At 40.6% G+C, this 57,671-nt stretch carries 32 protein-coding genes (2 of these 32 cut by a window edge); 11 read left to right on the top strand and 21 right to left on the bottom strand.

The genetic code is table 11. From position 1 onward, the window contains the following. The 7 genes from LH29_RS14870 to LH29_RS14840 all read right to left on the bottom strand — a co-directional run. Nucleotides 1-824, bottom strand: partial view of a sulfatase gene (locus tag LH29_RS14870; protein WP_198152469.1) — the 5' portion only. The gene continues 700 nt to the left of window position 1, outside the view; only the first 824 of its 1,524 coding nucleotides appear in the window; it begins with the start codon at nucleotides 822-824; its stop codon lies off the left edge, out of view. A 5-nt stretch (nucleotides 825-829) separates the two neighbouring features. Beyond that, complete coding sequence (locus tag LH29_RS14865) at nucleotides 830-2,440, bottom strand: sulfatase family protein (RefSeq protein ID WP_045031245.1); 1,611 nt, start codon at nucleotides 2,438-2,440, stop codon at nucleotides 830-832. A gap of 110 nt (nucleotides 2,441-2,550) precedes the next feature. Further along, on the bottom strand, nucleotides 2,551-4,065 hold the full coding sequence (locus tag LH29_RS14860) for a RagB/SusD family nutrient uptake outer membrane protein (protein WP_045031244.1): 1,515 nt from the start codon (nucleotides 4,063-4,065) through the stop codon (nucleotides 2,551-2,553). Nucleotides 4,066-4,082: 17 nt separating this feature from the next. After that, nucleotides 4,083-7,478: a TonB-dependent receptor gene (locus tag LH29_RS14855; RefSeq protein ID WP_052670992.1), complete on the bottom strand. Its 3,396-nt coding sequence runs from the start codon at nucleotides 7,476-7,478 to the stop codon at nucleotides 4,083-4,085. A gap of 215 nt (nucleotides 7,479-7,693) precedes the next feature. Beyond that, nucleotides 7,694-8,749, bottom strand: a complete 1,056-nt coding sequence (locus tag LH29_RS14850) for a FecR family protein (protein ID WP_045031242.1) — start codon at nucleotides 8,747-8,749, stop codon at nucleotides 7,694-7,696. Nucleotides 8,750-8,874: 125 nt separating this feature from the next. Beyond that, nucleotides 8,875-9,459: an RNA polymerase sigma factor gene (locus tag LH29_RS14845; RefSeq protein ID WP_045031240.1), complete on the bottom strand. Its 585-nt coding sequence runs from the start codon at nucleotides 9,457-9,459 to the stop codon at nucleotides 8,875-8,877. A 416-nt stretch (nucleotides 9,460-9,875) separates the two neighbouring features. Next, nucleotides 9,876-10,583 (bottom strand): FadR/GntR family transcriptional regulator, encoded by a 708-nt coding sequence (locus LH29_RS14840; RefSeq protein ID WP_045031237.1) that lies wholly within the window; start codon nucleotides 10,581-10,583, stop codon nucleotides 9,876-9,878. A 122-nt stretch (nucleotides 10,584-10,705) separates the two neighbouring features. Here LH29_RS14840 and LH29_RS14835 point away from each other — a divergent pair, with 122 nt between their 5' ends. From LH29_RS14835 to LH29_RS14795, 9 genes are all read left to right on the top strand, one after another. Continuing rightward, nucleotides 10,706-13,942, top strand: coding sequence for a SusC/RagA family TonB-linked outer membrane protein (locus LH29_RS14835; protein ID WP_198152468.1), 3,237 nt, complete (start codon nucleotides 10,706-10,708; stop codon nucleotides 13,940-13,942). A 12-nt stretch (nucleotides 13,943-13,954) separates the two neighbouring features. Continuing rightward, on the top strand, nucleotides 13,955-15,439 hold the full coding sequence (locus LH29_RS14830; protein ID WP_045031235.1) for a RagB/SusD family nutrient uptake outer membrane protein: 1,485 nt from the start codon (nucleotides 13,955-13,957) through the stop codon (nucleotides 15,437-15,439). A gap of 103 nt (nucleotides 15,440-15,542) precedes the next feature. Continuing rightward, nucleotides 15,543-17,183: a sialidase family protein gene (locus LH29_RS14825; RefSeq protein WP_045031233.1), complete on the top strand. Its 1,641-nt coding sequence runs from the start codon at nucleotides 15,543-15,545 to the stop codon at nucleotides 17,181-17,183. A gap of 10 nt (nucleotides 17,184-17,193) precedes the next feature. Then, on the top strand, nucleotides 17,194-19,173 hold the full coding sequence (locus LH29_RS14820) for a family 20 glycosylhydrolase (protein ID WP_082063739.1): 1,980 nt from the start codon (nucleotides 17,194-17,196) through the stop codon (nucleotides 19,171-19,173). A gap of 3 nt (nucleotides 19,174-19,176) precedes the next feature. Next, entirely contained in the window at nucleotides 19,177-20,094 is a 918-nt protein-coding gene (locus LH29_RS14815; RefSeq protein WP_045031231.1) for a dihydrodipicolinate synthase family protein, read from the top strand. 79 nt (nucleotides 20,095-20,173) lie between these two features. After that, complete coding sequence (locus LH29_RS14810) at nucleotides 20,174-21,274, top strand: Kelch repeat-containing protein (protein ID WP_052670990.1); 1,101 nt, start codon at nucleotides 20,174-20,176, stop codon at nucleotides 21,272-21,274. Nucleotides 21,275-21,296: 22 nt separating this feature from the next. Beyond that, the gene (locus LH29_RS14805) at nucleotides 21,297-22,469 is read left to right on the top strand and encodes an AGE family epimerase/isomerase (RefSeq protein WP_045031229.1); all 1,173 of its coding nucleotides are present in this window, start codon (nucleotides 21,297-21,299) and stop codon (nucleotides 22,467-22,469) included. A 24-nt stretch (nucleotides 22,470-22,493) separates the two neighbouring features. After that, nucleotides 22,494-23,753, top strand: coding sequence for an MFS transporter (locus tag LH29_RS14800; protein ID WP_045031227.1), 1,260 nt, complete (start codon nucleotides 22,494-22,496; stop codon nucleotides 23,751-23,753). Between the two features lie 63 nt (nucleotides 23,754-23,816). Then, the gene (locus tag LH29_RS14795) at nucleotides 23,817-24,482 is read left to right on the top strand and encodes a GDSL-type esterase/lipase family protein (RefSeq protein ID WP_045031226.1); all 666 of its coding nucleotides are present in this window, start codon (nucleotides 23,817-23,819) and stop codon (nucleotides 24,480-24,482) included. A 61-nt stretch (nucleotides 24,483-24,543) separates the two neighbouring features. Here the strand turns inward: LH29_RS14795 and LH29_RS14790 are convergent, their stop codons facing one another. The 14 genes from LH29_RS14790 to LH29_RS14725 all read right to left on the bottom strand — a co-directional run bounded on the left by LH29_RS14790 (nucleotide 24,544) and on the right by LH29_RS14725 (nucleotide 52,607). Continuing rightward, a complete protein-coding gene (locus LH29_RS14790; RefSeq protein ID WP_045031908.1) occupies nucleotides 24,544-28,566 on the bottom strand; it encodes a hybrid sensor histidine kinase/response regulator transcription factor in 4,023 nt (1,340 codons plus the stop codon). A gap of 389 nt (nucleotides 28,567-28,955) precedes the next feature. After that, nucleotides 28,956-30,605, bottom strand: coding sequence for a glycoside hydrolase family protein (locus LH29_RS14785; protein ID WP_198152467.1), 1,650 nt, complete (start codon nucleotides 30,603-30,605; stop codon nucleotides 28,956-28,958). 63 nt (nucleotides 30,606-30,668) lie between these two features. Then, nucleotides 30,669-31,811, bottom strand: a complete 1,143-nt coding sequence (locus tag LH29_RS14780; protein ID WP_045031225.1) for an acyltransferase family protein — start codon at nucleotides 31,809-31,811, stop codon at nucleotides 30,669-30,671. Nucleotides 31,812-31,813: 2 nt separating this feature from the next. Beyond that, nucleotides 31,814-34,123, bottom strand: coding sequence for an alpha-N-acetylglucosaminidase (locus LH29_RS14775; protein ID WP_198152466.1), 2,310 nt, complete (start codon nucleotides 34,121-34,123; stop codon nucleotides 31,814-31,816). Between the two features lie 166 nt (nucleotides 34,124-34,289). Continuing rightward, nucleotides 34,290-35,924: a RagB/SusD family nutrient uptake outer membrane protein gene (locus LH29_RS14770; protein WP_045031223.1), complete on the bottom strand. Its 1,635-nt coding sequence runs from the start codon at nucleotides 35,922-35,924 to the stop codon at nucleotides 34,290-34,292. A 26-nt stretch (nucleotides 35,925-35,950) separates the two neighbouring features. Beyond that, nucleotides 35,951-39,016 (bottom strand): SusC/RagA family TonB-linked outer membrane protein, encoded by a 3,066-nt coding sequence (locus tag LH29_RS14765; RefSeq protein ID WP_045031221.1) that lies wholly within the window; start codon nucleotides 39,014-39,016, stop codon nucleotides 35,951-35,953. Between the two features lie 678 nt (nucleotides 39,017-39,694). Beyond that, on the bottom strand, nucleotides 39,695-41,173 hold the full coding sequence (locus tag LH29_RS14760) for a glycoside hydrolase family 30 protein (RefSeq protein ID WP_045031901.1): 1,479 nt from the start codon (nucleotides 41,171-41,173) through the stop codon (nucleotides 39,695-39,697). A 125-nt stretch (nucleotides 41,174-41,298) separates the two neighbouring features. After that, nucleotides 41,299-42,633, bottom strand: coding sequence for a DUF5121 domain-containing protein (locus tag LH29_RS14755; protein WP_045031899.1), 1,335 nt, complete (start codon nucleotides 42,631-42,633; stop codon nucleotides 41,299-41,301). A gap of 11 nt (nucleotides 42,634-42,644) precedes the next feature. Further along, nucleotides 42,645-44,144 carry a glycoside hydrolase family 30 protein gene (locus LH29_RS14750; RefSeq protein ID WP_045031220.1) on the bottom strand — a complete coding sequence of 500 codons (1,500 nt, stop codon included), beginning with the start codon at nucleotides 44,142-44,144 and terminating at the stop codon, nucleotides 42,645-42,647. Between the two features lie 4 nt (nucleotides 44,145-44,148). Then, nucleotides 44,149-45,540, bottom strand: coding sequence for a hypothetical protein (locus tag LH29_RS14745; RefSeq protein ID WP_045031219.1), 1,392 nt, complete (start codon nucleotides 45,538-45,540; stop codon nucleotides 44,149-44,151). Between the two features lie 32 nt (nucleotides 45,541-45,572). Further along, complete coding sequence (locus tag LH29_RS14740; protein WP_157493714.1) at nucleotides 45,573-47,111, bottom strand: RagB/SusD family nutrient uptake outer membrane protein; 1,539 nt, start codon at nucleotides 47,109-47,111, stop codon at nucleotides 45,573-45,575. Nucleotides 47,112-47,212: 101 nt separating this feature from the next. Beyond that, nucleotides 47,213-50,188: a SusC/RagA family TonB-linked outer membrane protein gene (locus LH29_RS14735; protein ID WP_045031215.1), complete on the bottom strand. Its 2,976-nt coding sequence runs from the start codon at nucleotides 50,186-50,188 to the stop codon at nucleotides 47,213-47,215. 399 nt (nucleotides 50,189-50,587) lie between these two features. Then, nucleotides 50,588-52,228 carry a DUF6377 domain-containing protein gene (locus LH29_RS14730; protein ID WP_045031209.1) on the bottom strand — a complete coding sequence of 547 codons (1,641 nt, stop codon included), beginning with the start codon at nucleotides 52,226-52,228 and terminating at the stop codon, nucleotides 50,588-50,590. A gap of 112 nt (nucleotides 52,229-52,340) precedes the next feature. Then, nucleotides 52,341-52,607 carry a DUF493 family protein gene (locus LH29_RS14725; RefSeq protein WP_232302850.1) on the bottom strand — a complete coding sequence of 89 codons (267 nt, stop codon included), beginning with the start codon at nucleotides 52,605-52,607 and terminating at the stop codon, nucleotides 52,341-52,343. Nucleotides 52,608-52,810: 203 nt separating this feature from the next. Here LH29_RS14725 and LH29_RS14720 point away from each other — a divergent pair, with 203 nt between their 5' ends. Both LH29_RS14720 and LH29_RS14715 read left to right on the top strand, forming a co-directional pair. Then, nucleotides 52,811-55,681, top strand: coding sequence for a ligand-binding sensor domain-containing protein (locus tag LH29_RS14720; RefSeq protein ID WP_232302849.1), 2,871 nt, complete (start codon nucleotides 52,811-52,813; stop codon nucleotides 55,679-55,681). Nucleotides 55,682-56,078: 397 nt separating this feature from the next. After that, a protein-coding gene (locus LH29_RS14715) for a SusC/RagA family TonB-linked outer membrane protein (protein ID WP_232302848.1) crosses the window boundary here: on the top strand, nucleotides 56,079-57,671 show its 5' portion. The gene runs 1,638 nt beyond the window's last position; the window shows 1,593 of its 3,231 coding nt (coding positions 1-1,593); its start codon is at nucleotides 56,079-56,081; its stop codon lies beyond the right edge, outside the window.

Here is a 57,671-nt window from a genome sequence, read left to right as displayed (position 1 = left end):
GGAAGGACACTCTCTTCGTCGGGATAATTTGCAAAACAGCTTTCAGTAGAAATCAAAGGGACATGCGGTCTCACAAATCCTACAGCCAGGAAAAATGGTGCATCAGGTTTTATCTTTACCTTGTTTGTAGCTCCTTCTGCAACCGCTTTTGCACGACTTTCAAGGATCGCAATTGCCTGATTCGCGGCAATATAATCGGTTTGATAGTATTGCAGGGAATCCGGTAATATCAAACGTGCAAAATTTGATCCGTAATGTAGGTTTTTGGGTGAAAGTAATTCCAACTCTCCGGGACTGAGCGTTTCGGGCCCCATAACATTAAAGGCGTAGTCCCAGGATTCGGGCTCGTCTCCTCCGGGTTCACCACGTTCAATTCCGCCAGGCACACCCATATGAAATATCTTTGAAACACGTGCAGTAAAATAGCCTTGTTCCCTGAAGAAACCAGCCATTGAAGGATGATCTTTTAGTGCCGGATTGATTTCTTTATAACTCCCGGGAGTGTCATCATTACCCAAAACACCATTGGTAGCCGGATACAAACCACTCATAATTGAAGCCCGCGAAGGTCCGCAAAGAGGATACTGGCAATAGGCACGAGTGAACATCACTCCTTCTTTTGCCAGCCTGTCGAGATTTGGCGTGTGCTCATCAATCCCCAAATACGGACCAATCCTTGTGTTTAAATCATCTGAAAAAATCAGTAGGATATTGGGCTGAGCATTTATAAACATTGGAGCCAAAATCAATAGTAGTAAAAAGAAATACCTCGAAAACGAGGTATTCCCTTTTTGATATAACTGGTTTAGATTAAATAAGGTCATTGTCTTTAATTATTGTTGCGGTTTCTTCGTTGTTCCTGATGGTCGAGATATGCTTTTAGGTATTCTTGGTTCAACTCATCGCTGTCGCCATAATAAACGCGCAATTCTTCGAGCCTTTTATGAAGATCTTGCTGAACCTCGGCATACTCCGGGTTATTGTAAATATTGTGCATTTCATTCGGATCCGTTTTCAAATCGTACATTTCCCATTCATCAATATCGTAATAAAAGTGCATGAGTTTGTAACGATCTGTGGCCACTCCGTAATGCCGTTTTACCATATGTACCGATGGATATTCGTAGTAAGTGTAGTAAACAGCATCTCGCCACTCACCTGTTTGACCACTTACCAGCTTGCGGAAAGATTCTCCCTGCATCTCATCAGGAGCCTCAACGCCGGCATAGTCAAGAATGGTTGGTGCAAAATCGAGATTTTGTACCAGTTTTTCAATCTTCGTTCCTGCTTCAATTTCTTTGGGGTAACGCACCAAAAGTGGTGTGCGGAAAGATTCTTCGTACATAAAACGTTTATCAAACCAGCCATGCTCACCAAGGTAAAATCCCTGGTCAGAGGTATAAATTACGATGGTGTTTTCTGCCAGTCCGGATTCTTCAAGATAGTCGAGTACTTCTCCCACTCCGTCGTCCACCGATTTGATGGTACGTAAATAATCTTTGATGTAGCGGTTATATTTCCAAAGGGCAATTTCTTTTTTAGTCATATTTGGATACTCCGCTTTAAAAGCCTCATTCTTTGGAGTATAAGCCGCTAGCCAATCCTCTAACTGCTTTTCGTTGAATCGTGCCAGTTCACGATGAAAACGGGTACTGTCTCCATTCGGATCAACAATCATTTTAAAATCGTGTCCCCAGCCAGCATGTCCGTCAATTTGCATTTCCTGCTCTTTGGCAGCTGTCCCCATGCCACTGTAATCATCGAAATAATTTGATGGAGGATCGAATGTTACGTCATCATATAAATTAAGGTATTCCGGAGCTGATTTCCAGTTGCGATGAGGTGCTTTCTGGTGGTAAAGTACACAGAAAGGTTTATTGGGATCACGTTTATTTTTTAACCAGTCGAGTGTGGTTTCCGTAATAATATCGGTACAGTAACCTTCTTTTCGTACCCTTTCGCCGTCAATCAAAAAATCAGGATTGTAGTAATTGCCCTGCCCGGGAAGTACCATTGAAAAATCAAATCCCTGCGGAATTCCGTCCAAATGGATTTTCCCTATCATGGCTGTTTGGTAGCCGTTTGCCTGAAGCAATTTTGGGAAATTAGGCTGATCCCAGTTAAAAGGCTGAACATTGTCCACTTTTCCATTTATAAAACTGTGTTTGCCTGTAAGCAATACCGCACGGCTCGGAGCACAGATTGAGTTGGTAACACATGCCCTGGTAAAAATGGCCCCTTCCTTGGCTAGTCGGTCAATGTTTGGTGTTTCATTTAATCCATACCCATAAGCACTAATAGCCTGATAAGCATGGTCATCGCTCATGATGTAGATAATATTGGGAGGCTGCGAAGATTCCTCACTCTTAGAGGGTGCACATGAGAGAACTGCCGTTCCCAACACTAAAAAGGCAATAAACAATTGAAATTCTCTGATCATAACATATATTTTAAAGTATTCGGTAATATAAGCCGATATTTCAAGCTATAAAGGGATAGCTTTCAGATAAACCGAAAGCTACCCTCTAATTTTAAACTAACTAAACTATACTATTCCCATCCGGGATTTTGCACCAATAAAGGATTCGCATCCAATTCTGTCTGTGGAATTGGCATTAAATTCATAGCATCCTTGAAATTATCTTTTATTTGTAATTTCTGTGCTGCTTCAAACGAATTCGTGAATTGACTTTCATTTTCAGCATGTTCAAACATTCTTTCTTTTAGAATATCCCAACGAACCAGGTCAAACCAACGTTTGCCTTCATGCACGAGTTCCATCCAGCGTTCTCTCCTGATCCATTCAGTAAGGTTCTCTTTCGTTTTATCTCCGGTTAAAATTCCCTCCAGATCGTCTTGATATGCCCTGCTGCGTACGCGTTGAAGATGGGTATATGCCGCATCAGGATCGCCACTTTCATTTAAAGCTTCGGCATAAAGTAAAAGTGCATCTACGTATCGCAGAACAAACATGTTTACTGCTGAATTTGGCGCATTAAACTCATTCTCATCCCATGCTTTTGTAAAAATTGGCAAGTCTACATAGTAAATTGTTGGATCAATAGGACTGGTAAACTCTTTACTGAAGAAAACAAATTTTCGTTGATCTTTATCACTATACTGAGCATATAGTTCTTCAATAGGTATATCAGCCTCGTTCATTTGGTTTCGCCCGGGTATTTGCTGTGTTTTATACGTAGCCTGAAGTGCATATTTAGGACCTGATAGCTGCATATCACCATTTCCATTTGATGGAGGCGAATCAAACTGTACTGAAAAAACACACTCTTTACCATTTTCTGTGGCAACCCTGTAATTGTCTTTTACATCGTCCCACAAACCGTAACCATAACTTCCCTCGTTATTCACGACTGCGCCGAGCTCGGTTACGGCTGCGTTCCAGTTCTTCATGGTTACGTAAACATATCCTAGCAGTACTGAGGCAGCACCCGAAGTTGCTCTGCCAACATCTGACCCACTATAGCTTTTAGGTAAAGCTTTTGCATCGTTAAGGTCGGAAATAATTTGTGCATAAACATCAGCAAGCGGCATACGGGCAGTAACCGTTTCGTCAACCGATGTGGATAATGGTAAAGGAACATCGCCAAATGCGCGTACAAGATTGAAATAGTACAATGCCCTTAAAAATTTAGCCTCATTGATTAACCTGGTTTTCAAGGTTTCATCCATTTCAATGTTCGGAACTTGTTCCAATGCATTATTTGCCCTGAAAATTCCGGCGTAACTATCTCTCCAAAAGTTTCGAACAAATGTATTGTTTGGCGTGTATCTCATGTATTCAAGATTTTGTAAATATTGGTTAGGCATGCCACGGCCATTTTTTTCATCATCAACCGGGAGGTCGAAAACCAAAAACATTAGTCTTTCATACAAACTGTATAAGCCATTATAAATTGAGGTAACTGAAGCAACTGCACCCGACTCGTCGGTGTATACATTGCTAACTACATACCTGTCAACAGGATTCTCTTCGAGAAAATCGCTACATGAATTGAAAAGAGTTGCAGGTATAAGTATTAATAGGATGCATATAATTTTTTTCATTTTTCAAGTTTTAAATGTTAAAAATCAATTTGTACTCCAAACATTACTGTTTTGGATTGCGGATAAGTACTGTAATCTTCACCCATAGTAAGATTCGAAGCACCATGCAAACTAACTTCAGGATCGAAGCCTGAGTAGTTAGTGAACGTAATAAAGTTGTTCAGCGAGGAGTACAAGTATAGTCGGTCAGCAAATTTCACCATACTTTTTGGGAAAGTATATCCAAGCACAATGTTCTTTATTTTCAGATATGAGCCATCTTCGATGTAATAGTCATTGAAAACGATCTGGCGGTTGGTACTGGCCAGCGGAAGTTCATTGCTTGGATTTTCAGGAGTCCATCGGTTCACCATTTCTGCATAAACATTTTGCCCTCCGGTAGGCAGGGTTAATTGTGTTTTATCAAAATTCAGGATATCGTTTCCAACCGACCATTGCATAAATATGCTGAGCTTGAAATTTTTATATGAAAAATTATTATTCATACCTCCAATAAAATCGGGTAAAGCATTTCCAATAACCTGTCTGTCGGCATTATCTACCACGCCATCTGGTGCTCCGGTGTATTTTCCGTCGTCAGGATTATCATCTTCACTTGAAACGTCTTTATACTTTCTTCTACCCGGTCCTACCTGACTAATTGTTTGGTTTAATGTTTCTCCTTCCTGAATGATACCATCAAATTGCCATCCGTAGAAAGCACCGATGGATTCTCCTACAAATATTCGTCTCGACCAAGGATCGATTTTTAAGTGTCCCTGGTTTACTCCAACATCTTTATACAGAACACCTGCGAGGCTAAGAACCTTGTTCCGGTTAAGAGAGAAATTGAAGTCTGTATCCCATTTTAGCTCTCCTTTCAGGATATCTCCTCTAATTTCAAGTTCGAAACCCTGGTTTTGCATACTTCCAATATTGTTCAGGTAAGTTGTAAAACCGGTGGTATATGGAACCTGCTCGCTGTACAGCATTTCTGTAGTTTTCTTGTAGTAATAATCGAGCGTTAATCCCAATCGGTTATCAAAGAATGCGATGTCTATTCCGGCATCGAACTGGGCTGTTTTTTCCCACTGAAGATCGGCGTTTGCAATTTTGTTCGGGCTAACACCTGTAGCCAACGATCCATCTCCGAACGTATAGGTTTGGGTTCCGGTTGTTGGCAAAGAATTGTATAACCCAATTTCCTGATTACCTGTATAACCAAAACTTGCACGTAATTTCAGGTATGAAAACAGGTTAAGATCTTTAATAAATTGTTCTTCGCTGGCCCGCCAGGCTACAGATCCGGAAGGGAAAAAAGCATATTTGTTATTTTCTCCAAATCTGGAAGAACCATCTGTACGCCCAGCAATAGAAGCAAGGTATTTGCCTTTGTACGAATAGTTTACACGGGCAAGGTAAGATATCAGGCCCCACCTTGTTTTTCCGGATTGTGGACTATTGTATGTTTCTGCACCCTGAAGGCTGTTTTCTTGTAAAATATCATTGGTAAATCCCTGAGAAGAACCGGAAACGTATTCAAAAATATTTTCCTGGAAAGTAGCACCAACTACTGCACTAACAGAATGGTCTCCAAATTCATTTATATAACTTAGAGTATTTTCGTTTAACCAGTTTTGGTTTAAGTTATATCTGATATTACCTCTTCCGTTTGATCCCTGACCTTCGTTTGTATTACTCGGTAGATAGGTGTCGTTTTTAACATTTGAGATGTCTGCTCCTCCTTTAATCTTTGCCGTTAAGTTTGGCGTAAGTTTAAATTCCAAAAATATATCTCCTAGTATCCCGTTTCGTTGTGTTTGACGAACAACTTCATTCATTGTCGCGACCGGGTTGTTGATAATAATACCATCGTTTACCAAAGTGTATTCACTGGCACTTGAACTCGGAAGGAAAGAGTACCCCTGCCCCGAATATATTGGCAGTATTGGACTAAATTGAGTGGCACCGTTTACAACACCTAATCCATCAACGTTTTGTTGATTGGAAAAAATCCTGAATGCAGAAATATGAGTACCTGCTTTAAGCCAGCTATTCATTTGGCGGGTAAGATTAATTCTGGATGAAAAGCGTTCAAAATCTGTGCTTTTTATAATTCCGTCTTGTTTGGTATAACCACCAGTAATTGCATAACTCGTTTTTCTGTCACCACCAGTAAACGATATATTGTATTCTTGCGTAGGGGCCACCTCGAAAACTTCGTCTTGCCAATTTGTTCCTAATTCCGGATTGTTTTTTATTTCTTCCAAATCGGCTGAAGAATAAATCGGAGCACTACCCTCATTGGTATAGGCCTCATTTTTTAATACGGCATATTGGTATGCATCCATTACATCCATCTTTTTAGTAACACTCTGAAATCCGTAATTGGCAGAGAATGAAATTTTGTCATTTCCAATAGTACCTGATTTTGTTGTGATAAGAATTACACCATTTGCAGCTCTTGCTCCGTAAATTGATGTTGCGGATGCATCTTTTAATATTTCAATGCTTTCAATATCGTTTGGATTGATATTCGCGATACCACTAATATTTGACGAACCGGCTGCCGTACCTGCATTTCCACTTCCTGCTCCAGCATAAATTGGGAAACCATCAACAACATACAGCGGTTCGTTAGCACCTTGCAACGATGTTGTACCACGAACCCTAACGGCAGGTGCCGATCCGGGAACTCCAGATGACTGAGTTACCTGGACTCCCGCTGCCCGTCCGGCCAGAGCCTGATCTATCGATTGCATTTTCACGTTTTCAAGATCTTCCGTTTTTACCGACGTTACAGATCCGGTTAAATCACTCTTTTTTATGGTTCCATAACCAATCGCTACCACTTCGTCGATTCCTATGGCATCTTCTTCCATGGTTACATTGATCTGGGATTGATTATCTACGGTAATTTCCTGCATTTTCATTCCTACAAACGAGAATTTCAATACCGCATCATCCGGGACTTCAGGAATTAAATACACACCATCAATATCAGTAATCGTTCCCAAAGTGGTTCCTTTAATAATTACTGTTACCCCCGGTAGTGGGCTTCCGGATCTATCTATTACTTTTCCGCTTACAGATCCTTGTTGGGGAGCTATAAAGGTCTCTTCGGATAAAAGCTCCGGTGTTGCCAAAACAATTATCCGGTCTTTGATAGTGTACTCCACATCAGTACCATAAAAAATAGAGTTTAATACATCATCTATCTTTTTATCATCAACGTTCACAGATACTACTCTGTCTGCATCAATAACTTTGCTGCTGTACATAAAGTAGAATTCGCTCTGATCTTCGATTGCTCCAAGAACTTCTTTAACTGTTGAATTTTCAATTGACAGGCTTAGCTTTTTAGTTTGGGAATAGGTTCTGCCGGCAAAGGCAGTAACCACTGAAATTAGGATGAGTAAGTTAGTTAGTTTCATTATCATCATAAGTTTCTTAAATCCAGGAGATATTCCATTCCTGAACGTACACGTGATATTTTTCATAAATTTGCGTTGATTAGTTTGTAACTACCCTATACCGTCATATAGGGTTAAAATTTAATCTCGACAGGGAAGTGTTGGCGCATTTCCCTGTTTTTTTAATTTAGGTTTTCCATAGGCAAAATGTTCTTTTAGTTAGATTTAATTAGTTATTATTTCTTATCTAATATTATCCTTTGTTTTGAATAAGTTCCATCCGGATTTTTCTCTCTTTTCAGAATGGAATATTTAATAGGGCTGGCAAGTGTCATTAAGTCCAGAATCTGATAAAGAGGCTCATCAATTAAGGTTACCGTATAATTGTAATCCATAATCGATTCTTTCACGACTATCTCCACGTTAAACATTCGGCTCAATTTATCAGCTACTTCTATTATAGGTGTTTCCTCAAATATTATTACTCCATCAATCCAGGCAATAAACTTATCTACTTCACCTGTTGAGGTTTTTATTGTGCCATCACTTATATTAAAGTTGGTATGTTGTCCGGGAATCATGACACCTAATTCCTCATTGGTTTTAGCATTTTCAATTCGCACTTTGCCTTTTACTAATGTTGTCTCAATAATATTTTGGTTGGTATACGCTGATACATTAAAGGATGTTCCCAGAACAGCCACGTTTAAAAACTCCGTTTTTACAATGAAAGGCATATCTTTTTTATGCGTTACTTCGAAAAAGGCTTCACCGGTTAAAGTAACCTCTCTGCTATCACCATTAAAAATCTGTGGGTATTTAATCTTACTTCCCGAATTTAAATGTATTACGGTACTATCAGAAAGCTGAACAACTGTCCTTGATCCCAGGGGTGCTATCACTTCCAAAGAATCAGTTAAATTCTGAAAACTATTTTGTGCTATTTTGTTTCGCACAGAAATGGTGTAAGAAAAAAGTAATAGAACCGGAATCAACAGAATCACTGCAACCCTGGAAATCAATCTAATAACCTTTGAATAATTCCACTTTTCGTTGTGTGTTTGCAAATATCTTGTGTTATCCGTTTCAATCTCATTTAGAATATTATCAAATATTGAATCTATTCTTTGATCATCAATCTCAACATTATCACATGCAGATTTCCAACACTCGATAACCTCATCTTTTGCATCTTCACTCCATTGCTTATTTTTCACCCAACGGATTACTTCTTCCAATTCAGCAGGAGAACATTGATTATTTAAATATTTAACTATTAGCTCTTTATTCATCTTTTTCAATTGCTAAAACTCTTTCTTTTATTCAACAAGTAGATATTTACTGAACAACCATTTTATGCTTGTTTACTATGTAATACGTTTAAACTTGTGGAAGGGAGTATGCTTTGGCAAAAGAATTATAAAAAAAGGTGCATAAACAGGAGGGCTGCAAACATGTTGTTTTGCATATTCGTTTTCAAATATGACAATGTGTTTGCCATATGTTTTTTTACTGTAGTAGCCGATATATTTAATTTTTCACCAATCTCCTGGTACGTCAATCCTGATTCACGACTTAACCGATAGATCTCTTTTTGTCGCGGGGTCAAACCTTCAATTAAACAGCCAATCTGCTCTGTCAAATCGTTAAACTGAATTTCATCAATCAATTCCGGTTTCTTTTGCTCCTTTTGTACAGCAAAAAGATGTTCGAGGTACTTTTTTTCATTTATACGCTTTCGGAATAAACTGATTGTTGAATTATAAGCGATAGTAAACAAGAAGGATTCAAATGATGAATAGGCATCAATTGTTCTCCTTTTTTCCCATATTTTAACAAAGACTTCCTGAACGATTTCTTCAGTATCCGACTCTTGTTTTATAAAACGGAAAACAAAACTGTACAAGCGTTTACTATAACGTTCATAAAGATTATAGAATGCAACTTTATCGTCCTGTTTAAGTCGCAACAACAGTTCAGTATTGGTTTTATTAGTTTTCATTCATTTAGGCACACGCAAAATATGAATTTAATGTTATATAAAAAAGTGAATTTCAAAGCCTTCTCTTAACTCCTCCAAAAGACATGTTTCGTTGGGATCAATTCTGTTGTGAAGGATGTTATTAGTAGGTCAATTATCAGGAAAGAAGAGCCTTGTTATAATGAATTTGTAATCTGAAATCATTAAAACTTCAACTTGTTAAAATTGGGAAGTTTCCTGACTGCACATGGAGTGGTAAAGATCTTGTAAATAGTGATTTTATATTTGACTGTATCTTTGAATTCTCAAACAACAGCAGAGTATTTTGCATTTTCAGTTCAATTATTCCCGATGCAACTCTTTAACCATCAAACGTTATATGGAGAATAAATCTAAATTTTCGATGACTCCAAACGAATCATTTTCTATAATACTACCTATTCAAACAATCTGTTAAAGTGATTATCCAAATGCTTTCGCATACCCTCCCTGAATTTTTTAGGATTCCCGTTTTTTAGTATTTCAACCAACTCCTTATGCGAAACATGTTTTTTCTTTTTTATCGGCCGATTTATTAAACCACTATCATATACAAAATTAAATACCGGCAATAAAATTGTCTGAAAACTCTTCAAAGTATAATTGTTGGTTATTTCATAGAGCTTTCCGTGAAACATGATCTCATGATCGATATCAAATAATACATCGCCTGTTGACTCAGGCTCGGAGTTTGTTATTTGTTCCAGTTCCAATATATCAGCTTCGGTGATATTTTTGAAAATCGAATCTGCCATTCCAATCTCAAGAATCAGTCTAATCTCAAAAATATTTTTTAGTGTTTCATCATCCAAAACTTTCGGAATCATCGATTTTTGAAGAATCTGTGCAAGATTGGGGCTTGTTAAAATTGTCCCCTTATGCTTAATCGAATCCACTAGTCCCATGGCTTTCAACCGGGTTAACGACTCCCGAATTACTGTACGGCTAACCCCCATTGCACTGGCTAATTCAAGTTCCTTCGGAATCTTATCTCCGGTCTTCAATCCTTTAGTAATAAAGATCTCCAGCAATTGCATTTCAACCTTGTCGACTAAACTACTGGTATCGATTAATGGTATTTGATTTATCAAATTTTGATCTGTCATGATGCGATAAAGATATCAATTTTAAAAACATACAAATTTTAAAAATCATTTTGAAATAAAAAACTAATCTCTATATTTGCATGCATTATGTCATACATAAAGCAATAATTAAAATCAAATTTATGAAAAATGTTCTAACTAAAAAATCCATTCTTTTACTACTCTTTCTGTTTGTAGGAGTTGTAAACAGCATGGCACAGGTTGAAATCCGGGGAAAGGTTGTAGATGATTCTCAAAATTTACCTCTACCCGGAGTTAATGTTGTTATTGTTGGTACAACAACAGGAACAATTACTAACATGGACGGAGAGTTTAGCATTGATATCTCTTCTCCGGAAACAGAATTGATGTTCTCGATGATTGGATTTAAATCACAAAGAATCCAAACTTCAGGGTCACAATTTTTGAATGTAGTTATGGAAACTGAAACGACAGCACTTGATGAAGTTGTTGTAACAGGATATACCACTCAATCCCGTGCAGAGATGACTACATCAATTGCAAAGCTCGACACAAAAGTGTTGGAAAGTGTTCCTCGCTCAAATGCTGCTACTGCACTTCAAGGTACAATTGCAGGTTTAAAGGTTACCCAAACAACAGGGCAACCGGGTTCTACTCCAAGTCTGGTAGTTCGGGGAGGTACAAGTTTCGAAGGTACCGGAAGCCCTCTAATCTTAATTGATGGTGTACCCGGATCTTTTTATGCATTAAACTCCGACGATATTGAATCGATGGAGGTACTTAAAGATGCTGCTTCAACAGCAATTTATGGAGCGCGTGCCGCAAACGGCGTAATTTTGGTAACCACTAAAAAAGGTAAAGTTGGAAAATCGAATATCAACTTCAGGGCAAAATTCACTTCAAATCAACGTCGTGAAGATCCAATGGAATATTTGAATGCAGCCGATTACGTGAAGTTCAATCGTCTGGGTGTTCGTGCTGCACAGGAAGTGATGGGGTACAACTGGTTAGATGTGTTCTTAACCGGTGGTCATGCTGCAGCAACGGGTAATAATACCACGAATTCCATTTACACCACAATGGTACTTACCGATGAAAACAGGTATCTATTAAATTATGAAGGATGGCAATCCATTGAAGATCCTGTTAATCCGGGAACTCAACTGATTTTTATGGATAACCAGATGAATGAATTATTCTATCAGGATAGCTATTCGCAGGATTACAGTTTGTCATTTGATGGTGGTAACGATAGAGGGACCTATTATCTGGGACTCGGTTACATGGATGATAATGGTTTGGTTTTTGGATCCTCTTTCGAAAGAGTTTCCGGAACTTTTAATGCTTCATACAAAATCACAGATAACCTGAAGGTCTCATCAAATTTGATCTATTCGCATTCAAAAAGAGATCTTCCTTACGACAGCGATTATAACCTGTTCCAGCGTACTGCAGGATTGGCTCCAACTTCCAGAATTTATAACAACAATCCTGACGGAAGTTTATCATCAGAATACCAACCCGGAACATATTTGGGATTTGGTAACCCATTGTATTACCAGGATAAGTTCATCAGAAATAACCTGGAAGAAAGACTTACCGGATCAGTTCAGTTTGATTACAAATTTCTGAACGATTTTAATTTAACGGTTCGCGGAAGTCATTTCTCGGTAAATAATTCAAACGAATCTTTTAATAAAGCTTATCTGAGTTCGGGTAGTTTGCGAACAGAAAGACAGGCATCGGCCTCGCACACCCGTACTTTGCGCGACCAGGTAACAGCAATGTTGAATTACAAAAAATCGTTTAACCAACACAATGTGAGTGCTCTTGTTGGTACTGAATATTTCAAAGAGAACTATTTTACATTTAATGCGGCTACTCGTCTTTCGCCAACTGATCTTATTTACACCATGAATGTTGGTTCAGAAGCAAGTGGTGTACCTTATTCGTACAAAACCGGATACGAAATTGCTTCCGTTTTTGGCCAGGTAAACTACGATTTTGATTACAAATACTTACTTGGTTTTACTTTCCGGCATGATGGAACGTCTCGTTTAGGGAATAACAAATATGATTTTTTCCCGGGCGTGTCAGCAGGATGGAACATTCATAACGAAGACTTCTTTGCTACATCAAAAGTTAAAAATGTGGTTAGCAAAATTAAACCTCGTTTAAGCTACGGTGTTAACGGAAATATCGACGTTTTAAGCAATTTTGGGGTATTCGGAACTTATGCAAAAACAGCTGTTTACGATACTCAATCAGGTTATGCCAACACACAATTGCCTTTGCTCGATTTGAAGTGGGAACGTTCAACAACCTTCAATATGGGTGTTGATGTTGGATTCTATAACGATCGTGTAACTTTAATCGCAGACTACTTCATTCGCGATGTTAAAGACAAACTGGCCGGACTTACTTTGCCCTTATGGACAGGTTTCTCATCAATTACAACTAACAACGGTACGCTTCAGAACAAAGGATTAGAGTTGCAGGTAAACGCAGATGTTATTAAAACTAACGACTTCAAATGGAATGTTGGCCTGACTTATTATTCGGTAAAAAACTATGCAAAATCACTGCCTGAGAATGGCGTTGAAAACAATCGCCAGGGCGGTACTGAGATTTATGATCCGAAAACCGGAGACACAAAATATGTTGGAGGCTTACAGGAAGGCGAAAGAGTTGGTTTGGATGTAATTACAGCTTATGTTTTTGATGGCGTATACCAGACTCAGGCAGATATTGATGCAGATGCCGGTAGAATAGTTGAATTTGCAACTAAAAAAGATGTTAGGTTCCTGGGTGATACGCGTTGGAAAGATTTAAATGGCGATAATGTAATCAACTATCTCGACCGCGTTGTTATCGGACGCAGAACACCTGATTTTACCGGTGGTTTAACAACTGAGTTGAATTATAAGAATTTTAGCTTATTCATGAAATCAGACTTTGCCATCGGACATTACATTATCAATGGCCGTAGGGTAAAAGGAATTGCACAAACCCAGGGTAACCAAAACGGACCGGCAGAAATTGCGGATTCCTGGACTCCGGAAAACCCAACTTCAAATGTGCCTGTTTTTACGTTGGTTGACCGCCAAAGAAATCACATGGCAGCAGGAGGTGACCAGGGTTCAATGACCAGCAGCAGCTCTCGCATGTGGGAAAAAGGCGATTACCTGGCATTACGCGAAGTAACGCTTAGCTATGATCTTGACGGAAAAATTGCAAACAATGTTTTTCAAAATGTCAGACTATATCTGAGTGGCTCGAATTTAGCCTACTTTAATGGATTCTCAGGCAGTTCTCCCGAAGAATCATCGTCTGGCCTTGATACCGGAAGATTCCCTCTTCCACGAACTTATACGCTTGGTCTAAATGTAACATTTTAAGAAATTTCAATCATGAAGAAATATATTCTATTATTTATATCAATTGTATTCCTGATGTCCTGCGACCTGGACATGAAACCGGAGAGTGATTTAACTTACAACGGATTTTGGGATACAGAAGAAGCAGTAAAAGCTGCTCATGTAGGAATCTATGCCAATTACCGGAACTATACCTTCACGCAATGGCAAATGGGGGAGGTTCGCTCTGATATTTGGGGAGGGAATACCTTTGCCAACTCGCCAAATGATGTGGACCTGATGGCTAACAACATCAGTTCTACACTGGTTTATTTTGGCAATTGGGCAAACTTTTATGGTTTGTTGCATTACATCAACGACTTTATAAAAAGTGCACCGGATGTGGAATTTAGTAATGAAGCAGAGCTAAACCATATGCTGGGACAAGCCTATGGATTACGTGCTCAGATCTATTATACCATGGTGAAAGCCTGGGGTGACGTACCGATAAACACAGAACCGCTTTTGGAGGTTGACCTTTTGGCATTGAAAAAACCACGCTCGCCAAAAACAGAGGTTATGCAACAAATTAAAAGCGATATAGAAAGATCACTGGAATACTTTGGTAGCGATAACAGCTTATGGTTGGGAAAACAAACATACTGGTCGAAAGCAGCAACATTGGCGCTTAAAGGCGATGCTTATATCTGGTCAGGCAAAGTTCTTGGTGGAGGTAACAGTGATTTTACAGAAGCCAAAGCAGCCCTTCAGCAAATTGATGGTTTTAACCTTGTCGACTACAGTAACCTTTGGGGACAAGGTAACGAAAACAACTCTGAGTTTATTTTTACTATTGACTATCAGAAGGATCAGGCAGGAAACTTTTACGGAAGTTTGTTTACTACTCGTGCAGTAGACCTGGTAAGCTTGTTTGATGAAGAAGGAAACTCAATGAGTGACTTTGTAGTGAATGGATTAAGCCGTTATGGCGCATCTGAAAAAACCTTGCTTCTATTAGATGATCCGGAGGATCAGCGACGTAGCACATTTATACGTATTTACGACGATGGAAACAACCATATTCCATTCGAGGCAAGCAATCCGAATTATCAGGGAGCGATATTAAATAAATTTCTAGGGGTCGTTGGAGATGACGGTACGCGCTGGAGCTACAACAACGTGCCACTATATCGCTATGCCGATGTACTGCTTTTACTTGCTGAAGCCAAGAATAATCTTGGAGAAGATCCTACAGAAGAAATAAATGCCGTAAGATCCCGTGCCTATGGAGATAACTTCTCAGGACATGAATTTACGAGTGGTTCCCAAGATCAAAATGCACAAGCCATTCTTGATGAACGCTATAAAGAGTTCATTGGTGAAGGTAAAAGATGGTGGGATCTGGTTAGAGCCGGAGAATCTTACGTTTTTGACGAAGTAGCTTCTATTGATGCTTCCGAAGCTTATAAGATTTACTACTCAATTTCGGAGAGTATGCTTGCAAATGATTCGGAATTAACACAAACAGATGGCTATTAAGTAGCGATTTTTGCATAGATTTAGTTTGGTTAGGAAAAAAGGAGGGCCTAAAAAATTAGGCTCTCCTCCTAAAAAACCTGATAATTGAGCAAATTATAATATTATGAGAAAACTAATCTTCCTACTTCTTTTTCTGGTACAAATAACTTCATTCGGAAGCTGTAACCAGGGATTTGCCACCAATGACGATGTATTGTCTGAACCGGAAATTACCATTCACATGAAGAAGGTACCGGTATTTTTACAAAAATCTGTCAACGAGATTGCAGTAGTAAATATTCCCAAAACAGAGAATACACAATATGAAAGATTAACGTCTGCAACTTTACGGTTCTCGAACGACGATGTAAAAAATACATTAAAAAAAATACAGCTTCTTGGAAGAGCTGCAAACAATGCTCAGGAATCATTGCAAATCGGTGAAACTTCCAGTATTGGAAAAGAAACTACTATTACAGTAGATCTGCCTGTATCTGATCCCAACAACTCATTCTCATTTTCATTTGAGGCACAGGAAAACACCAATATTGAGAATCAGATTCAACTTGAAACGGTTATTCTTGAATTCGACCACAATACAAAACAGTCCATTCAGCTTGAAAAAAACACCATCCGGATTGGCCACATTGTTCGGCAACAAGGTCAGGACAATTGCGATACCTATCGAATTCCGGGAATGGTAACTACCAATAAGGGAACTTTAATTGCCGTATATGATGCTCGTTATAATAACAGCAAAGATTTGCAGGAAGATATTGATATCGGTATGAGCCGCAGCACTGATGGAGGACAAACATGGGAACCCATGAAAATTATTATGGACATGGGTGAATGGGGAGGCCGCTCGCAAAGACTAAATGGCATTGGCGATCCTTGTGTGTTATACGACAACAATACAAATACTATCTGGGTAGCTGCCCTCTGGATAAGCGGGGCTACTGAAAAAGACATGCTGTGGTGGGCATCAAAACCGGGAATATCCCCTGAAGAAACGGGGCAGTTTATTTTGGCAAAGAGTACCGATGATGGATTAACCTGGTCGGAACCAATAAACATTACAGAACAGATAAAAGATCCGGCTTGGCAACTGCTTTTACAAGGTCCCGGCAGAGGAATTTGCACGGATGACGGAACACTGGTATTCCCGGCACAGTTTAAATCCGATACCGGTGACAAAGCCTTGGATGGAGGACAATTCACCTGCCACTCAACTATTGTTTACAGCAAAGACCAGGGCGAAACATGGGAAATTGGAACCGGGGCAAAAACAAACACTACCGAAGCACAAGTGGTAGAATTACCCGATGGTAGTCTGATGCTTAACATGCGAGACGACAGGAATCGCAAAGACAAGGGAGATACCAATGGACGTGCCGTTTCTGTAAGCAACGATTGGGGGAAAACATGGGAAGTTCATCCTTCTTCAAATCATGCCCTTCCGGAATCAAATTGTATGGCCAGTATCATTGGGACCGAAGTGACTTTAAATGGCAGCAAAAAGAATGTTCTGTTCTTTTCAAATCCCAACAACAAAAATGAAAGGAAGAATATGACAATAAAAGCCAGTCTTGATAACGGGCTAACGTGGCCTGAAGAACTTCAGGTAGAACTTAACGAACAAGGCGGTTACGGGTATTCATGTCTAACCATGGTCGACGACGAAACAATAGGAATACTATACGAAGGAGTTAAAGAGCTCTATTTCCAAAAAATTGCAATTGCTGATATTCTAAAAAATAAATAATCAGAAGAAATTGACGACTTCAATAAAATATCTGCTTTTTAATCTCGCCGCTATTTTAATTGTATTGCAGCTTATATCCTGCGGTACGAAAGAAAGTAAAGATCCGGCATTAATTCCTCTGCCACAAAAGCTGGAATGGAATAAGCAGAATTTCTATTTAGCGGACAGCAATACATCATTCATTCAACGATTAGTACCTCAAATCGAAGAGGTTCCTTTTAACGAAGAAGAGGCCTATAAACTCATTATCACTAATGATTCAGTGCTACTTGAAGCAACCACCGCAAAAGGACTTTTTTGGGGACAACAAACGATAAAACAACTAAGCTACACCAAAACGAACGGCAGGTATTTAACCGGGTGTTCTATTGTTGACTGGCCCGCGTTTAAAGTACGAGGTTTTATGCAGGATGTGGGCAGAAATTATCAATCGATCAACATGTTAAAAGATCAGATTGATGTATTGGCTGCGTACAAAATGAATGTATTCCATCTCCACCTTACCGACAATCCGGGATGGAGGTTGGAAAGTAAAATCTATCCTCAGCTGAACAGTCCCCAGTCAATGAGTCGGAAGCCCGGGAAGTATTATACACAGGAAGAGTTTATCGATCTGGCGAACTATTGTAATCAGAAGAACATTACGCTTATACCCGAATTTGATGTGCCGGGACATAGTCAGGCCTTTCGCGAAGCACTCCGGATTGAATCGATGCGAGATCCACTGATGGAGAAGGTTTTAACTGACCTTATCGATGAACTATGCAGCCTGGTTCCTGCAGAACAGATGCCTTACATCCATTTGGGCACCGATGAAGTTTGGCATGAATACGAGCGTCCGGATCCAGACTTATTATCAAGGCTGATTAATAAGGTTGAGAGTCAAGGAAGAAAAGTCATTGTTTGGAGACCCGGAATCGCAATAAAAAATGATACGAGTTCCATTACACAACTTTGGTCTTCTGCCGGAACTCCTAAACCCGGGCACCCTTATCTCGATTCGCGGTTGAACTATCTAAATCATCTCGATCCGCTGGCCGGAGTACCACAACTGTATTTCGACAGAATTTGTGGAGCTGCTCACGGAGACTCGCTGCGGTTAGGTGGAATTCTTTGTCGCTGGAACGACAACAACGTTAATAACGAATACGATATCCTAAAACAGAACCCAGTTTACCCGGGTATTCTTACTTATAGCGAAACATCCTGGAAAGGACAGCAACAAAAAACAGATGATAAATATTTGGCAAAATTACCTCCCGAGGAAGATTCACTTTTCAACGAATTTCGTGAATTTGAAAACCGGTTGATTGAGCATCGTGATAAATATTTCAGGGAAAAACCTTTCCCCTACGTTCGACAAACCAACATGGAGTGGAGTATAATTGGTCCGTTTGATCATAAAGGAAACGTGACTCAAAAATTTGCAGTGGAAGATTCAATCCGTGAAAAATATGAAGTGGATTCGGTTGAATATAACTGGACAGAAGGAATTACCGGCGGAACAATTCATTTGCAACATTTCTTCGGATATCCGTCCTATTTCCCAAAGGCCAATGGATCTTATTATGCCTTCACACGCATTTGGTCTCCAAAAGCCCAAAAATTAAGTGTCTGGATTGGTTTTCACGACTGGTCACGTTCCGGGGGAAGACGCGGAGGGCCATTCCCCGAACAAGAGAAGTGGCATAATACTGATCCAAAAGTATGGGTAAATAAACAACAAATTAATGCCCCAACCTGGCAACAACCCGGCCTCGAATCCAACTCTGAAGAAATACCTTTTACAGATGAAAATTATTATTTCAGAGAACCCACATACATCAATTTTGAAAAGGGGTGGAATGAAGTTCTATTGAAGATTCCATTAACTGAAAATACATGGAAACGCATGTTCTCGTTCGTTCCGCTTGCTGGAAGTAATGGCAATTTTCAGGAGGTAGAACAACTAAAATACAATTCAGAAATCACATTAAAAACCAACAAATAAAGCATGATTACTAAAATTGAAGGACTTATAGCAGCGCCATTTTCCACACAGGATAAACAAGGAAATATTCTTTATGACCGGATTCCTCTGTATCACGATCTTCTCGAAAAAAATGAGGTAAGCGGCGCATTCATTAATGGCTCAACCGGCGAAGGAGTTTCTCTGACTCAAAAAGAAAGGATGAAAACTGCTGAATATTGGGCTCTGGCAGCAAAACAAAGCAAGCTAAAAATAATCAACCTTGTTGGCGGAACCAGTTATGCCGAATGCATCGAGAATGCCCGGCACTCGGAAGAAATTGGGATGGATGCCATAGCACTACTCGCACCCTATTATTTTAAACCTGCAAATGCCAAAGCGCTGGTTGAATTTTGTGCTAAGGTGGCGGAGGCAGTTCCACAAATGCCGGTTTACTTTTATCATATTCCGGTGCTTACAGGATGCAACATTTCCATGTACGACTTTTTGAAAGAAGCTTCAACTGCCATTCCAAACCTTGCCGGGATTAAATACACCCACGAGGATTTTATGGATTTTCAGAGTTGTATCAACTTTGAAAACGGTAAATATGATATGCTATGGGGGCGTGATGAGAACCTTTTATCGGCATTGATTTTGGGAGCACGTGGAGGAGTTGGAAGTACATTTAACTATGCCGCCCCACTCTACTACCAGCTTATTGATGCCTTTGATAACGGAGACTTTGAAATGGCACGTAAGTTACAGCAACAATCAATCGACATGATTCGCCTGTTGGGAAAATACGGAGGAATCGCAACCGGAAAAGCCTACATGCGGTATATTGGTTTTGAATGCGGGGAATTTCGTTTGCCGGTAAAAAATATGAGCAATGAAGCATACCAGGAATTTGAAAAAGATGTTCAGGGATTACAAATGCAGGATCTGTTCAGCAAGCTTTAAGTCAATCGTAAACCTATTTGTATTACTCTTTCTGGGGATTATTTTTTTACAATGTACCCCGGGTGATAAAGAAACAGCTATGAAGATCAATTGGGGAAGTTTACCAGATATACCGCCAGCCACCGATCAGCAGGAACAAAAAGGGCTTGCAGGTCCTTTGGCTGGCATATCTTCAGAAACTTTAATTGTTGCAGGAGGTTCGAATTTCCCGGATTCCCTACCTTGGAAGGGTGGAACAAAAACCTATTACGATGATATTTTTTTCTTCAATCTAAAAGAGAATGAAGCCGTTTGGAAAGTCGCCAATGCAAAATTACCTATTTCGTTGGCCTACTCAGCATGTGTATCATTAAACGGAGAAATCATATGCATAGGAGGCGAAAATCAGGACGGGCCACTTTCGAAAGTTTTTAAACTGAAGTTGAACAAGACAGAAGTTGAAATCAGTGCGCTTACGGATTTTCCAGAGGCCATCTCAAATAGCGGTGCTGCAACTATAGGATCGGTAGTGTATGTTGCCGGAGGTTCAGCGGTTGAGGGAACCCTGGCAAGGTTCTATTGTGCCGATATGTCGACCCAAAAAGTAGAGTGGAAACAGCTTCCCGATTTACCAAAACCGGTTTCGAATGCAGTTGTGGCAGCCCAGTGGGATGGTACGGAAAACTGCATTTATGTACTTGGTGGTCGCGACAAAACGGGTGAACTAACAACTTTCTATACTTCAATCTGGAAATATTCACCATCGAAAAACAAATGGCAGATTGATGGAGAAATAAACAGTGATGAAATGAATTCGATAACGCTTGCTGCCGGAACAGGTGCAGCCTTAGGAAAAAATCACATTATTTTACTGGGTGGCGATAACGGTTTTCTCTACAATAAAACGGAGGAATTTATCAATGCTACGGCAGCTGCTGAAAATCAGGAGCAAAAACAGCAAATCATAGATCAGAAAATTAAACACCTGGAAAACCATCCGGGATTTAGCAGGCAGGTATTTCTATACAACACATTAACCGGGAAATGTATTGAAATAGATGAACTGCCTTTTCCGACTCAGGTAACAACCCTGGCGGTAAAAGACGGTAACCGGATTTACATTCCCAACGGAGAAATCAGACCTGGTGTGCGCACTCCGAAAGTTACGTTTGCCGAATTTTCAGTGGACAATAAGAAATAATTTTAAGCAGTAAAACAGAAAAATGGATCTTAAAGCCTTATCGAAAAAATATAAAAATGAGTTGTTAACGAATGTGATTCCTTTTTGGGAGAACAACTCAATCGACAAACAATTTGGCGGTTATTTTACCTGTTTAGACCGTGAGGGAAAAGTGTTTGATACTGACAAATTTATCTGGCTGCAAGCCCGCCAGGTTTGGATGTTTGCGAAACTCTACAACGAAGTAGAACAAAGACAGGAATGGCTGCAAATTGCCTTGGATGGTGCTGCATTTCTTCAAAAATACGGGCACGACGGAAATCTAAACTGGTACTTTTCATTAACTCGCGAAGGCAAGCCGCTTGTGCAGCCATACAATATATTTTCTGACTGTTTTGCGACCATGGCATTTGGTCAGCTTGGCAAAGCTACCGGCAATGAAGAATTTGCTTCAATTGCAAAAGATACCTTCCAAAATATCTTAAAACGAAAAGACAATCCAAAAGGAAGTTACAATAAACTTGTATCCGGTACTCGTCCGTTAAAAGGCTTTTCGCTTCCGATGATTCTCTGTAACCTGTCGCTGGAAATCGAACACCTGTTGGAGCCCGATTTGGTGGATAGCACCATTATCCAAGTGCTATATGAGGTTATGGAAATCTTCTACCAGCCGGATTCCGGATTGATTCTGGAAAATGTAAATCCCGACGGTAGCTTTTCGGATTCCTTCGAAGGACGCCTGCTAAATCCCGGACATGCCATTGAAGCCATGTGGTTTATCATGAATTTATCGGAAAGGCTAAAAAGACCTGACCTCTCACAAAAAGCAGTTGATATTGCTTTACGAACCTTAAAATACGGATGGGATGAAGAATATGGCGGTATTTTCTATTTCCTCGATATTAAAGGAAATCCACCGCAACAACTCGAATGGAACCAGAAACTTTGGTGGGTACACATCGAAACCTTAATCACGCTTATTAAAGGTTATGAGCTTACCGGGAACCGGGAATGTTTAAACTGGTTTGAAAAAGTACACGATTACACCTGGTCGCATTTTGCAGACCCGAATTATGGTGAATGGTTTGGATACCTGAACCGAAGCGGAGATGTATTATTACCTTTAAAAGGGGGTAAATGGAAAGGCTGTTTCCATGTACCGCGAGGATTATTCCAGGTTTGGAAAACATTGGAAAAAATAAATGACAAAACATAAACAGACATCAAATAACTTGAACGAATGAATCAACTTAGAAATAAATCGATATACTCCTGGATTGTAGTTGCACTTTTATGGGTGGTTGCTCTGCTCAATTACATGGATCGCCAGATGCTATCCACCATGAAAGTATCGATGATGATTGATATTAAAGAGCTTGAAACTGCGGAGAATTTTGGTCGACTCATGGCTGTTTTTTTGTGGATATACGCCTTGATGAGCCCCGTTGCAGGTTTAATTGCCGACCGCGTTAACCGAAAATGGTTAATCGTTGGAAGCTTGGCAGTATGGTCAGGCGTTACGCTTTCAATGGGTTATTCAAATAACTTCCAGGTTTTATATGTTCTTCGGGCTTTGATGGGGATCAGTGAAGCACTTTATATCCCTGCTGCACTTGCTCTTATTGCCGACTATCACAAAGAGGGTACGCGCTCTCTTGCAGTAGGAATACACATGACCGGATTGTACTTTGGTCAGGCGATCGGCGGATTCGGGGCAACGGTTGCGCACCAGTTTTCATGGCAAACTACTTTTCATTCTTTTGGATTAGTGGGGATTGCATACAGCGTAATTCTTATTTTCTTTCTTCGCGAGAAAAAAGACCGTTTTGTTTCAGAACAAGAATCAGCAACCAATTCAGCAAAAACCAGTGGATTTTCATCCATCTCAAAAAGTCTTGGAATGTTACTCGGGACTGTGAGCTTTTGGGTAATTCTGTTTTATTTTGCCGCTCCCAGTTTTCCGGGATGGGCGACAAAAAACTGGTTACCCACCTTATTCTCTGAAAGTTTAGGAATGGACATGTCAAAAGCCGGACCACTGGCTACTATTACTATTGCAGCTTCGTCTTTCATTGGGGTAATTTCAGGTGGAATAATCGCTGACCGCTGGATTTCAAGAAATTTACGTGGTAGAATTTATACCGGAGCAATCGGATTAAGCCTGATGATTCCATCGCTACTTTTACTTGGATATGGAAATGGATTCATAGGCATTGTTGGAGGTGGCGTGATATTCGGAATTGGCTATGGAATGTTCGACGCCAACAATATGCCCATCCTTTGTCAGTTTGTATCTCCCAAACACCGGGCAGCAGGTTATGGTTTGATGAACTTAACAGGTGTTTTTGCCGGAGCCTTTGTTACAGAATTGCTCGGAAAATCAACAGATTCAGGACATTTGGGTAGAGATATGGCATTACTTTCCATACCAGTAGCGGCAGCAGTCCTGGTTCAGTTACTTACGCTCAAACCAACCACGGCGAATAAGGAGCATGATTAAGATTCAGGTTTTTAAGTATCCGTTTATGAAAATAGTAACGTTACAATTTACCTTAGTAAAATTATGAAACAAATTTTCTTTGCGCTCCTATTGCTTTTGATAAGCGTTGCACAGCTCACGGCACAAGACAATACTTTTAGCACCTATTACAATCAGCGGCTAACGTTATTTGAAAAGCTTCCGGACACCCCGAATGAAATCATCATGCTGGGCAATAGTATAACTGATGGATGTGAATGGAGTGAACTATTTCAAAATCCCAATATTAAGAACCGGGGAATAAGCGGAGATATCACTGAAGGTGTTCTTTACCGGCTTGATGAAGTAACACGATCAAAACCCGCAAAAGTATTTTTGTTAATCGGGATTAATGATTTGGCCCGGAACATTCCGGCAGATACCGTTTTTCAAAACATTTGCAAAATTGCAAGTAGCATTCGCGAGAGTTCTCCCTCAACACTGGTTTATGTGCAAAGTATTTTACCTGTGAATCCATCGTTCCGTAAATTTTCAAACCATGTGAGTAAAACCAATGAAGTAATGGACATAAACGAAAAACTAAATCGCTGGTGCAATAATAACAATGTTGAATTTGTTGATTTGTTTTCTTCGTTTACAGAGGATAATACCAACTATTTAAATCCTAATTTCACCAACGATGGCCTTCATTTAACAGCAAAAGGTTATTTGAAATGGGCTGAAATAATTTCTTCTGATCTTGAAAAATGAATAGTTGTTTTATTTCCTGAAAGGAATTTCCTTAAAACGACTAATTCCCGCAACGGAATATCTACAACAAAGTACTTGGCGAAAAACCAAACTGCTTTTTAAAACAACGGCTAAAGTATAGCGGGTCGTTAAAGCCAACAATATCCGATACTTCCGAGACATTGTACTCTTTGCTTTTTAACAATTGAGCCGATTTCTTCAGGCGTAAAGTCCTTACAAATTCGTTGGGCGAAAGGTTTGTTAATTCCTTTATTTTACGATATAGTTTCGATGAACTAATCCCCATTTCTTTACACAGGAAATCAATATTTAGATCTGGGTTTTGTATATTTTCTTCGATTAATTGGCTAAGCTTATTGATAAACACTTCGTCGACCGGAGAGTGCGATAAAATGTTTATTTTACTTTCAACTTCTCCCGAGAATTTTGCTTTTAAATCGATCCTTGACTTAATGATATTCTGAATCTGTATTTTTAGCAACAACGGATCGAAGGGTTTTGCAACATACCCGTCGGCACCCAGTTTGTAGCCTTTAATTTGGTTTTCGTTATCGGATAATGCCGTTAGCAAAATAACCGGGATATGACTAATGAGATCGTCCTTTTTTAGTTCCATACAAAACTCAAAACCATCTTTAACCGGCATTTTTATATCTGATATACAAAGCATTGGTTTTATCTGCCTGCACAGCAACAGTCCTTTAAGTCCGTCTTCAGCTTCATAAACCTTGTAGGTGTCCGATAAATAATCAACAATAAACTTTCTTAATTCGATGTTGTCTTCGATCACCAGAATTTTTTCTTTTAACGAGGTTGACTGAAGCACCTGTTTGGGTTGCAATTTCGGTTGAACCTCGTCGTCGTAAAATGTTGTGTTTACATCAAAAATTTCATGTTCTTTATAGCTTTTTCTTTCAATAGGGATTTTAACGGTAAAAACACTCCCTTTTCCCTGTTCGCTTTGAACATTTATCGTTGCCTTATGTATTTTAAGCAACGAATCCACCAACGACAAACCAATTCCCGATCCGGTGTTTTCGGTTTTACTATTCTCGGCCTGGTAAAAACGCTTAAAAATTTTATCGATACTTTCGGGAGGAATACCGATGCCGTTGTCGCTAACTTCAACATGCAGTTTTTGTGTTCCATCGTTTATCACTCCCACATATAAATCAACATTGCCATATTTAGGCGTAAATTTTATAGCATTCGATAAAAGGTTGTAAAGCACCTTATCGTATTTATCGCGATCAATCCAGCCCAGAATCTGATCGTGTTCAGTCGTTAAATTGAAATTTATACTTTTTTCTGATGCAAAACTTTTAAAAGAATTAAATGCATTTTTTGTTAGCTCTAAAATATCGGTATCCGAAACTTTCAGTTTTAACTCCCCGGTTTGTGCTTTTCTGAAATCAAGCAATTGGTTAACCAAATGCAACAGCCTGCCCGAATTATTAAGAATTAACTCCACCCGGCTTTTTTGGTAATCAGTTACACGTCCTTCTTCAATAAGTTGTTTGGCAGGTCCAAGAATTAATGAAATCGGTGTACGCAATTCGTGCGAAATATTGGTAAAAAACCGCAGTTTTTCGTCGTTCAGCTTTTCATCTTTTTCGTGCTTTACTTTCTCAAGAACCAATTCCTGCTTAAGCAACATACTTTTTCTTATTTGTGTATGTACTAAGTAGATAATTAAAGAAATAAGAAGGATAAACAATATGATGCTTTTATAAGTAAGCCAGAAAGGAGGCTCAATATCGATTGTATAAGCCGACACATCGCTCCAAAATCCACTGCTATTTTGCACTTTAACCTTAAAAACATAAGTTCCCGGGTATAAATTGGTATATTGAATATTGCGTGAATTGTTATCGCTTGTAATCCATTCTTCATCAAAACCTTCGAGCATGTACTGGTATTTGTTCAACCTTACGTTAACATACGATGGCGACGAGAATGAAAGAGAAAAGTTGCGGTTGGCATATTTTAATGTCATTCTTTTGGAGTAGTTAATATCCTCGTTAAGAATTACCTGCCCGTTAATAATATCGCCCGGGAAAACTTTTTCGTTCTGAACTTTTACTTCGGTAATAAATGGCGGTTCCGAAACTGTATTGTCGTTTACAATAGTTGTGGGAAAGTATATAATCCCTTCTTTTCCCGGCACATAAACAATTGAATCATTGAGAAGTAAGAACCCCCTGTTACTGAAAATATCGAGTCGGATTCCGTTATTGATATGATAAACATTTAATTGCTCTGTTGATGGATTATAACTTCCAACCCTGTTGTTGTTAAAGTTTAACCACATTTTTCCGTCCTTCTCAAACCGAATATCCGTAATCCAGTCTTCGCGAAGTTCGCCCGTTGTATCAACCAGCGTAAATTCATCTTCAATTCTGGAGTAATATACCAGTCCTTCTGTTGTTGCTACCCAAATTTTTCCCTGGCTGTCAATCCCGATATCTTTTGCACACATAGCCAAAGAATCTCCCGGTAAGCGCAGGTAGCTATGGTACATTTTAGCCTCATTTGTAAGCGGATTGTAGCGTATTACACCTGTTTCGGTGGCCAGCCAAAGTTTGCCATCGGCATCCGAAAATGCCTGGTTAGTAGAAATATCGTAGAAAAAATCAGGAAGAAGCGGGTTATAAGTATTCGTTTCTGTGTTAAGCACTACAGCTCCATTACCGTGCGATCCGATAAATAAACCGCCGTTTTCCATCCGTGTGAAAGCAAAAGTTGGTGTTTCGCCAAAGCCAACATCAACCGTGGTAAAAGTCCGGGTAATGTAATTAAACACCAGAATATCGCCATTCCATAATCCGCAGAAAAAGGTTTTCCCATCGTAGGTATAAATGCTGGTTATTTTTTTGAATTTGTTTGAAAGTACCGAGAATTTATTGTTCTCTCCTAAAAACAGGCCATTGTCATGGGTTGATACAATAAGCTTATCGTCATAAGTTTGAGCAAAACCGCTGATCCTTGGAATCTTATCGTTGATAAAAAGCGAAATATCCTTTATGCTTTTAAACTGGTTCTTGTACGCGTCGTATTTGTCCAGTCCATTCTCGGTACCTATCCATAATACCCCTGAATGATCGAAATATAAAGCCGAAACGGAGTTATCTACCAGCGACGATTGATCTGACAATACCGAATAATACCACTCATAATTTCCGGTACTTATGTCTTCTAACTGATCGCAAACAAGCAGTCCGCCAAGCGTTCCAACCCAGTATTTTCCGTTAGGAGCCTGTGCAACACAAATAAAATAGGGACCTAATAAATTCCGGACCGATGTATTGGCAATCGGAAGTAACTTAAAAGTATCTTCAGCTTTATCGAGTTTATACAAGCCTTCTCTTGTTCCCACAAAAATATCCGATTTATTATCCTGATATATAAAGTAAGTATAAGGGTTTACTTCTTCCGAACCGGGAACAAACAATTCGTAGGTTTTTATCGTTACAACGGCACCGGCGCTGTTCAGATTAATCTTTGCAATGCCACCTCTTCCGTTGCTTCCTATCCAGATCGAACCATCCGCATCTTCGTATATCGATTTGATGTAGTTAAAACCGTTGATTTCAACCTTAGTAAAGTCGTTGGTTATTGCATTGTAAATGTATAGTCCCTGGTCTTTTGTGCCCACCCAAACACGGTCGAGTTTGTCGATGAACAAGGCTCTTATCTCAGGATCGGGTAAACTTTGCGGATTGTCTTCCTCGGGTAAAAAGGTTTTAAACTCAGATGTTCTTAAATCAAGTTGGGTAAGCCCGTTTCTTGTTCCAATCCACATTTGGTCGGAACTGTTGTTGAATGCAAGTGCGGTAATGTCGTCGTTGTTTATGCTCTTCCGCGTTTTCGACTTGCTTTTGTAAACCGTAAAGTTGTTGCCATCGAAACTGTTTAGCCCATCAAAAGTGCCGAGCCACAACAAACCGGTATTGTCTTGTGTGATATGCCTGACCGAGTTATGCGAAAGTCCCTGGTCATCGGAATAATGTTCGAATTTTATTCCCTGACTAAACGCTTCTGTGGAGACTAACAAACAAATTATCAATACATACCTGATGAGCATTTTAAACCAGTTTGATCGTTTTCTTACAAATACTAATATAAAGCTTTTATTCTGCTGTACTTCATTTTCTAAATTTGGTTTCCTTCTGGAGAGCATGACTCCCCTTCCTGCCGCCCAAATCGATTAAAATCTGATCGAGCATTACACCGGGATCAACCATTCAAATTTTCAGTTTGTGCTTTCCGGGGTTGTTAATCTTTTGTTGTGCCGACTTAACAGCGGCATTTGTAGTTCTTATCATGCTGATTAATATTTGTTTAGTTGATGTAATTTGCAAATGAAGAAACACCTGCAACACTTACTTTTCAGAAATAAAGGCAATAGTTTATTTGCAGATCCCAAAAGATTAAATGCTTTTCCTGGTGCTTCGTCTAACTGTCCAATCCCTCTTAGTCTATCCTTAATGTCCCTGTTAAGGACTCCATCATTTTTCTGTTGTACGTAATGCTTACTTTTAATTGTGCGTCCTCCGACGGTATTTTTGAGCACTTCATGCTAATCTTCGTTTTTTCGAATGGGTTTAAGCCGGGAATTTTAGCTGAAGCAATTTCAATTGTTTCCTGTTCGTTTACCAGTTCAATTTTCAAGCTGGCGTTTTTCGAAGCAATTTGCCCAAAGTTCTCTACTTCCACCTCAAGGTTTCCGTTGGCATTTAATACCGGCAAACGTGCCGATAATATGGGCTCGATGTATTCAACCCACGGCAAACGTGCATATCCCAGAAGTAATTTACCGTTCTTGTCTTTTCCCAATAATTTGGCGGCAAAACTATCGTCTCTGAATCCATTGTTTGAACCCTTAAAAGTCACAATCAAATCGTTGCCATCCGGTTCGGTGCCTGAAACCGTGCAGCCGCCACCAAAATTGACCACTTCGGGAGCGCCAAAATGCAGCGAATTAACATCGATATCCGTTAGCGGATTGAAGCTGGGTTCTGCCTCAATTTTTACGCGGATAGTTTTTGTATTGTCATCAATCTTCTCTTCATCAAGAATGGTCATCAAAACCCCTTTGTTTAAGGGAATACCAATATTTTTTGAGCTGTGTCTGTCGTTGGTTTTGTCATCCCATTTTATGGTATCGATTACCGCAAAATTGGCCTGAACAGCGCGGCGGTATTCATCCTGAAAAATTTTGATGCGTTCGTATTTAAACCAGTCTTCATTTGTTCCGTCGGTATAAACTGTAATGCCGGGAATATATGCCTCGCCCGGATCAACTTTCCAGTGAACGCCGTCTTTCGAGCGCAGGTAGAAAGCAATGCGCCCCAACCAGTCATTTACAATCAGGTTGTATTGTACATTGTCGCGCCAGATAACCGGGTCTTCAAAGCGGCCGTCAACATCGGGGTAAACCCGTTTTGAAGTTACCTGCTGCCAGGGCGAAAGGCCATCTTTGCTCAGCCAGATTCCGCCACCACGGCAAACCATCACAAACGACCCATCTTCGCGCTGAACGAACGACAGGTTCGAAAGTCCTTCAATAATTTCCCTGTCACGCGGATTGAATTCAAACTTTCCGGCTTTCCAGGGGCCGTCAATACTTTCGGCAAGGTAATAACCATCAATTACATAAATAATATAACGACCATCTTTCATGCGGTAGGCTTCGGGATTGTGTCCTTTCCCTATTACCGACTGTACTTTAAAAGGCCCCATTGTATTGTCGGCTACTGCATGAACTACTTCCGATTTCGGCCATTCCATGTGTCCTTTGGGCGAATTTTCGGGCCAGCGACAAACAAACAAATGGAATTTTCCGTCGTCGCCCTTTAAAATGTTTCCACCCCAATACGACCAGTCCGGGTCTTCAATTCCGTTATCGGTATAGCGCGGAATAACGCCTTCAGCACCCCATGTTTCAGTTGTTAACTTCCCGAGCGGAGAAATGGGCATAAAACGGTCTAAAAAACGTCCGCCTTTAACTAGGCGGTTCCATTCTTCAGGCTTTTGCCGCTCCGTAACCTGCGCATTAATTTGTATCGAAAAAAGCAAAACCAAGAGCAAGGCAGAGGTGTTTAAACTGAACTTTTTCATCATTCCCATATTACATTTTTTAGTGATGAAGCTTTTGCTGTTTTCAGCAAGATCACCGTACTGAAACTAAATTTTTATATAAATACGCTTTTTATTTAACCACCATCCCAGCGCCCAGCACAGCATAACGTAAGCAATGGCTGTTGCAAACGAACCAAAAGCTCCGGGAAAAATTTGCTGAAAGATCTGTTCACTAAACCATTCAAACGCATCCTGATGTTTGTTTACCGGAATCATGCGGAGTGTAATATAAAACAGCTCTGAGAATAAGTAAATAAACAGCGGATTTTTTCCGAAGATATTAAAAAACTGAACGCCGAATTTTAGCTTACGCAATTCAATTGCATACACTAAAACGGCCATTATTGCCAAATCCCAGCCAACGGTGTAAAGCACAAAAGAGCTTGTCCATAATTTTTTCGACAGGGGGAAAACCAGGTTCCACCAATGTGCCAGTGCAATCATTCCAACAGCAAGCATTAAAAGTTTGGCAATACCCTCGAATGATTTTCCTTTTTTCTGAATAAATATACCGGCCATATAACCCCACAGCACATTTACAACGGCAGGCAACGTGCTGAGTAGTCCTTCCGGATCAAAGGGAATGCTGTCTTTCTTATAAATATGTCCTTGCCCCAAAACTGCCAAATCGAATTTTGATGCCGCATTGTTTGCCATTTCGAGCCACGCACCCTGCTCGCCAAAAACATATAAAATACCCCAGTAAGCCAGCAAAATAGCGCCTGAAATAATAAGCGCCACTTTTTCAGAGAGGTAATAGAAAATGGCTGAAGCAAAGAAATAACACAAGGCTATTCGTTGCAAAACACCCATAATACGCGTTTCGGCAATGGGTTTCCATAGAAAGTTCCCGTCGGTGCCAAACTCGAAAAAAGGATACCAGTACATCAGGTAGCCCAAAAGAAAAATAATAGTGGTACGTTTTATAATTTTTGCCCAGACTTTTCCTGCCGGCATGTTCTTCATTTTCAGCATCGAAAAACTCATGGCATTTCCCATGGCAAACAAGAAAGATGGAAACACCAAATCGGCCAGTGTAAATCCAAACCACTTTGCATGAACCAGGTAAGGATAAAGATGTGCACCCGTTCCCGGCGTGTTAACCACAATCATCAGGGCAATGGTCAGGCCTCTGAAAACATCAAGCGAAAGAAAGCGCTCCGGCTTTTTTTGAATGCTATTTTCCATAACTAGTAATTGTATTTTATATCGGGTTGAATTTCAGTTAACGGAACAATTCGTTCGCGGTATTTCCGGTGTAATTCGGCGGCAAATTCAGTAGGGCTTCCGCTGGCATTCACCGGAAAGTCTTTACGTTCGAGTACCCAGTTCCACTCCCACTGTTTGATATTTTCGTCGAATTCAATTTGATCAAATTGTCCCCAGTTGTCTTTTACATTGGCAAAAAATTGTTCCCAACGCGGTTTGTAAAAGTCGCTGAACAGGCCGCTCCACTGGCGGTTGCTGTATTCGTGCAAACGGTTATTGGCTCCGCCCCAAAGTGTAATCAGGTTGCGGGCATTCTGTTCGTACAGTGCTTTTTCTTGTTCGTTTTGTCCCCAGTTTCTGGCATCGGCAATCCAGGGGCCAAGTAAAAAATCTTTTCGGGTTGCCAGCAGCCTGTCCATGTCGTCAATTAATTCGATGAATTCGGCGCTGTATTTTTCAAAACTTTCTTTGTCGTTGCGATTGTAAGCCAGTGTTATTTGTTGTTGAACCGGCATCGCATAGTTGGCCAGAACCTGCCGGGTAAGGTCAACCAAATCGTATTGAAAACCATCAGACTGGGCACATCCCGGAATTTGCTTTACAAATAAATCCCAGGCTGGCAACAAATCCTCAGGTGCATAATTTAGTTTGGTGCGCGCCCAGCGGCGGTAACCTTCAAAAGTGGGTCGCGACACGATGATGGATTCGGCTCCATCGCGTATTGTTTTGCCGTTGTATGCTGTTTCAACTAAAATATCCCAGCCTTTTTCAAGCTCGGTGTTTGTTTTTCCGTAGCGGTTTTCAATGTAGCTTTTTAACCATTCCTTTAGGTCAATTGGAGTATTTCGCCAGGTATTGTCGGTCATTAATTCGTACAAAACCGGATTCTGTTCAATGCCTTCCATGGTTAACCCGATTCCTTTCATTTTCCCCGAGGTGGTGTCATTTAGTGCTTCGGCAGGGTGTGCAGCCACATTTTCGATACGGCCAAACATGCTAATGTTTCCACCAAAGTTGTGGAGCATATTCCAAATCCACTGTTTGCCGTAAAATGCTTCGGTACGTTTCCAAACAGGCTCAATCTCCGATGCCAGATCCAGAATAATCATCCGGTCGTCGGGTACAGCGCCAAGTAAACCTTTTATCTGTGGTTCTTTCCAGAAGTCGCGGTGACTGTAAAACAGCCAGCCCTGCATCACCCAAACAGCATCCGGGTCGGCAGCCTTCATCCCCTCAAAAACTTTACTACTGAGTTCCGATAAATATTCAGGATCATCGGAAGGCGGTTCGTTTTCGTTAAAAGTATCGGCAGAATACAGGTGATCGGTTCCGTATATTTTCTTCTGGATTTCCAGGAATTTTTTTCCGATTTCAGCAAAAAGCGGATCGTCGGCATCCAGAATAAAAGTATCTTCAAAATCGTTGCCCCAGTTGGTTTGTTTGAGATTGGCATTGGGGAAATGTTTTTTAAACGATGCGGGTACGTGGCCTGTAAACGCCGGGAGAACCGGTTTCATTCCCAGTTCGCGCTGGCGCTGTACTATTTTTTGCTGCAAATCGCGGTGAGTCTCTTTCCAGCTCATTGGTAAAGGCCCACCCCAACCATCGAGGTTACCCATCCAAAACCACGAAAAATAGGAGGGTCCGCTAAAAAACGGATCAAAATCTTCGTCGGTAAAACCGTACGATCGATACACCTCATCCCAAATGTATTCTTCGCCGGTAATGGCCAGTGGCATATTTATGCCGTGTAAAGCCATCCAGTCGATTTCCTTTTCCCAGCGCTTCCAGTCCCACCAGCTCATGCTGTAATTAAAGGTGCAGTAATTTAAGTAGTAGCGGTATTCGTACGGACTATCTTTATGTATCTTTTCCGAAACAGTTGGAAGTTGTTCCGGCAGATTCAAATTGGTGCCGTTCCATGTAACCTGGCAATTGGCATATTCTTTTAAGTAGTAATACAAGGCCGATGCAATGGAAACCCCGTTGTTGCCACGCAAAACAATTTTGTTGTTAACTGACTCAATTTCAAACCAGTCTTTTTCGCCAGTACTATCAATTTCTACAACGAAATTGGAAGCATATTCGGGCAATACACGCCGAATTAATGTTTCTTCCGGCGATGTGGTTTGAGAGGTACTTGTGCTGTTGGTACAAGCCATAAAACCGCAAAGTATTGGCAGGAGCAGTAAAAGATATGTTCTCTTGATCATCATTCTTTTTCCGGGATTTGTAATGTTGTTAATTTTTAACGCTTCCTGGTCTGAAATTTCATCTGCTAAATTTTTCATGATTGCCTTTTTTGAGAAGCTTCCGGGATTGAAACGCAGCTGGTTTTAATGGTATTAGGTTTAATTTCTATCAAGCCATATCGGTTTGTGTTATCAAAATATAAGCAGGTAATTGCTCACCTGCCTATATTTTATAAACTAACTAAACACAATATTTAAATTATTCTTACGAATAATTTGGATTCTGAGTAATACTTCCACCACTGTTGTCGATTTCAGTTTGTGGAATTGGTCGTAACAAGTGTTTTTCTTGCAGGGCGTTATTAAATGCAGCGTGTGGATTGTGCATCAAAGTTCTTTCAATCAACTTGCCTGTTCTTTTCAGGTCCATCCAACGGTTTACCTCTCCGGCTAATTCCCGGGCTCTTTCATCAAGAATAAAGTCGAGTGTTGCATCTTCGGTAGTTACCGCAGTTGATATTCCTGCACGGCTGCGCAAGTCGGTAAGTAATTCTGCTGCTTTTGTTGCGTTCGCTTGTTTTAGATAAGCTTCTGCGGCAATCAGGTATGCTTCGCCGCTTCTCATCATAACCATATCTCTTTCTCCCTGCGAAGATTGGTCGGGTTGTGTAAAAGGCACATCCGGATCGTCAAATTTTCTAAACAACGGATAATGAACCGGTGTAACTCCATCACTTTTTATGTATGAGTCGGGATTGATTACCTTATAGGCAACCGCTGCTTTTTGAGCGTCTGTCCAGGCTACTTTCGGGAAATACATTGCTGTATCGCCGATTGCCATGTATACAGTTTCTCCGTTTACCGTAGCAGAATATTCTTCGGTAGCGTAAAGTACTCTTTTAAATGTAGCAGCCGCACGTTGATCATCGTCCTGAAAAAGCGAGAAATAAAACGGCGTAGGCATTGGTCCAAGGCCCTGAACTGTACGTGATAATCCGGGATAATCGTAAAACCTGAATTTGTACTTCATGTGTCTTGAGTTTCCCCAGCCCCGGCTAACCGGGTTGTTTCCAAACAGGTAAGCAAACACTACTTCTGAATTGCGTTGGTTTTCGATGCTAACCAGATCTTCAAAAGAAGACACCAGTGTGTGGTTTGAAATTACTGTTTCTGCCAATGATGCAGCTTGAGTAAAATCGGTACTGGCGGCAAATGATTTGTAGCCTCGGGTTAACAACACTTTTGATAAAAGATGTCTTACGGCGTCTTTTGAAACTCTTCCATATTCTGCCGGATTATCAGGTACGGCAGCTAAAGCATCTTCCAAATCCATAACAATTTGAGAATATACTTCCTGTTCCGTGGCACGCACATAATCTGTTTCGGCGCTGGTAACCTGATTCAAAACCAAAGGAACTCCACCAAAATTTTCAACCAAGTTAAAGTACGACATTGCCCTGAAAAATTTGGCTTCGCCTATGCCTGTTGCTTTTGTGTTGGCATCAACTCCTTCAATTTCGTCGGCATTATCTATCGCAATATTGGCCGCAGAAATTATTTTGTATTGGTCTGTCCAATATACACTAATAGTCCAGTTTGTTGAGTTAAAATTCACGTAATCATTTAAGTCGTTGGTTCCTGTTACCAACGATCCTCGTGTTACAATATCAGTTCCCAGATCTTCCAACTGATAATACATGTCAGAAGTATAATGTGTTGTATATTCCCTTGATATTTCATAAACAGAAGCCACCAACTGGTCAAAAGTTTCAGGATCGGTTTTAGCAGTTTCAATACTTAACGAAGTATAGTTGTCTTCCTCAAGGAAACTGTCGCAGCTCGTTGCAAAGAAGCTCAATGCAAGCAGTAGCACTACTATTTTATTGTTTATATATTTCATCTTCATAATATTTTATTGATAAGTGTTTAAAAGTTCAAATTAATTCCGGCTAAATATGTTCTCGACATAAAAGCTGCACCCCACGAGTTTCTACCTGCATTTTCAGGATCCCAACCATCGTAATCTGTAAAGATGAAAGGATTTTGAACCGTAGTGTATATTCTTAAACCATCAACTTTAAACTTATTCAGCACCTGAGATGGCACATTGTAACCCAGAGTGATATATCCAACTTTTGTAAATGAAATATCCTGGTATTTAATTACATGTTGATAAGATCCTCCGTTACCTGGCTGATACCAGCCATTGGTAGGATTTGTAGGTGTCCAGTAATCTACATCATAGGCGTTGAAAAGCCTTGATGGATCGCCATCCCAGGGGAACGAAGTATTACCATGGAAATTACTTTGTATCATATTTCCCTGGCTGGTACTGATGAAGAACGTAAAATCGAAATTTTTGTAGTTCATGGTACTTGTTATACCTCCTGTCCATTTCGGGGTAATCTGGCCTACTACCTGTCTGTCCTTATCAGGTGTGATTTCGCCGTCGTTATTTAAATCTTTAACGCGTACCTGTCCCGGAGTTTGGCCATATTTAGCTGCTTCGGTTGCTTCGTCAAGTTGCCAGATTCCATCAAATACATAATCGTAAACAGATCCGATTGATTCACCAACCTGATGAATAAGGTTGGTACCTGATACATTGAAAATGATTTCTTCCAGGTCGCCGTAAAGTTTATCGATGGTATTTTTGTTGCTGGCAAAGTTAAAATTGGTGGTCCATTTAAAATCACCCCGGTCAAAATTCACCGTGTTCAACGTAATTTCAATCCCCTTGTTGGTTGACTCTCCCACATTATCATACGTTCCACCATAGCCACTTACTGCCGGCAGAGGAGTGTAGAAAATAATATTGGTATTTTTTCTGTTATAAACATCTATAGAACCAAATACTCTGTTTTCTAAAAAGCCAAAGTCGAATCCGAGGTTAACTTCTGTTGTTTTTTCCCAGGTAAGGTCTTCGTTGGCTAAACCTGTAATGAACGCGGTTGAAACAGAAGAACCTCCCAGGTTGGTTGCACTACTTCCTAATAAAGATTGCGATCCAAGCGGAACAAGTCCTCCACCCTGACCATTGTTCCCGGTTTGTCCGTAACTCAGTCTCAGTTTAGCATTCGAAAGAACATTCTGTTCCTGCATAAAGCCTTCTTGCATAAGTTTCCATGCAAGTGCAGCCGAAGGGAAGAAAGCCCATTTATTTTTTGCAGACAGAACTGACGACCCATCGTAACGTCCGGTTAAGGTCAACAGGTATTTGTCCATCAGATTATAATTGATCCTTCCGGTGTAAGATTCAAGCGTTTGTTTTGAGAAACCACTTGTTAATTCCCTGATGTCGAGGCCTGCTCCCATATTGTAAAACAGGAAATCGTCGGTTGTGAAGTTTCTAACCTGGTTGTAATACCCCTCTGAACGTTCCATAAACCTTGACATTACTGCTGTAACATCAAATGCATGCACACCGGTGGTGTATTTATAATTAAGGATATTATCCCAGGCATATGACAAATAATTGTGGTTGTTTACCTGCGCTCTTCTGTTGGCAGCATTTCCACTAACGCTTTTCGAATACAATCCACGGTATTCGCCGTAACGAGAAAATTTGATATTTGGCGAAAACTTAGACGTTAAGGTTAGTCCTTTTGCAGGAGTCACTTTTAGTGCAATATCACCAATCCATTGCAGGTATTTTGTTTCTTTGGTAATGTTATCAGCCTCAAACAATGGGTTTGTTATCTGAGTTTCTTTGTCCAACGCATAAAAGCGTGGCGTTCCGTCTTCATTATAAGGACGTCCGTATGGTTTTAAACGATAAGCGCTTCTGAAACCTTCCCAGCTTCCGGTGTTTTGTATAGCGTAAGTCATATAGTTACCTACACTGATATTCAACCAATCCGACAAGTCGGATGACAAATCACCTCTCACGTTGTATCTGGTATAGTCTTCACCTTCCAGTGTTCCGTTATCTTTTGTATACGCCAATCCGATAGAGTAAACTGTACTTTCGCTTCCCCCACTTAAATTTAATGAATGGTTGGTTTGAAAACCGTTAACCAATAGTAGATCAACCCAGTCGGTATTTACTCCATCGGCAATATTTTGTAGCTCTTCTGCATCCAGGTAATCTGATAACACAACTTCATCTCTTGAGTAGTCGAGGTTTCCGGCAGCAAACTGGTTTCCTACCACATCGTCTTTAATATACTCTACAAATCCCGGAGCATCTTGCATTGGAGGTAAGTGGTAAGCCTGTTTAAAACCAAAGTAATTGCTGTAATTAACTTTCATTTCGCCTTTTTTCCCCTGTTTGGTTTCAATAAGGATTACACCGTTACTACCTCGCGATCCGTATACAGCAGTAGCCGAAGCATCTTTAAGAATATCCATTCTTTCAATATCTCCGGGGTTCAGGAATGAAATATCATCCAGAAAAACTCCATCGACAATAAAAAGCGGGTTTTGCCCTGGATTGAAACCTCCCTGATTGGCTGTTTGGTTGGAGTTAATGGTGCTCGCTCCGCGAATACGGATATTAAAACCTCCGGCGCCCGGTTTGTTGTCGGTACGCTGAATAACCACACCTGCGGTTTGGCCCTGAAGCGCAGAAATTGCATCAACCTTATTGGCCTTCTCCAATTTTTGGCGATCAACAGAAGCAACCGATCCGGTTAAATCTCCTTTTTTTACAGAACCATATCCAATGGCAACAACCTCATCTAATTTTATATTAGAAGAAGCCAAATGGATCTGTAAATTGGTTTGTCCATCAAGAGCGACTTCCTGAGTTTCAAAACCAATAAATGAAAAGACAAGGATACTTGAACTTTCTGAAACGTTAATTACGAATTTACCGTCAATATCAGATACGGTACCATTTGCAGTTCCTTTTTCAGCTATTGAAACACCCGGTATAGAAGTGTTGCTTTCATCAAACACAACTCCGGTGATTTGTCGTGTTTGTCCGAAGGTGTTAAATGATATGCCAATTAATATGGCTAACACCAATAATTTAAAATCGATTTTTTTCATAAACTTATATTTAATTATTCAGTTCTGACATCAAATGTATCTGGCCCTTGTATTTTCGTTATGGATAAATAATTCAAATACATAGACAGATGATTCAGAGCATGAAAAAAACGACCACAACAACAACATATCAACCTGTATATCAACCATTTTAACCATATAATAATCTCATGATGATTTTAATGATTCTCTTGACAACAGGATAAAACGCTTATGCATTCGTGCCGGATAAATGCATAAATTGATATTCTTTATCCATAATTTTCTATGAGTGATAAAGTAAAACTGAAGGTTGTTTGGTACCTTTTTCGTGAATGATTGACGCGTTGGAAAAACTGTTTTATCGACCACAGTTTATGACGGCCAAAGGTAGGAATTGATCATTTTGGGCTTTTAAACTATATCGATGGGGCTAATGGGTAGAAAATCCGTGTAAATAATTCAATAACTGTAATACCGTAGCTACAGGGTTATAGATTCGACAGAATGGTATTCTTCTGGAGATTGGTGTTTAGAAAAAAGTTTTGGCTGTTGAATTTCTGTTTTCTTTTCTTCCTGTAAACATGGAATAGGTTCATCCAAAACGTAGATTTATGTACTTTTTAAAACAACAAAAGCGTCTAAATCAAAAATTTAAGCGCTTTTATTTTGCAATTGTATTTATGAAAGAACCAAACTTTATAAAGTAATGGTCATTATGGAATGAGGTAAACTCTCCAGATCGGTTGATTTGCCGTTTACCATTAATTGGTAGTTGAATTTTTCTTCAGACATGTTAAGCACAACCACGGCGATTGTACCATCAGGATTTACAAAAGCAGTTGCCTGCAAATCGGTGCGGCTCGATGATGTTGCAATTCTTCGTGCTCCTTCTTTTACAAATTTCGAAAAATGCCCTATGTAATAGTAGCTGTTGGTATAAATTAACTCGCCGGTTTGCGTATTGGCGTGTATGGGCGCAAAACATAAGTTACCAACATGGTTTGGACCGCCGGTTTCGTCCAGGAGGATGTTCCAGTCGGTCCATGCAACAGTTCCGCTGTTAAAATCATTCAGCATAGAATAGCCATAACGTTCGCCCAAAGCCCAGTCATTAACCCGGTTAATATCAAATGATTCAACACAACCTTCCGTAAAAATAAGTTTTGTACCAGGGAAAGCATCGTTTACCAGTTTTGTGTTTTCAAACTGCATATCGCCACCAGTCCAGGGTTCGTACCAGTGAAAGCCAATACCCCAAACATATTTTGCAGCTTCCGGATCGCTTAAAATAGTAGTAGCGCGTTGATATACCTGGTCGCGGTTGTGATCCCAGGCGATTAGTTTTTTATCGCCCATTCCATTACTGTGCAAAGTTGGCCCAAGGTATTTCTTTATAAAATCGCGTTCCTCATCAGCAGTGTATACACACGATTCCCACCGCTGAACAGCCATAGGTTCGTTTTGTACCGAAAGGCCCCAAACCGGAATGTCGCGTTTCTCATACTCTTCGATAAACTTCACGTAATACTTTGCCCATGCCGGTTTAAACTGTTCCAGCAGTTTTCCTCCCAGCAATACGTTATTATTGCTTTTCATCCAGGCCGGAGGGCTCCACGGGCTAACAAACATTTTCAATTCTCCACCCGCCGCTTCAATTGCTTCTTTAATAAACGGGATACGGTATTGCTCGTCGTGCTGAACACTAAAAGTAGTCAGGAGCGAATCGTTCTCCACCACGTAGTTGTACGATGCGCTTGAAAAATCGCAGCTGGCAATATTTGTGCGTGAAAAGTTATAGCCAATTCCTTTTTCCTGGTCGAAGAACGCAGTAAGGATTTCCTGCCGAACGTTTCGTGGCATTTTATAAAATGTTTCAGCCGAAGCATCGGTTAAAGCCGCTCCTATCCCTTCGATGGTTTGAAACTTTTTTGCCGGATCAATCAGAACAAAAGGCTGTGTTTCCAAAGGCTGGCCCCCAGTTTGCAAGCTGAATTCGCCAATTGCATCTAAGCGAAGATTGGTGTCTTTTGCGGTTACATACACGTTTACTTTTTCGGGATTTACAACTACCGGTGGTTGCTCCACTTCTTTATTCACTTCCCTGTTCGTGCATCCGGCAAAAAATAAACCCGATACAGCAAAAACACCAACCACCGTTTTCAAAATATTCTTCATGATCATCTTCATTTTCTTCGTTCAACATTCTTTCTTGAAATGCCAAAAACGTCTAACAAAAAAGGCTGTGAGACCTCCCATTTCGGGAAGTCCACAACCTTTTATATATCTACCTTTTCTCTCTCTTATTTTTTTGTAACTGTTAAAACGGCCTGATCGTTTCCTGCCGAAAGATCAACCGTAAATACATAAGTAGCACCATCTTCCAGGGTCACTCCATCAACCAAACCAAGGTTACCACTGTCGCGGCCATTTGTGCCGTCGCCAATGAATACGATGTCGCTTGTTGTTGAAATGGCGTCTCCTCCAAATTCTCCGCCCCAACCTTTTTGGTGGAAGAATTTAAAGTTGATTCCATCGGTACTGATATTTGTACCTCCAACTACAGTCAACTGGTATTTTTTGTCGCCAATTGGAGCCATACACAATGCATTGTCCGGACTCCAGCCCACAGTTTTATCAGCTAACGATGGTTTTCCAACATTCTCGCCAATTACCCAAACGGCACCTGTTCCGTCAGCATTTAATCCAGCTGGTGAGTTGCCATCCAAAGCCTCAATTCTGAAATAGTTCAACTCCAGATTAGCCGTTACACGGTATTTTCCTGTGATAGGGACAAAAGTGTAAAGCCCGGCTTCCTGCGTGGTCAGATAATCAGCATCGATCCACCAGTCGGCAATATTTCCCAAACCTTGAATACTTACCTCCTGCCCTTGCGTCAGATCAACATCCAGCTGATAATTGTCTTTATCAACCATATTCATGTTCTCTCCGTTAAGCAGTATTTCGAAGAATGGGCCGGCCTCGTATGTTTTGGTATTAAATGTTACCGAGTAAGTTCCACCCACAGGGCTTACAAAGGGGATATTTGTAGAAACCCCGTTTGTTACAGCACCGGCTTCCCAACCAAAAACGATTTCGGTCCCTTTATCATCAACCACCGGCGTTTTAATGTAGGCCGACAAATCGTTTGACGGGAATGCTTCCGTAGCCGCATACTCATTTGCTTCGCCGGTTGGCAACATTGGGTACGATGCGTTTTCACTTACCAAAATCAGGTAAGGGTATTGCGCTCGTGTAATCGGCACATCAAAAGTTTCAATACTGCTATTCATCGTTGTGTTCAGTAACACAAACTCCAGAGTAGCTGTTCCGTCGGGAATATCTTTCTCAAAAGGAATTTCAATTGTTCCTGAATATTCACCATTTTCTTTCGTGCGAATTGTCGTTCTTTCCACCTCTTCTTCGCCAAAATAAAGAATGGCAGTTAGTGTCGATAGCGAAATTTCGTCGCTAACCGAAACAGTAAACGAAAGCACATCGCCGAAATGTACATCGGAGAATTGGTTTTCAATTTCCATAACGGGATTTCCCGCCGGTTCGATTTCGCTGATATCATCGGAGCACGACAAAACAGCCAAACCCAAAATGCTTAATATGAAATATTTTAAGTTCTTCATTGCGTTAGTTTTTATTTTTTCCATTGGTATGAAATAACCGATTTAGCAGGCACTTCGTAACTAAAGTGATTGGTGCCATCGTCGAGTGTTATCATTTTTGAGGCCGAATTGCTGTTTAATAGTACGACCGCATAAGTTCCGTCGGTGTTTTCGAATGCCGAGTAGTAAAAACCGGCATCAGAAAAACCTGACGTTCCGATACGCACTGCACCGGGCTTAACAACCGACGACAAATGGCCGATGATGTAATAGTGCGAATTACGCGTAATCGATGAATAGTTGGCTCTGTCGATATCCACAGCGCCATAACAAGTCTGGCATCCGCCTTCACGGTTGGGGCCCCGGTCGCTGTCGAGCATTAGGTTCCACACAATTACTCCTTTACACCAGTTATTTACGGTTCCAAGTGCCACTTCGCGCATATCTTCAATTAAACGATTTTGCAGGTTACGGCCATCATTCCAGGTACCGATAGATGTTTCGGTGAAAATCAATTCTCTTTCGGGAGCTTTTTCGTGAATATCCAAAAGCTCTTCCTTGTTTCCTCCGTAGTTGTGATAAGCGGCACCGACCACGATATCTTCGTCAACTCCTGCGTCGTAAATTTTAACCGGATAATCGTTCTGACCGCCCATGTTATCGTAGTTGTAATTGTGGTCGAACAAATAAATTTTTGTGTTCAACGATGCTGCTTTAAAAGCAGGCACCAGGTTGTTTTTCACAAATTCAAGTTGTTCTTCCCAGCCCATGTACAACGAAGCGGAGTTACCTCTGTTAAGCGGTTCGTTTTGTGGCGTAACCGAGTAAATCTCGATTCCGTACTCCTTTAAAACCTGAATCCACTTTACAAAATACGTGGCATAATCGGCATAATACGCCGGATTTAACTGTCCGCTTGTCCACGAGTTGAAGGGTTGCAAATCGGTAAGATTATTCACTTTCATCCAGCGTGGGCAGGTCCATGGCGATCCCAGAATTTTAAGGTCAGGATTAATGGCCTGAATTTCCTGTAAGATCGGAATCACGTAATCGGTTTCTTCCGAAGTAAGGCCGAAGTTTTCAATTCCTTCGGTATCGCAACAGGTATATTCGCTAAGCGAAAAGTCGGAACAACCGATGGAAATACGAACATAACTGTAGCCCATTCCCTCTGTTGGAGAGAATGTTTCTTTCAGAAACTTCTCCCGGTTATCTTCCGTCATCTGTAACAGGTTATAACAGGTTGAGCCTGTAATTGCCGCTCCAAAACCATCCATGGTCTGGTACCGTGTTTCAGGCTCCAGATTAATGGTTGATGGCGACATATTGCTTTTATCGCTAAAGTCGACCGCTTTTGTTGCAAAATCCTGCGAGCGGGTATTGGTAGTGATATAAAGCGTAACATCTCCTGTTTCCGGTTCCGGTTTAACAGGCTCTTCAATGTCGCTGTTACTATCGTCGCTACAGGCCACAAAACCACAGCAAAGCAGTGTTATCAGCAGAATAAATTTTATATCGAATAATTTCCTCATTTTCTTAAAGCGTTACTTTTTCAATGTTTACCGTGTTATCGTTTAGGTTGATGGTAAAACGATAGTTGGCTGATTCAACAATCGGATCATTCTCACCGTTCGGGATAGTCCAGTCGTTATCGCCCGAAATGATTTGCTCGCCGGTAAACGTAAACTGACCTGCTTTTTTCTCATTTGCCCAGCCGGTATTTTCGAATGGTTTGAACCCGGCAAAATGATCGTGATCACCCGGCGTAAAGAATGTTCCCTGGTAAATGCCATCGCCGATTTGGCGGAACAACACGTAATTCAGCACATTCCCGAAACCCCAGCTGGTATGAACGCGGGTATGGCCCGGATAAACAGCGCCAATTACATCGGTGCTTACGTTTGTTGGATAGCCCAAACCGTAACCACAAGCCAGAAGGTACTGCGGATATGCAGGATTATCAACGCCTACAAAAATGTTTTTACGAACGGGGTTGTAGTAAATGGTGTATTCACCTGTTTCTCCAAGGAACGTTACACGGCTGTCGGCGGTGCGCTCGAAGAAATCGGGATTGTAGATATTCGCAGCATCGCCCAACTGCCCAAACACGGTGTAGGTTTTTCCCTTTTCCAGTGTGCGGGTAAGCGTGCGGAATGCTTCGCCGTTAACATCCTGATTGGCGAATGCAGAAAGAGCCAAATCATCGTCACCCAACTGGCTTCCGGTGGTTGCCGCTGTAAAAGCAAAATTGTCGAAAACGAAAGTTTTTGTGTAATCGGCATCAGGTGTGTATACAAAAGCCGACTCGCCACTTTGGTCGATCATGGCCAGTTTTCCATTTAAATTGCCATACACATCGCCACTGTAGTCAATCGAATAGTCTGAATTGAGCTTTTCAGCGATCTTGTAATTCACCGATGTTTCCAGCGTTAAGTCGTTGCCAACAAACTGATTGTTGTCTGAAGACTCTAAACTAACCACGCTACCGTTGTCGGTAACCAGGTACAGCCGGCTGTATATCGGGCGATTCCCTGTCAGTTCTGTAATTTCCGTACTAACAGAACCTTTAAGCACATTCCGGGCTTCCAGCTTTATCTGAACCGCAGAATTATCGGCCTGATCGGCTAACAAGGGAACATAAATCGCTTGTTCAACCTCATAATCATCACCGGCTAATGGAATTTCGCCACTTACAACAGTTCGTCCTTCCGACACCAGCTCGTAAGCCAACGAAGTAAGCATGGTAGCCGGATCGGTAATTCTTGCCGACAAGGTGATTGAGTCGCCAAATGTAAAGCTCGAAGGGCTAACAGTGGCCGCCTCAATAAAAGGCGTAGATTCTTTTCGGGGGCCGTATTCGTCTTCGCACGAAGCAAATAACAAGGCAACTATCCCGGTTAAAATAAATATTTTATATAAAGGTTTCATTTTTCTCTCTTTTATATTTTTCGGTTTGAATACTAATATCCGGGATTTTGTACCAGGTTTGGATTCTGGTCAATAATACCCTGCGGAACAGGAAGGATATACGAAAGGCTTGTAAACGGATAAACCTGTGCCGGACGTCCTTCGTCTTTGGCGTATACTGCATTCATTACTTCCTCAACTTTTTCTAAACGAACAAGGTCGAACCAACGCTGGCCTTCCATTGCCAGCTCCAGGCGGCGTTCTTTCAGATAAGCCTCAGTAATTGCCTCCTCGCTCGCTGATGCTGATGCAGGTAGATTGTTCAAGCCTGCGCGCTGGCGGGTTTGGTTGATAATCTGAGCTGCGCCACTGTAATCTCCTTTTCCGATCAGCGCCTCAGCTTTTAGCAAAAGAATATCGGCATAACGCATTTTAATTGTACTGTTGTAGGCACTGCGACACTTGTACATAAACGCATAATTATCAGCCGGATAATAGATATTCCAACCACAACTGTAAAAAACAACCGTTTCGGCGTAGCGTTTGTCGCCAACTTCGCTTTGAAAAGCTTTAATCAGATCGCGTGATGGAGTGATCCATTTCGCCCAGGTAAAATAGAAAGTCCAGTCGTTAAGCGGACGACCATACATCCAGGTTGCCCAGTTGGTATTTCCCGGGAAATATTGTGCTTCATAAATGGTCTCCTTTGTGTTACGGGCTTTAGCATCAATTGCCTTATTCTCTTGTGAAGGTGGCGAGTTCGGATCTGTTAGTATTACACCAAACAAATCGCTGTAATCGTCAACCAGTTCATAACCATCAGCAGCCAGTTCATCGGCATATTGAATTACTTTGTCGTAATCGCGTAAAGGTTTTTCGGCATAAACTTTAGCCAACAAAGCGCGGGCAACCGATTTCGAGAACTGTGTTTTATCCTGCGCATCGTTATCAGGTGCATATTGCAAACCTTCCAAAAGGTCGGCTTCAATTTGCTGATATATAGTTAAAGCATCGGTTTGTGGCGGAAAATAAGCCGGGTAAACATCGTCAATGGTTTCTGAAGTAATGTCGCCGGCAACTGTTGTTACCAAAGGAACATTTCCCCAGATGCGAACCATGTCAAAATAGATCATTGCCCTTAATATTTTCGCCTCGGCTTTATACTGAAGCTTTTCAGCATCTGTTAAGGCCGGATCATTTACATCGTCAATAAAACTGATCAAGCGGTTGGCCTGGGCAATATTTCCCATGTGGCTGTTCCAGTCTCTTCTCAGGTTGGTATTCGATCCTTCAATCGAGTTTACCTCGAAAGGTGTAGTTTCAGCGCCTGGTGAACCTGCATAAGCATTATCCGAGTGCGATTCGGCCAGCAATAACATATCGAGGTACCAATGCTCCTGGCTGTTTTTGTACAAATTAAGTAGTGTTTGCCTGTGCGCTAAAACGTCAGCTTTATCTTCAAATACAACCTGAACGCTGTCCTCGCTCACTCCTTCAGTAACATCAGAATAGGTATCTAAAGGATCATAATCCATGGAGCAAGCTGCCAGCAAGGATATGATAAGAATGGATAAAATATATCTTGTCTTCATTTTCATGTGATTAAAATTGTCTATTTATATGGTATCACATGGAACTCGCTGTTTAAACATCTGCTGTAGTGCGAACTATTTCCATGCTCGTTTCATTTGATTTAAAATTCAACATTCAACCCAAAAACAAAAGTCTTACTGTGTGGGTAGGTTCCCCAATCGATACCCTGAACGGCACCACTGTTTCCCCATTGGTTTACTTCAGGATCCATTCCGCTATAGTCGGTAAGTGTTAATAGGTTGGTTGCGGTAACATAAGGTTGCAAACGCGAAACTCCCAGTTTGTTTAAAATTCCGCCACTGAAGTTGTAAGAGAAAGTGATGTCTTTTACACGCAGGTAACTGCCGTCTTCAATAAAATAGCTAGATGGCTGCATAACAAAACCGGCTTTTGGTACATCGGTAATTTGTCCGGGAGTACGCCAGCGGTGAAGCACTTCAGTAGATTGGTTTTTCAAATCGTACATCCCCATCACATCTCCTTTCGAGGCATTAAAGATGTCGTTTCCAACAGCTCCCTGCAGAAACACGTTAACACTAAAACCTTTGTACGAAAACGAGTTGGTTAACCCAAAAGTAAAGGCCGGGTTCGGGTCGCCAATATAAGTTCTGTCTGACGCTGTAATTTTGCCGTCTTCATTTGTGTCGCGGTACATCAGTTCTCCTGTTTCAGGGTCAACTCCATCGCTTATATAACCGTAGAATCCACCCAACGCACGACCTGGTTCGTTACGTACAACACGAATTTGGTGAAAGGCATCAGTTGTTTCAGCATCGTAATAGATCTGCTGTAATTCAAGGCTTTTCAATTCGTTAGTGTTATGCGAAATATTAAAGTCGGTGTTCCAGGTGAAAGCACCTGTAAAGTTGTGTGAGCTTACCGATAACTCAACACCGCGGTTCATCATTTCACCTTCGTTTCGAACAATATTGCTTGATGCTGCAGCACCTGCCGGCAACGAAACATACATCAGCATATCCTCAGTGTGTTTCGAATAATAGTCCATGGCAATCGTCACACGATCAGCAAACAGCGTGGCATCCAAACCAAGGTTAATTTGCGAAGTCGTTTCCCATGTAAGGTCGGAGGTACGAAGGTTAGCCTGCGTAATCAATGGCAAGGCATCTTCCTTTCCGGTTTCGAACCAGGCCTGACGGGTGATGTTGTAACGTTGCAAATAAGCATAGTCGCCAACTCCCGACTGGTTTCCGGTTTGTCCCCAGCCACCTCTGATTTTCAAGTCGTCGATCCAGGTTAATCCCTGCATAAATTCTTCCGACGACATACGCCATGCTGCCGAGAAAGAAGGGAATGTTCCCCAACGATAATCGGGATGTAGTTTAGACGAACCATCTTCACGAATATTGAATGTAAAAAGGTATTTACTTTCGTAATTGTATGACAGACGACCGAAAACCGACATAATTCCCCAGGCCGAAGCACCCGACCCGGTACCGTTCCACGAAATTTTATTTGCCGCATTTAAGGTGTGGATATTGTCATCTTTATAGTGCGAGCCATTAATATAGCTTTGCGACCACTGCGAATCGGTCCATGATGAACCAGCCATTGCCTCAAAATTGTGCTTATCGGCAAAAGTCTTTTTGTAAGTCAGTACATTATCGAAAACCAGTAAAGTATTGGTGCTTCGGGTATCCCAGGCATTTCCCCAGTCATCTCTGTCGGCACCATGTACCGGAGGATTAAAACCTGTTACTTTGCCATTACGACGATCTAAAGTGAACGACGATTTTAACGTCAATTCAGGTAAAAAAGTAATAGTAGAACTACCTGAAGCAATCAGGCGGTTTTCGTTATTCTTATTGTTTTTACCGTTCTCGATCGATTCAATCGGGTTTACAATATTTTGCCCGAAAAAAGTGCGGTTATACAATCCTGTTTCCGGATCGATAATGTTTGAAGCAGTTGGCAGGTTAACTACCGCCAGCACTACACCACCACGGTTTGATCCGGCACCGGTAGTTACTCCGTTGCGGGTATTATCTGAATACGACAGGTTTAATCCGATATTCAACCAGCTACGCACCTGGCTTTCAACGTTACTGCGCAGGTTATATCTACGGAAAAATGCAGAGCTGAGCACCCCTTTTTCGTTCAGATAACCTCCGGAAATAAAGTAGCGCGTTTTATCGTTACCATCCGAAATCTGTAACTGATAGTTTTGAGTGATGCCGGTTCCGTATACTTCATTGAACCAGTCGGTTTGATCAGTAGTACCTTCAGGAATTGCTCCCGGACGAATTTCGTCCATCAGCTCCTTATACTGCGAGGCATTTAACGACTCAATCTGGTTAGCTACACGACTAACTCCAAACTGCGTATTCAACGAAATTTTTGCTTCGCCACTGGCCTGTTTCGTGGTAATAAGTATTACACCGTTTGCCGCTCTCGATCCGTAAATAGCCGCCGATGAAGCATCTTTCAGGATTTGCATACTGGCAATATCCATTGGCGAAAGGAAGTTGAGGTTATCAACCGGAACTCCGTCTACCACATATAAAGGGCTGTTGCTTCCGTTAAACGAAGTAGTACCACGCACACGAATTACCATTTCGCCACCGGGAGCTCCGCTGGGCTGGTAAACGTTAACACCGGCCGCTTTCCCCTGAATGGCCTGCGCTGCCGATACAATCGGACGTTCGTCGATCTCTTTGGTTGAAACTGTCGAAACCGCTGTGGTAACATCTTTTCGGGCAACCGAACCATAACCGATTACCACCACTTCATCCAGTTGCTTTAAGTCTTCTTTCAACGATACATTTATCTCGCTTTGGTTACCCACAGTAACTTCCTGCGAATTATATCCGATAAATGAAAATACAAGAACAGCATCACTACCGGGAACCGTAATCCTGTAATTACCGTTTGGATCGGTAAGCGTTCCCTGCAACGTGCCTTTAATAACAATATTCACACCTGGTAAGGGATCGCCTGATGCATCGCTTACCACTCCTCTAACATCAATTGAATTTTGTGCCTGCACTGAGAGATTAAATCCCAATAACAACACCAAAAAGAAGAGAGGAATTTTAAATTTTAAGAGTCTTGTCCTCATAAAAGAATTTGATTAGTTAAATATTTATTATAAACAGAACCTATTCCCCGACCTGGGAAATAGTCATAGACTTTGCATATAAAAATTAGCTCGAAAGACAAACTTTCATTGCCGTAGTTCTTCATCGTAAAGCTTATCTGTTTTCTCAAGCACAAATCTATGGTTTGAGTCGACCGCTATTTTTTTAAGGGACAGGAAAGTGGATTAATGAGAGACAACAAAATATTCAAAATACTCTATAGCAAGCTCTTGGATCTTTTAGTATGCAAAATAAAAGTGGACCAATTGGAAAGATGAGTGAACGAATAAGGGGGAGTTATGGGAAGTAAAACCGAACAAAATTGATTTCGTTCTTTAAAACAGTAACACCAAACATGACTAAAAACAGATCGCTAACAATTATCGAATTTGTATAATCATATCTTCGAAATCGTTACGGGATTTGGCGCGGTTTTTTGTTTTTGCCCGGTAGTTATAAATGGTATTTACCGAATATCGTAAAAAGTCGGCAATTTGCGAGCTGTTATTAATTCCCAATCGGATTAATGCCAGAATTCGCAATTCGGTATTTAGTAGCTCTTCTTCGTTTAACTCAAACTTTTCTTCATCGAGCAACAGCTCGTTCACCTTTTCGACAAAATGGGGAAATATGCGCAAAAATGCCTTATCAAAATTCCGGTAAAGTTCTTCGGTTTCATCATCCATCATTTCTTGCGAACGGGTAAGCGCATGCAACTCGGCAACCTGGCCGTTGGTTATCTTTTTGTTTACCAAACGACGGAAACCATCCATTTTATCAATATAGGTTGAGCAAAGTTTTATAAAATGTGCGATATAAACCTCTTTAATTTGGTTCGATTCCGAAAGATCTACATTCACGATTTGCAGCTGATCATTTACTTTCTGAAGCTCTGTATTCAGGTTTTGCAAACTCGAATTGGCCTTTTGCAAATACTTTCGGGTCTCAGACAAACGCCTCATCTGGCTGTAAATATAAACAAGCGCAACAGTTAGCAGAAGCCCCAAAATACTGGAGAGTAAAAGGTAATTTTGTAGTTGCCGATTTTTCTTTTCAACGGTTGCCTGGTAAGTTCTGTCGATTAGCGACAATATTCCGGCACTTTGTAAACTCCGGAGACGCGCGTTGTAAAATACCGTTTCGCTCCACGAAAAACGAATGTAGTTGTAAGCACGTTCCATATCGTTTTCCTGAAACAGTATTTCTGCCAGCATCCACAACGAGGCATGGTCTTTTGTTGCAGACAATATATCGGACAAAGCCGACTGAGCCAGGTAATACTTTAACCTATCGGTGTCTTTTATTCTTCGGTAAGTTAACGAACGGTTATAACTGGCTATTGCAAACTCGCGGGTACCCATCGAACTGTTGGCCAATATAGTATCATTTACGCTAAGCGCTTCCTCTATCTTTCCGGCGTTACGCAGTCTTTCCTCTTTTAAAGCATAATACAAATCATTTGTTGAAGAAAGTACATTATACAACGAATCTGTATAACGATTTGATATCTGCCAGTATCGTTCCGCGCCCTTTTTGTTTTGCGTATAAAAAGCTAATTCAGAGTAAACATGCCGGTACGTATCGTAATATTCACTCAGTAAATTATCAGGAACTTTTTCTTTTTCAATGGAAGAAATTAAGTCAACAGCCTCAAGATACATCCCGGTAGAAGCCATCAGATAAGCCAGATTAAGCTCGCTTTCGTATAACAGAGCGGTATTATCCAGGTGTTTGGCAACATCTATATTCCGGTTTTTGTAGTGTATCGCCGAATCGCAAATGTATGGTCGGTATTCATCATACAATTTCGCATTCAGCCGGTACTCCTCAATGGTATTGGGCGAAACCGTACGCAATTGATTCTTCAGCGCCTGAATCCGATCTTCCTTCTGCTGTTGATAAACCTTATGATTTTCGATTGCTGCATCCAAACGGTTCAAAAGTGAATCAAGGGGCGATTGCCCCAGAACCGCACCGGGATATAAAAATACAAGGCAGATGAACAATCTGAAAAATTTCATAAATGGTTATTCCGTTTTCTAAACATGCACAAAATAAACATTTTTCATTTCATTTTCTACATCGTTCCAATTCTTGGAGAACTCGTAATTCTTAAATAATTTCAAATGGAAATTAAAGCACAATCACTCCCTCAATCTTATCCACTTTCTCGGTTATCACAATAATTTGGTCGGCCGATTCCATTAGCGCCACACAGGTAACCGATACGTGTTTCAGATTATCAGTATGTTTAAAGCTTACTTCACCTTCAGTTGGCAGCAAAGCTTTTACCTGATCAACTTTCCCTTCTTCATTCGGAATAATAAACTTAAACATGTATTTCAACGGCCATTTTTCAGATTCCATCAGCCGGTAGCGCAGATTTTTATATTTATCCATTTCCTTATCTTTCACATCCATTTAATAATACAACCCACATTTCTTTTCGTTCACTTTTTAACCTAAAATCTCAATATCTTTTTGGGTTACAAAATTCAAACCGGAGCACAAAGATTAGATTTTTAGCCAAATTTCACCACTTGATATTAATATTGTATTTTAGAAACGTGTTATTAGATAATATCCACCAACAGCCCTGCGATTTGAAAAAGAGTTTACTCATACTGCTTCTCGTTTTCCCTTCACTTGTTTTTTCGCAGGTGAAAAGATTCGGTGTACCCAATATTCTGAATTACCCCAAAGCGGATTACCGGGCCGGCACACAAAACTGGGGTGTTGCGCAAGACCCGAATGGATTTATGTATTTTGCCAACAACCTTGGCCTGCTTCGTTTCGATGGTTTGAACTGGGATTTGTATAATGACTCCTTCACCTCAAATGTTCGATCGGTGTGTATTGATGATGATGGAGTTATTTATATCGGATTAGATGAGGACTTTGGAATTTTTGATCCTAATTCACCGGAAGGCCCGGTATTTAAGAGTTTGACCGATAAGCTGCCTGAAGATATTCCGGAAACAGATGTGATCTGGAAAATATACAACACACAGTATGGGATTGTATTTCAATCATATAGATATATTTTTATTTACAGGGATGATAAAATTGATATAATTAGGCCACAAAAAGCATTTTACTATTCGTTTTATATCAATAACCGGCTCTTTTTTCACGAACCCGGAGTTGGTTTATTCGAGTACATTAACGGATTTGTAAATAAAGTACCATGGGCCGATGAGCTGAAAGATCATGAAATTCAATCGATGGTCAGCTTTTTCGAAAATCATTTGCTCATTGGAACGGCCCAGTCGGGTTGGTTCGAATACAAAAATGGCAAACTAAACAAATGGGATGTTCCGGCCAATACACAAACCGAAAACGATGTTTTGTATTGCGGCATCAAGCTCGATGGAAATAACCTGGCTATTGGCACCATATTAAACGGGCTCATCATTGCAAATTCCGAAGGCGAGATCATTCAGCATTTAAACCTGAATAACGGCTTACAAAACAATACGATTTTAAGCCTTTGCAACGATCGGTCGGGAAATTTATGGCTTGGGCTCGATAATGGAATCGACTACATCGAGCTAAATTCGCCAATCAGTTATACCTCACGTTCTGAAAATATTGGAACAGGCTACTGTGCAGTCATACACGACAACCTGCTATACCTTGGCACCAACCAGGGGCTTTTTACCAAAAAGTTTTCTACTATTGGACAAGACAATAGCGAGGTTTTCAAAATAATTCCCGGTACGGAAGGACAGGTTTGGAGTTTAAAAGTTATAAACGGACAATTACTTTGCGGACACAACCTGGGTACATTTGCAGTAAACGGACGAGAAGTGCGGCAAATCAGCGATGATCCCGGGTTATGGACTTTTATTCAACTAAAAAATGATACCAACTACGCTATTGGTGGTAGTTTCACCGGCATATCCCTGTTTCAATTCGACAAGGGGCAATGGGATTTAAAAACAAAAATAAAGGGGTTTAGCGAATCGAGCCGTTTTCTATCGGAAGATGAGGAAGGAAATATTTGGGTTAGTCACGGAGCTAAAGGGGTTTTCCGCGTTACCTTAAATGCCCAAAGCGATTCGGCAACCAATGTAAAACTTTATGGCGCAAAAGACGGGCTTCCTATCGATCTGATGAATATACTGTTGAAGTTCGATAATACGTGGTGCATCTCAACAGTTGATGGAGTATATAGCTACAATGCCGCGGCCGACCGTTTTGAAAAAAATAAATCGTTAAACGAAATTTTCGCCCCATATAACCGCTTGAAATACATTGAAAAAGACTTTCGGGGAAACTATTGGTACATTGCCGAAACCGAGGTGGGAGTACTGCATAAAAACGATGATACCAGCTACACAAGAATTACAACTCCATTCCAGCAATTACGTAACAAACTGGTGCGCGAATGGGAGTTTTTATATGTGTTCGATTTGAACAATGTATTTTTTGCCACCGAAAATGGTTTTGCACATTATTCTTCGCGAATTGTGACTTCGTATAACCAGGCGTTTAAATGTTTTATTACACAAGTTGATGTTCCCAATCTTGATACCGTTGTGTACCCCGTAAACCAACTCGACCCCACTGAGTTTCCTTTTCAAAAAAACGCCTTTCGTTTCAATTTTTCAGCTCCTTTTTATCAAAATCCCGAGCAACTGGAGTTTAGCTATTTTATCGATAACTACTCCGACTCATGGTCGGTGTGGTCGAACGATAACTACCGCGATTTAACCAACCTGCCCGAAAACGATTATGTGTTTAGGGTAAAAGCCCGAAACAGTTTTAACGTTGAAAGCGATGAAGCTACTTTTTCATTTGTGATCACTCCCCCATGGCACCGCTCAAAAACCGCTACTTACATTTACATATTAATTGTGTTTGTAATAGTTGTAATAATTGCCTGGTTTATTAATAAACGCTTCGAAAAATCGAAACAAAAGGAACGCAAAAAACACGAACAAAAATTACGGGAAAAAGAAAAGGAATTTGAGAAACAAGCTGTACTGGCCGAAAAAGAGATTATACGATTAAAAAACGAAAAGCTTGAAGCACAAAAACTTTCGCTGGATAAAGAATTGGCCAACCAAACGCTTAGTATTGTAAATAAAAATAAGTTCCTGATGAAAATTAACGAGGAACTTAAACGGGTTTCCAATGAAACTTCTGACGGGGCTGTTAAAACAAAAATGGCGATTCTAAAGAAACGTATTGACAAGGAAATCGACAACCAAAATCAGAATCAAATATTCGAGAGTTATTTTGAAGAAGTACATGCTGATTTCTTTGAGCGCCTAAAAGACAAATTTCCTCACTTGTCGCCAAAAGATTTGCGACTGTGTGCGTATATCCGAATGAATATGTCGACCAAAGAGATTGCCACTTTGCTAAATATTTCTGATCGTGGGGTAGAAATCAGCCGTTATCGCCTTCGTAAAAAACTTGATTTATCGCGCGATGTTAACCTATCTACATTTCTTATAAATCTATAAGCAACAAGCAAAATGCTGTATAACACAATTTAACCTGAGGTACCTCACCTCCTATATTCAAAATCCTTTTTGCCTCATTTACTGTTTTTTACATTTCCCATGATGTGTTTTTGATGTAATCCTAAATTACATGTGAGAAATTATTGTGATGCTATTTTATTGGGAGCATAAGTTTCATAAATGAATATTTGTCTTATCCAAAATTTGAATTTTATCATTTTAGGAGACAGTCAATAATTATTTAACTAATCACAATTTCTATGAAACTAAAGCTTGGTCTTATCAAAACCTCCAGCATTTTATTTCAAATGAATAAGAAGAACGAAGTATTGAAATTACACATTTAATGTGTGGCATTTCAGTATGTACTATTAAAACTATTATCAAAATTAGATCTATGAAAGAAAAACTAGTAATGAGAAAAATGCTCCTGTTATTTGTGGGTACATTTTTCGTCTTGGGGGCATTTGCCCAGGAAGTTGTTCTTAAAGGTGTTGTAACCTCTTCTGATGATAATCAGCCCTTACCGGGGGTGACTATTACAGTAGAAGGAACCACAAACGGAACAGTTACGGATTTTGATGGAAACTATACATTAACAGTTCCATCAAATGCGATACTTGTGTATTCTTATATCGGAATGAAACCACAAGTTATCGAAGTTGAGGGAAGAACTGAAATCAACGTACAACTCGACCCCGATTTGTTTAGCGTTGATGAAGTAGTGGTTGTTGGTTACGGTGTACAGAAGAAAGCTTTAACCACTGGTGCAAACTTGAATGTTAAGGGTGAAGATATTGCCGAGCTGAATACTGGTTCAGCTATGGAAGCTTTACAAGGAGTTGCTGCCGGTATTAGTATTACACGAAACAATGGTGCGCCAGGCGCAGGAACCCGAGTAACAATTCGTGGTTTGGGAACCATAGGTAATTCAAATCCTTTATATATTGTTGACGGTGTTGCAGTTGGCGACATTGACTACTTGAGTCCTTCTGACATTGCGTCGATTGATGTATTGAAAGATGCGGCATCCGCAGCCATCTACGGTTCGAGAGCTGCAAACGGAGTTGTGTTGGTAACCACTGTAAAAGGTAGCGAAGACCGACCAGCAAAAATTACTTACGACGCTTATTATGGAATTCAGAATATATACAAGAACCTGGATCCGTTAACTGCCCAGGAGTATATGTACATCATGGACGAAGGCCGGGTTAACGATAATAAAGCGCCAATGGATTGGCAAAAAGAAATTACCGGAAACAACTGGCTTAGAAGCAACTATGGCGACGCATTAGCTGACCAGTTAGGTAATGATGTGTGGGGAGCACTTCAAAACGGCTGGGAAGGCACCAATTGGATAGATGAAATTACCAGCAGCAATGTTCCAATGCAAAGTCATGCTTTAAACATTACCGGAGGAAGCAAAGATATTACCTACTCTGCAGGGGTTTCGTATTTCGATCAAAAAAGTATTATCGGAAGTGAAATTACAGATGCCGGATACAAAAGATTAACAGCGAGGTTAAATACAGAAATGGTATTGAAAAAGAATAAGAATCACAATATTATTACTGTTGGTGAAAATATCACCTATACCAATACTGAAAACAGAAGTGCCAGAACCGGTAACATATACTGGAATGACTTGCACAATGCACTGGTTCAGCACCCGTTAATGCCTGCTTACTGGCAACCAGCTATTGACAATAACATCAACGAATTTGGTTTTACACCAACCATGGATGACGTAAACCAGGCAACCAACCCAATTGCCTCTATGTACTATGCTACTAACTACAACTATGGCAAAGGAAATCGGGTTGTTGGAAACGTTTATGCAATAGTTGAACCTATTAAAGACTTAAAATTAAGATCTTCTTACGGACTAGATGCATGGTTTGGCTGGGGCAGATCGATGAATCCTACTTACCGATTAGGAACACTCTATACCGATGCCACTGACGGAGCTTCTCAAAACCAATACCTGGGA

Origin of the sequence: Draconibacterium sediminis (assembly GCF_000949475.1) — a bacterium.
In the GTDB taxonomy this organism is placed as follows: domain Bacteria; phylum Bacteroidota; class Bacteroidia; order Bacteroidales; family Prolixibacteraceae; genus Draconibacterium; species Draconibacterium sediminis.
Note: the sequence above shows the minus strand (reverse complement) of the source record. Positions and strands in the feature narration are given on the sequence as shown.

Bases quoted from the DNA above. Each gene is read 5' to 3' on its own strand.
- LH29_RS14865 (WP_045031245.1), bottom strand. From the start codon at position 2,440: ATGATCAGAGAATTTCAATTGTTTATTGCCTTTTTAGTGTTGGGAACG.
- LH29_RS14860 (WP_045031244.1), bottom strand. From the start codon at position 4,065: ATGAAAAAAATTATATGCATCCTATTAATACTTATACCTGCAACTCTT.
- LH29_RS14855 (WP_052670992.1), bottom strand. From the start codon at position 7,478: ATGAAACTAACTAACTTACTCATCCTAATTTCAGTGGTTACTGCCTTT.
- LH29_RS14850 (WP_045031242.1), bottom strand. From the start codon at position 8,749: ATGAATAAAGAGCTAATAGTTAAATATTTAAATAATCAATGTTCTCCT.
- LH29_RS14845 (WP_045031240.1), bottom strand. From the start codon at position 9,459: ATGAAAACTAATAAAACCAATACTGAACTGTTGTTGCGACTTAAACAG.
- LH29_RS14840 (WP_045031237.1), bottom strand. From the start codon at position 10,583: ATGACAGATCAAAATTTGATAAATCAAATACCATTAATCGATACCAGT.
- LH29_RS14835 (WP_198152468.1), top strand. From the start codon at position 10,706: ATGAAAAATGTTCTAACTAAAAAATCCATTCTTTTACTACTCTTTCTG.
- LH29_RS14830 (WP_045031235.1), top strand. From the start codon at position 13,955: ATGAAGAAATATATTCTATTATTTATATCAATTGTATTCCTGATGTCC.
- LH29_RS14825 (WP_045031233.1), top strand. From the start codon at position 15,543: ATGAGAAAACTAATCTTCCTACTTCTTTTTCTGGTACAAATAACTTCA.
- LH29_RS14815 (WP_045031231.1), top strand. From the start codon at position 19,177: ATGATTACTAAAATTGAAGGACTTATAGCAGCGCCATTTTCCACACAG.
- LH29_RS14810 (WP_052670990.1), top strand. From the start codon at position 20,174: ATGAAGATCAATTGGGGAAGTTTACCAGATATACCGCCAGCCACCGAT.
- LH29_RS14805 (WP_045031229.1), top strand. From the start codon at position 21,297: ATGGATCTTAAAGCCTTATCGAAAAAATATAAAAATGAGTTGTTAACG.
- LH29_RS14800 (WP_045031227.1), top strand. From the start codon at position 22,494: ATGAATCAACTTAGAAATAAATCGATATACTCCTGGATTGTAGTTGCA.
- LH29_RS14795 (WP_045031226.1), top strand. From the start codon at position 23,817: ATGAAACAAATTTTCTTTGCGCTCCTATTGCTTTTGATAAGCGTTGCA.
- LH29_RS14790 (WP_045031908.1), bottom strand. From the start codon at position 28,566: ATGCTCATCAGGTATGTATTGATAATTTGTTTGTTAGTCTCCACAGAA.
- LH29_RS14785 (WP_198152467.1), bottom strand. From the start codon at position 30,605: ATGATGAAAAAGTTCAGTTTAAACACCTCTGCCTTGCTCTTGGTTTTG.
- LH29_RS14780 (WP_045031225.1), bottom strand. From the start codon at position 31,811: ATGGAAAATAGCATTCAAAAAAAGCCGGAGCGCTTTCTTTCGCTTGAT.
- LH29_RS14775 (WP_198152466.1), bottom strand. From the start codon at position 34,123: ATGAAAAATTTAGCAGATGAAATTTCAGACCAGGAAGCGTTAAAAATT.
- LH29_RS14770 (WP_045031223.1), bottom strand. From the start codon at position 35,924: ATGAAATATATAAACAATAAAATAGTAGTGCTACTGCTTGCATTGAGC.
- LH29_RS14765 (WP_045031221.1), bottom strand. From the start codon at position 39,016: ATGAAAAAAATCGATTTTAAATTATTGGTGTTAGCCATATTAATTGGC.
- LH29_RS14760 (WP_045031901.1), bottom strand. From the start codon at position 41,173: ATGAAGAATATTTTGAAAACGGTGGTTGGTGTTTTTGCTGTATCGGGT.
- LH29_RS14755 (WP_045031899.1), bottom strand. From the start codon at position 42,633: ATGAAGAACTTAAAATATTTCATATTAAGCATTTTGGGTTTGGCTGTT.
- LH29_RS14750 (WP_045031220.1), bottom strand. From the start codon at position 44,144: ATGAGGAAATTATTCGATATAAAATTTATTCTGCTGATAACACTGCTT.
- LH29_RS14745 (WP_045031219.1), bottom strand. From the start codon at position 45,540: ATGAAACCTTTATATAAAATATTTATTTTAACCGGGATAGTTGCCTTG.
- LH29_RS14740 (WP_157493714.1), bottom strand. From the start codon at position 47,111: ATGAAGACAAGATATATTTTATCCATTCTTATCATATCCTTGCTGGCA.
- LH29_RS14735 (WP_045031215.1), bottom strand. From the start codon at position 50,188: ATGAGGACAAGACTCTTAAAATTTAAAATTCCTCTCTTCTTTTTGGTG.
- LH29_RS14730 (WP_045031209.1), bottom strand. From the start codon at position 52,228: ATGAAATTTTTCAGATTGTTCATCTGCCTTGTATTTTTATATCCCGGT.
- LH29_RS14725 (WP_232302850.1), bottom strand. From the start codon at position 52,607: ATGGATAAATATAAAAATCTGCGCTACCGGCTGATGGAATCTGAAAAA.